The 57,402-nt window shown below is 62.4% G+C and carries 48 protein-coding genes and 1 pseudogene (2 of these 49 running past the window's edge); 31 read left to right on the forward strand and 18 right to left on the reverse strand.

What is annotated here, in order from left to right:
* A pseudogene (locus tag IEX85_RS01020) lies at nt 1–157 on the forward strand (IS5 family transposase); it begins 846 nt to the left of the window's first position.
* A 191-nt stretch (nt 158–348) separates the two neighbouring features.
* Here the strand turns inward: IEX85_RS01020 and IEX85_RS01025 are convergent.
* Nucleotides 349–1,272 carry a DMT family transporter gene (locus tag IEX85_RS01025; RefSeq protein WP_188857447.1) on the reverse strand — a complete coding sequence of 308 codons (924 nt, stop codon included), beginning with the start codon at nt 1,270–1,272 and terminating at the stop codon, nt 349–351.
* A gap of 140 nt (nt 1,273–1,412) precedes the next feature.
* On the reverse strand, nt 1,413–2,771 hold the full coding sequence (gene ccoG, locus IEX85_RS01030) for a cytochrome c oxidase accessory protein CcoG (RefSeq protein WP_188857448.1): 1,359 nt from the start codon (nt 2,769–2,771) through the stop codon (nt 1,413–1,415).
* Between the two features lie 97 nt (nt 2,772–2,868).
* Between ccoG and IEX85_RS01035 the strand changes: the two genes are divergently transcribed.
* The 3 genes from IEX85_RS01035 (at nt 2,869) to IEX85_RS01045 (ending at nt 6,556) form a co-directional block, all read left to right on the forward strand.
* The gene (locus IEX85_RS01035; RefSeq protein WP_188857449.1) at nt 2,869–4,269 is read left to right on the forward strand and encodes an aminotransferase-like domain-containing protein; all 1,401 of its coding nucleotides are present in this window, start codon (nt 2,869–2,871) and stop codon (nt 4,267–4,269) included.
* Nucleotides 4,270–4,373: 104 nt separating this feature from the next.
* Nucleotides 4,374–6,056 (forward strand): nitrite reductase NirA, encoded by a 1,683-nt coding sequence (gene nirA / locus IEX85_RS01040; protein ID WP_188857450.1) that lies wholly within the window; start codon nt 4,374–4,376, stop codon nt 6,054–6,056.
* Nucleotides 6,053–6,556 (forward strand): DUF934 domain-containing protein, encoded by a 504-nt coding sequence (locus tag IEX85_RS01045; RefSeq protein ID WP_188857451.1) that lies wholly within the window; start codon nt 6,053–6,055, stop codon nt 6,554–6,556. Before nirA ends, IEX85_RS01045 begins: the two co-directional genes overlap by 4 nt.
* A 51-nt stretch (nt 6,557–6,607) precedes the next feature.
* Here IEX85_RS01045 and IEX85_RS01050 read toward each other — a convergent pair whose 3' ends face one another.
* The 5 genes from IEX85_RS01050 to IEX85_RS01070 all read right to left on the reverse strand — a co-directional run bounded on the left by IEX85_RS01050 (nt 6,608) and on the right by IEX85_RS01070 (nt 13,339).
* A complete protein-coding gene (locus IEX85_RS01050; protein WP_188857452.1) occupies nt 6,608–7,006 on the reverse strand; it encodes an acyl-CoA thioesterase in 399 nt (132 codons plus the stop codon).
* Between the two features lie 131 nt (nt 7,007–7,137).
* Nucleotides 7,138–8,343, reverse strand: a complete 1,206-nt coding sequence (gene pcaF, locus IEX85_RS01055; RefSeq protein ID WP_188857453.1) for a 3-oxoadipyl-CoA thiolase — start codon at nt 8,341–8,343, stop codon at nt 7,138–7,140.
* Between the two features lie 4 nt (nt 8,344–8,347).
* Nucleotides 8,348–10,426: a 3-hydroxyacyl-CoA dehydrogenase NAD-binding domain-containing protein gene (locus tag IEX85_RS01060; protein WP_188857455.1), complete on the reverse strand. Its 2,079-nt coding sequence runs from the start codon at nt 10,424–10,426 to the stop codon at nt 8,348–8,350.
* Nucleotides 10,419–12,545, reverse strand: a complete 2,127-nt coding sequence (locus tag IEX85_RS01065; RefSeq protein WP_188857457.1) for an acetate--CoA ligase family protein — start codon at nt 12,543–12,545, stop codon at nt 10,419–10,421. Before IEX85_RS01065 ends, IEX85_RS01060 begins: the two co-directional genes overlap by 8 nt.
* Nucleotides 12,542–13,339, reverse strand: coding sequence for an enoyl-CoA hydratase/isomerase family protein (locus IEX85_RS01070; RefSeq protein ID WP_188857458.1), 798 nt, complete (start codon nt 13,337–13,339; stop codon nt 12,542–12,544). The genes IEX85_RS01065 and IEX85_RS01070 overlap by 4 nt, the downstream gene beginning before the upstream one ends.
* Before the next feature lie 690 nt (nt 13,340–14,029).
* Between IEX85_RS01070 and IEX85_RS01075 the strand changes: the two genes are divergently transcribed.
* The 3 genes from IEX85_RS01075 (at nt 14,030) to IEX85_RS01085 (ending at nt 17,314) form a co-directional block, all read left to right on the forward strand.
* A complete protein-coding gene (locus tag IEX85_RS01075; RefSeq protein ID WP_188857460.1) occupies nt 14,030–14,557 on the forward strand; it encodes a tripartite tricarboxylate transporter TctB family protein in 528 nt (175 codons plus the stop codon).
* 9 nt (nt 14,558–14,566) lie between these two features.
* A complete protein-coding gene (locus IEX85_RS01080; RefSeq protein WP_188857461.1) occupies nt 14,567–16,084 on the forward strand; it encodes a tripartite tricarboxylate transporter permease in 1,518 nt (505 codons plus the stop codon).
* 165 nt (nt 16,085–16,249) lie between these two features.
* Nucleotides 16,250–17,314, forward strand: a complete 1,065-nt coding sequence (locus IEX85_RS01085) for an AbrB family transcriptional regulator (RefSeq protein WP_229721734.1) — start codon at nt 16,250–16,252, stop codon at nt 17,312–17,314.
* Nucleotides 17,315–17,758: 444 nt separating this feature from the next.
* Here IEX85_RS01085 and IEX85_RS01090 read toward each other — a convergent pair whose 3' ends face one another.
* The 4 genes from IEX85_RS01090 to gcvA all read right to left on the reverse strand — a co-directional run bounded on the left by IEX85_RS01090 (nt 17,759) and on the right by gcvA (nt 22,688).
* The gene (locus tag IEX85_RS01090) at nt 17,759–19,126 is read right to left on the reverse strand and encodes an MmgE/PrpD family protein (RefSeq protein WP_188857463.1); all 1,368 of its coding nucleotides are present in this window, start codon (nt 19,124–19,126) and stop codon (nt 17,759–17,761) included.
* 17 nt (nt 19,127–19,143) lie between these two features.
* On the reverse strand, nt 19,144–20,337 hold the full coding sequence (locus tag IEX85_RS01095; protein ID WP_188857465.1) for a CaiB/BaiF CoA transferase family protein: 1,194 nt from the start codon (nt 20,335–20,337) through the stop codon (nt 19,144–19,146).
* 201 nt (nt 20,338–20,538) lie between these two features.
* Nucleotides 20,539–21,471: a tripartite tricarboxylate transporter substrate binding protein gene (locus IEX85_RS01100; RefSeq protein ID WP_229721735.1), complete on the reverse strand. Its 933-nt coding sequence runs from the start codon at nt 21,469–21,471 to the stop codon at nt 20,539–20,541.
* Nucleotides 21,472–21,800: 329 nt separating this feature from the next.
* Nucleotides 21,801–22,688 carry a transcriptional regulator GcvA gene (gcvA, locus tag IEX85_RS01105; protein ID WP_188857466.1) on the reverse strand — a complete coding sequence of 296 codons (888 nt, stop codon included), beginning with the start codon at nt 22,686–22,688 and terminating at the stop codon, nt 21,801–21,803.
* A gap of 539 nt (nt 22,689–23,227) precedes the next feature.
* Here gcvA and IEX85_RS01110 point away from each other — a divergent pair.
* From IEX85_RS01110 to IEX85_RS01120, 3 genes are all read left to right on the forward strand, one after another.
* Nucleotides 23,228–25,345 (forward strand): adenylate/guanylate cyclase domain-containing protein, encoded by a 2,118-nt coding sequence (locus tag IEX85_RS01110; protein ID WP_188857472.1) that lies wholly within the window; start codon nt 23,228–23,230, stop codon nt 25,343–25,345.
* Between the two features lie 295 nt (nt 25,346–25,640).
* On the forward strand, nt 25,641–25,988 hold the full coding sequence (locus tag IEX85_RS01115; protein WP_188857474.1) for an FKBP-type peptidyl-prolyl cis-trans isomerase: 348 nt from the start codon (nt 25,641–25,643) through the stop codon (nt 25,986–25,988).
* 102 nt (nt 25,989–26,090) lie between these two features.
* Nucleotides 26,091–26,765 carry a GNAT family N-acetyltransferase gene (locus IEX85_RS01120; protein WP_188857476.1) on the forward strand — a complete coding sequence of 225 codons (675 nt, stop codon included), beginning with the start codon at nt 26,091–26,093 and terminating at the stop codon, nt 26,763–26,765.
* A 270-nt stretch (nt 26,766–27,035) separates the two neighbouring features.
* Here the strand turns inward: IEX85_RS01120 and IEX85_RS01125 are convergent, their stop codons facing one another.
* The gene (locus IEX85_RS01125; protein ID WP_229721736.1) at nt 27,036–27,407 is read right to left on the reverse strand and encodes a DUF2938 family protein; all 372 of its coding nucleotides are present in this window, start codon (nt 27,405–27,407) and stop codon (nt 27,036–27,038) included.
* 154 nt (nt 27,408–27,561) lie between these two features.
* On the opposite strand from IEX85_RS01125, the gene leuC reads away from it, so the two are divergent.
* The 16 genes from leuC to IEX85_RS01205 all read left to right on the forward strand — a co-directional run bounded on the left by leuC (nt 27,562) and on the right by IEX85_RS01205 (nt 46,347).
* On the forward strand, nt 27,562–28,983 hold the full coding sequence (gene leuC / locus IEX85_RS01130) for a 3-isopropylmalate dehydratase large subunit (RefSeq protein WP_188857477.1): 1,422 nt from the start codon (nt 27,562–27,564) through the stop codon (nt 28,981–28,983).
* Nucleotides 28,984–29,001: 18 nt separating this feature from the next.
* Nucleotides 29,002–29,649: a 3-isopropylmalate dehydratase small subunit gene (gene leuD / locus IEX85_RS01135; protein ID WP_188857479.1), complete on the forward strand. Its 648-nt coding sequence runs from the start codon at nt 29,002–29,004 to the stop codon at nt 29,647–29,649.
* A 10-nt stretch (nt 29,650–29,659) separates the two neighbouring features.
* Nucleotides 29,660–30,742, forward strand: coding sequence for a 3-isopropylmalate dehydrogenase (gene leuB, locus IEX85_RS01140; protein ID WP_188857481.1), 1,083 nt, complete (start codon nt 29,660–29,662; stop codon nt 30,740–30,742).
* A gap of 295 nt (nt 30,743–31,037) precedes the next feature.
* A complete protein-coding gene (gene asd / locus IEX85_RS01145; protein ID WP_188857482.1) occupies nt 31,038–32,150 on the forward strand; it encodes an aspartate-semialdehyde dehydrogenase in 1,113 nt (370 codons plus the stop codon).
* Nucleotides 32,151–32,258: 108 nt separating this feature from the next.
* Nucleotides 32,259–33,275: an aspartate-semialdehyde dehydrogenase gene (locus IEX85_RS01150; RefSeq protein WP_188857488.1), complete on the forward strand. Its 1,017-nt coding sequence runs from the start codon at nt 32,259–32,261 to the stop codon at nt 33,273–33,275.
* Between the two features lie 174 nt (nt 33,276–33,449).
* On the forward strand, nt 33,450–36,455 hold the full coding sequence (locus tag IEX85_RS01155) for a FimV/HubP family polar landmark protein (protein ID WP_188857489.1): 3,006 nt from the start codon (nt 33,450–33,452) through the stop codon (nt 36,453–36,455).
* 31 nt (nt 36,456–36,486) lie between these two features.
* A complete protein-coding gene (gene truA, locus IEX85_RS01160) occupies nt 36,487–37,332 on the forward strand; it encodes a tRNA pseudouridine(38-40) synthase TruA (RefSeq protein WP_188857491.1) in 846 nt (281 codons plus the stop codon).
* A gap of 52 nt (nt 37,333–37,384) precedes the next feature.
* Entirely contained in the window at nt 37,385–38,008 is a 624-nt protein-coding gene (locus IEX85_RS01165) for a phosphoribosylanthranilate isomerase (RefSeq protein WP_229721737.1), read from the forward strand.
* A gap of 13 nt (nt 38,009–38,021) precedes the next feature.
* Nucleotides 38,022–39,212, forward strand: a complete 1,191-nt coding sequence (gene trpB / locus IEX85_RS01170; protein WP_188858170.1) for a tryptophan synthase subunit beta — start codon at nt 38,022–38,024, stop codon at nt 39,210–39,212.
* Between the two features lie 22 nt (nt 39,213–39,234).
* The gene (gene trpA / locus IEX85_RS01175; protein WP_188857494.1) at nt 39,235–40,038 is read left to right on the forward strand and encodes a tryptophan synthase subunit alpha; all 804 of its coding nucleotides are present in this window, start codon (nt 39,235–39,237) and stop codon (nt 40,036–40,038) included.
* Between the two features lie 49 nt (nt 40,039–40,087).
* Entirely contained in the window at nt 40,088–40,951 is an 864-nt protein-coding gene (accD, locus tag IEX85_RS01180; protein WP_188857495.1) for an acetyl-CoA carboxylase, carboxyltransferase subunit beta, read from the forward strand.
* 143 nt (nt 40,952–41,094) lie between these two features.
* Nucleotides 41,095–42,357 carry a bifunctional tetrahydrofolate synthase/dihydrofolate synthase gene (gene folC, locus IEX85_RS01185; protein WP_188857497.1) on the forward strand — a complete coding sequence of 421 codons (1,263 nt, stop codon included), beginning with the start codon at nt 41,095–41,097 and terminating at the stop codon, nt 42,355–42,357.
* Between the two features lie 3 nt (nt 42,358–42,360).
* The gene (locus IEX85_RS01190) at nt 42,361–42,924 is read left to right on the forward strand and encodes an SPOR domain-containing protein (protein ID WP_188857498.1); all 564 of its coding nucleotides are present in this window, start codon (nt 42,361–42,363) and stop codon (nt 42,922–42,924) included.
* 62 nt (nt 42,925–42,986) lie between these two features.
* A complete protein-coding gene (locus IEX85_RS01195; protein ID WP_188857500.1) occupies nt 42,987–43,481 on the forward strand; it encodes a CvpA family protein in 495 nt (164 codons plus the stop codon).
* A gap of 61 nt (nt 43,482–43,542) precedes the next feature.
* On the forward strand, nt 43,543–45,066 hold the full coding sequence (gene purF, locus IEX85_RS01200; RefSeq protein WP_188857501.1) for an amidophosphoribosyltransferase: 1,524 nt from the start codon (nt 43,543–43,545) through the stop codon (nt 45,064–45,066).
* A 69-nt stretch (nt 45,067–45,135) separates the two neighbouring features.
* The gene (locus IEX85_RS01205) at nt 45,136–46,347 is read left to right on the forward strand and encodes an O-succinylhomoserine sulfhydrylase (RefSeq protein WP_188857503.1); all 1,212 of its coding nucleotides are present in this window, start codon (nt 45,136–45,138) and stop codon (nt 46,345–46,347) included.
* A 330-nt stretch (nt 46,348–46,677) separates the two neighbouring features.
* Here the strand turns inward: IEX85_RS01205 and thpR are convergent, their stop codons facing one another.
* The gene (gene thpR, locus IEX85_RS01210; RefSeq protein ID WP_188857504.1) at nt 46,678–47,199 is read right to left on the reverse strand and encodes an RNA 2',3'-cyclic phosphodiesterase; all 522 of its coding nucleotides are present in this window, start codon (nt 47,197–47,199) and stop codon (nt 46,678–46,680) included.
* A gap of 154 nt (nt 47,200–47,353) precedes the next feature.
* Between thpR and IEX85_RS01215 the strand changes: the two genes are divergently transcribed.
* Nucleotides 47,354–48,319: a tRNA dihydrouridine synthase gene (locus tag IEX85_RS01215; protein ID WP_188857506.1), complete on the forward strand. Its 966-nt coding sequence runs from the start codon at nt 47,354–47,356 to the stop codon at nt 48,317–48,319.
* 15 nt (nt 48,320–48,334) lie between these two features.
* Here the strand turns inward: IEX85_RS01215 and amrS are convergent, their stop codons facing one another.
* Nucleotides 48,335–49,450 (reverse strand): AmmeMemoRadiSam system radical SAM enzyme, encoded by a 1,116-nt coding sequence (gene amrS, locus IEX85_RS01220; RefSeq protein ID WP_188857507.1) that lies wholly within the window; start codon nt 49,448–49,450, stop codon nt 48,335–48,337.
* A 185-nt stretch (nt 49,451–49,635) separates the two neighbouring features.
* Between amrS and amrB the strand changes: the two genes are divergently transcribed.
* From amrB to IEX85_RS01240, 4 genes are read left to right on the forward strand one after another with little or no spacing between them, the layout of a single operon-like run.
* The gene (gene amrB, locus IEX85_RS01225; protein WP_188857509.1) at nt 49,636–50,415 is read left to right on the forward strand and encodes an AmmeMemoRadiSam system protein B; all 780 of its coding nucleotides are present in this window, start codon (nt 49,636–49,638) and stop codon (nt 50,413–50,415) included.
* On the forward strand, nt 50,402–51,013 hold the full coding sequence (gene amrA, locus IEX85_RS01230) for an AmmeMemoRadiSam system protein A (protein ID WP_188857511.1): 612 nt from the start codon (nt 50,402–50,404) through the stop codon (nt 51,011–51,013). The genes amrB and amrA overlap by 14 nt, the downstream gene beginning before the upstream one ends.
* Nucleotides 51,010–51,375 (forward strand): cupin domain-containing protein, encoded by a 366-nt coding sequence (locus IEX85_RS01235; RefSeq protein ID WP_188857512.1) that lies wholly within the window; start codon nt 51,010–51,012, stop codon nt 51,373–51,375. The genes amrA and IEX85_RS01235 overlap by 4 nt, the downstream gene beginning before the upstream one ends.
* Complete coding sequence (locus IEX85_RS01240) at nt 51,362–51,880, forward strand: O-acetyl-ADP-ribose deacetylase (protein ID WP_188857514.1); 519 nt, start codon at nt 51,362–51,364, stop codon at nt 51,878–51,880. The genes IEX85_RS01235 and IEX85_RS01240 overlap by 14 nt, the downstream gene beginning before the upstream one ends.
* A gap of 178 nt (nt 51,881–52,058) precedes the next feature.
* On the opposite strand, the gene IEX85_RS01245 is transcribed toward IEX85_RS01240, so the two are convergent.
* The 4 genes from IEX85_RS01245 to IEX85_RS01260 form a co-directional block, all read right to left on the reverse strand.
* Nucleotides 52,059–52,487, reverse strand: coding sequence for an Hsp20 family protein (locus tag IEX85_RS01245; RefSeq protein ID WP_188857515.1), 429 nt, complete (start codon nt 52,485–52,487; stop codon nt 52,059–52,061).
* 203 nt (nt 52,488–52,690) lie between these two features.
* The gene (locus IEX85_RS01250) at nt 52,691–53,089 is read right to left on the reverse strand and encodes an immunity protein Imm33 domain-containing protein (protein WP_188857517.1); all 399 of its coding nucleotides are present in this window, start codon (nt 53,087–53,089) and stop codon (nt 52,691–52,693) included.
* 439 nt (nt 53,090–53,528) lie between these two features.
* Entirely contained in the window at nt 53,529–56,126 is a 2,598-nt protein-coding gene (gene acnB, locus IEX85_RS01255) for a bifunctional aconitate hydratase 2/2-methylisocitrate dehydratase (RefSeq protein ID WP_188857518.1), read from the reverse strand.
* A 682-nt stretch (nt 56,127–56,808) separates the two neighbouring features.
* Nucleotides 56,809–57,402, reverse strand: partial view of an SOS response-associated peptidase gene (locus IEX85_RS01260; protein WP_188857520.1) — the 3' portion only. The gene runs 81 nt beyond the window's last position; only the last 594 of its 675 coding nucleotides appear in the window; the start codon falls outside the window, past its right edge — the gene reads right to left on this strand; it ends in the stop codon at nt 56,809–56,811.

Below are 57,402 nucleotides of genomic sequence, written 5' to 3' on the forward strand. Positions count from 1 at the left end.
CGCGAAGGTCGAGCATCCGTTCCGGATCATCAAGTGTCAGTTCGGCTTCGTGAAAGCCCGTTACCGTGGTTGGTAGAAAAATGACGGTAAACTGGCGATGCTGTTTGCTTTGTCAAACCTCGTGTGCGTGGATCAAATGTTGCGAGCACAGGGTTAATCCGTCTGTACTGCCAGAAAAGGCAGTACACCGATAGAAAAAGCAGCAAAATGACGCCTAAATTGAGTTCCAGTTGCGGCAATTGCAAGTCACAGCGGCAATAAGGACTTAATCACAGCCTCCCTAGACTCGATTTCGGTTCAGGTACAAACAAGGTGTGTGATCTGAATCCAGAGTGAAAGGCTTTTGGATCAATGCTCGCGCGACAGCGTGGCCGAGAACTTGTTCTTCAACTTCCCTTGCCCTCCCAAAAGGATGAAAAGGCCGGATACGACAATCAGACCACACCCCAGAAACATCATGGAATCCAGCTGTTCGCCGAACAGGACAACGCCGAAGAATATGCCGAATATCAGCCGCGTGTACCTGAAGGGCGTCACGGCCGAAACCTCCCCGGTACGCATCGCCTTCATCAGCGCCGAATATGCCGTGACGCCAGCCAGGATGGCGCCCAGCAGGTAGAGAGAAGTTTCGAGGTCGGGCCGCACGAAAACCTCTGACTCCCAGAGCATAAAAGTGGCGCCAGCCGCTATAACAGCCAGAAAACCGTACAGCCCCAATACCAAGGTGCCAAGCGAGGCAGGGGCCGCGCGACTGGCAAGATCGCGACCGGCGAAGCCGAGCATGCCGATCACGGCAAGAACCGACGACGCCGTAAAACTGTCCGTTCCCGGACGAATAATGGCAATCACGCCTGCCAGTCCGACGACAATCGCGGCCCACCGCCGCCATCCCACTTTTTCGCCAAACAACATGGCCGCGCCGGCCACAACCACTATCGGTGTTGCCTGCAGTATCACCATTGCAACGGACAGCGGGCTTAACGTGATGGCGAGCACGTAAAACAGGCGGCCAAGAACCTCGAAGCCTGCACGGACGAGCATCGGGCGGGAAAAGACGTCTGCCGAGAGCAGCCTTTCCCGTTTGAGCACGGCCAGGCAGGCGAAGACCAGGGCGCCACCCGAGCCGAAGATGATGAGAATCTGACCGACAGGCAGCTTTTCGAATGCGGCCTTGACGAAGACATCCTCTATGGCGAAAGCCGCCATCGAAAACACCATCCAGAAACTACCCATCCTGTTGGCACGATGGTCGATTGCGATAACTTCGGTCATTGCCACCATTAACCTCGTTTCCGCCGGTATTCAGCCGGGCTGCCGACACCGTCATGCACAATAGGGGCGTAGATTGTGCAGCCGAACTGGATGCAGGCCAAAAGCAATGCTGTTTCGTGCATCAGAAAAGTCCCGCTTGTCTATTTGCGCTGGGTCAGGAAGGTCGTTTCCTTGGATGCCGAGGCCTGCTGACCCTCGAAACTGAAGGTCAATACGGAACGCGGCTGTTCGATATCGACTCCGCACACGCGGTACGGCAGCCAGGTCGAATTACTGTCGTTGAGGTCGATGTTTTCGGCGCCGAACAGCTCGAACCGGCCCGGTCCCTGAACCGAGACATTGATCAGTGATTGCCCCTCGGCAAAGCCTTCGACCTTGATTCGATAGTTGTTGCAGACGGTGTGTTCGTCCAGTTGGGTGAAGAGGGCGCCGCGATCGCGGCGGATTTCGACCAGCAGTTCGGTGGTGCCGGAAAAGCCCCAGAGTACGCCGCCGATGGCCGCGATGATCACGGCGCCATAACCGGCCAGACGGGGACGCAGCAAGCGCGGTTTTGCGCCGGCGAATTCTGCTTCGGATGCGAAGCGGATCAGCCCGGTCGGGCGCTTGAGCTTTGTCATGACGTCGTCGCAGGCATCGATACAGGCCGCGCAGTCGATGCAGGCGGCCTGCAGACCGTCGCGGATGTCGATGCCGGTGGGGCAGACCTGGACGCAGAGCCCGCAGTCGACGCAGTCGCCGGTGTCGGGGCCGGCATTGCGACGGCTCGCGCGGGGTTCGCCGCGGCCCTGATCATAGCTGACGGTGCGGGTTTCGGAGTCGAACATCACGCCCTGGAAGCGGGAATAGGGGCAGGCGTGCAGGCAGATCTTCTCGCGCACGAGCCCGGCGTTGGCATAGGTCAGTGCGGCCATGATCAGCATCCAGCCCCAGAGGGCGGGCGACATGTCGAGATTCACCGCATCGGCAACGATATCGCGGATCGGCACGAAATAACCGGTGAAGGTAACGGCGGTGGCGGTGGCCAGCAGGATCCAGAGCCCGTGCTTGGCGATACGGCGCAGCAGCAGCTCACCCTTGATCGGCTGCTGTTCCTGGCGGGCGCGCTGGCTGGCGCGCCCCTCGGTCAACTGCTCGATGCGGATGAAGAGCCAGGTCCAGATACTCTGTGGGCAGGCGAAGCCACACCAGACGCGCCCCCAGGCCACGGCGAGAAAGAACAGCAGGCTGGCGCCGGCAATCATCAGACCCGCCAGCAGCGGGAGATCGTGCCAGGAGAGGGCGCTGCCGAACAGGTAGATGCGCCGTTGTTCGAACGAGAACAGCAGCCAGGGCTGGCCGTCGATCTGTATCCAGGCCAGGCCGAAAAACAGCGCCAGCAGCGGCCAGCTGGTCAGTCGGCGCCAGTTCTGGAAACGCCCTTCGGTGAGGCGTACATGAAACTTGCCGTCCTGCGCAAACGGAGGCGTATAGTCCTGCACAACATCGATTTTTTCCATGGTAGCGGTCCGCAAGTGTGAAGTTGGGTGCAGCTTACCTTGGTGATTTGAATAGGATCAGGTATAAAAATAAGAAATTTGATAGGGACAGATCTAAGTGGATTACCGGTATCAACAACTGGAAAGCTGGCTGTTGCAGGGTCTACGGGAACAGCGCTGGCGACTTGGCGAGCGGCTACCCTCGATTCGCACCCTGTGCCAGACACAGGGCGTCTCGAAAGCCACGGTGCAGCATGCACTGCAGCGGCTCGAGGCGCAGGGTCTGGTCGAGGCCAGGCCCAAGGCCGGTTATTTCGTCACGCTTCAACCCAAGATGATCCGGGCGCCGCGCAACCGTGCTCAGGTAGAAGCCCCCCGTCCGGTGACGGTCAATGAGCTCTTTCTCGATGTCATGCGTCGCAGTGCGGCGTTCGACCTGCTGCCGGATCTGCATGCGGGCGAGGTGCCGCCGGGCATCGTGGCGCTTAATCGGGCGCTCGGGCGCGCGCTTCGCCGTCAGAAAGGCGACGATCACCAGTACTACGATGCGCCGGCAGGCGACCCCGCGCTACGCGAACAGCTTTCGCTGCATGCGGCGCGGCGCGGCTGGACGGTGTTGCCGGAGCAGCTCTGTATCACGTCGGGATGCCAGCATGCGCTTTTCCTCGCGCTGATGGCCTGCTGTCGTCGCGGCGACATCGTCGCCGTCGAGTCGCCGGGCTTTTACGGTGTGCTGCAGCTGCTGGAGCAGCTGGAGCTGCAGGTGGTCGAGGTACCGAGTTCCAGCGAACAGGGAATGGACATCGGTGCGTTGGAAGCCGCGCTGGGGCGCTGGGATATCAAGGCGTGCGTCGTATCACCGGCCTTTGCCACGCCGGGCGGTGCCCTGATGCCGGAAGGCGCGCGAAAACGTCTGCTGGCGCTGGCTGACCAGCATGACCTGGCGATCATCGAGGATGATATCTACGCCGATATCGCCTTCGGCCAGGTACCCGATCCGCTGAAGGCGCTGGACAGGTCCGACCGGGTGATACTGTGCAGTTCCTTTTCCAAAAGCCTGTCCCGCGACCTGCGCCTGGGATGGATAGCTGGCGCACGCTGGCATCAGAAGATCCTGCACCTGAAGCTGGTAACGCAACTGGCCAGCAGTCGCTACCAGCAGCAGGGGATCGCCGAGTTCATGCAGGACGGCAGTTATGCGGCCCATCTGCGTCGTCAACGCAACGCCTTGCGCACGCAACGGGATCGGTTGGTTGCGTCCCTGCATGCCTGGCCCGGGGAGATTCGCGTCAGTACGCCGCAGGGTGGCCTGGCCGTCTGGCTGGAACTGCCCGAGTCGGTCGATTCCCTTGCCGCCTACCCGGCGGCATTGCAGCAAGGCGTTGTGATCACGCCCGGCCCGTTGTTTTCGGTCTCGGGACAATTTCGTAATTGTCTGCGTATCAGTTACGCGCATCCCTGGGACGATCGCAGGATCACGGCTCTGGGTCAGCTGCCCGGGCTGCTGCTGGGCCACTGATCGATCATCTGTACCGATTGAGATTGCATTTTTTGAGCCTGCACCTGCGGTAGCGGTTTCATTACTCTGGCGACTTTCCAGGTGTTATCTCAGGAGCGGACAGAATGTACCGATACGATGAGTACGATCGCGCACTGGTCCAGGCGCGGGTCGAGCAGTTCCGCGACCAGGTGGCGCGGCGAATGAGTGGCGAGCTGAGCGAAGACGAATTTCTGCCGCTGCGGTTGCAGAATGGACTCTATCTGCAACGTCATGCCTACATGCTGCGGGTTGCGATTCCCTATGGCACCTTGTCGACGGCACAGCTGCGGACCCTTGCCCAAATCGCCGAGGTGTACGATCGCGGTTATGGCCATTTCACCACGCGGCAGAATATCCAGTTCAACTGGATCGAACTGGAGCAGGTGCCGGATATTCTGCAATTGCTGGCCGATTCGCAGATGCACGCGATTCAGACTTCCGGCAACTGCGTGCGCAATATCACCACCGAGGCTTTCGCCGGCGTTGCCGACGACGAGCTGCTGGATCCGCGCCCGCTGGCAGAGATCCTGCGCCAGTGGTCCACGGTCAACCCGGAGTTCCTCTATCTTCCGCGCAAGTTCAAGATCGCCATTTCGTCGTCAGAGACCGACCGGGCCGCGCTGCGTGCCCACGATATCGGTCTGTATCTCTACCGCGGCGAGGACGGCGAAATGCTGCTGCGCGTGATGGCCGGCGGCGGACTGGGACGGACACCCATCCTCAACGAGGCGATCCGTGAAGCGCTGCCGTGGCGACACCTGCTGACCTATGTCGAGGCGGTCCTGCGGGTCTATAACCGCCACGGGCGACGGGACAACAAATACAAGGCGCGGATCAAGATACTGGTGAAGTCCCTGGGCGTCGAAGCCTTTGCGGCCGAGGTCGAGCGGGAGTGGGAACAGATCCGCGACAGCGCCGGCGAACTGACCGGCGAGGAGTACGAACGGGTTGCCGAGGGGTTCAAGGCACCGAACTACCTGCGACTCGATGCCCTGGATCCGGCCTACGGTGCCTGGCTGGCGCGGGACCCGGGCTTTGCCCGTTGGACCCAGACCAATACCCGGCCGCACAAGATCACCGGCTATGCCTCCGTCTTGCTGTCGACCAAGCCCACTCAGGGTGCCGCGCCCGGGGATGTGACGGCGCCCCAGATGCGCGCAGTTGCCGACCTGGCGGACCGTTACGGCTTCGGCGAGCTCCGGGTGACGCACGAGCAGAACCTCGTACTGCCGGATATCCGCAAGTGCGATCTCTATCTGCTGTGGCAGGCGCTCGGGGATATTGGCCTGGCGACCCCGAATGTCGGCCTGCTGACGGATGTGATTGCCTGCCCCGGCGGCGATTACTGCAGCCTGGCCAGTACCCGATCGCTGCCGGTCGCGAAGGCGATCCAGGCCCGCTTCGACAACCTCGACTATCAGCACGACCTTGGCGATCTCAGCCTCAATATCTCCGGTTGCGTGAATGCCTGCGGACACCACCATATCGGCAATATCGGCATCCTGGGGGTCGACCGCAAGGGCGAGGAGTATTTCCAGATCACCATCGGCGGGGCCCAGGGCAAGGCCAGTGCGATCGGCAAGGTGATCGGGCCGTCGGTCCGGGCCGAGGAAGTACCGGACGTGATCGAACGCCTGCTGGCGACCTATCTGCATTATCGCGAGGACGAAGAAACCTTCATCGACACGCTGGAGCGCATCGGCCTGGCGCCTTTCAAGGAAGGTGCTTATGACCGGAACGGGATCGGACGGGAGGCAGGGGCATGAACAACCTGATCAGGATCGTCGATGGTGAGGCCAGGGTGGTCGAACGGGATCCCTGGCAAATCCGGGATGACAGCGACGCCACGGTGGCGGACTACGGGATTCTGCCGCTGGCGCGTTGGCAGGCGCTGACGGACGACGCCAAGACCAGGGCGGCTGTGCTGCTGGACCCGGATGACGACCCCGAGGTCCTGGTTCCCTGGCTGGACCGGATTGAACTCATAGCGCTGGCGTTTCCCAGCTTTCGCGACGGCAGGGCCTATACGCAGGCCGTGCTGCTGCGTTCGCGCCTCGGGTTCGAGGGGGATCTTCGCGCGGTGGGTGACGTGTTGCGCGATCAGTTGGCGGCGATGCGCCACTGTGGATTCAGTTCTTTCGCGGTAAGAGATGACCGTTCTGCGGAGGACGCCCTGAAAGGGTTGCACAACTTCGATCAGATCTATGCACGCTCGGTGCTGAGTCCCGAGCCTCTGTTCAGGAGACGGGGCGCCGCAGGCGCATAGGAGTGGAGTCGATATCCGGGAGCCGGCAAATAAACTTGCCGGCGTTCCCGATCACCCGGCATCGGCCAGAAGATACGAAGCCAGCAGAGATCTTTCACGGTCAGGTACCCGTACCGGCCTGCGGGTCTCCATATCCAGCGTGACGACGGTGGTGCGAGCCTGCACGCAGCACTGCTCCTTCTGCCAGAGTTCCTGGACGAAGCAGATGGAGCTGTTACCGATCTTTTCCACGGCCGTTCTGGCCGTCACCAGGGCACCCCAGTGCAGCTCGCGGCTGAAGTCGACGTTCAGGTTGACGACCACGGTCGGTACGCGGGAGCCCAACTCCTCGCGAAACAATGCCGCCCGCCCATCGGCCAGCCAGACGGGGATGACGGTATTGTTGATATGGCCGCGCATATCGGTTTCGCTGAAGCGTGGCTTGATGGATGCCTCGAAGTAGGGCGGCATGGCGCTGTCCTCAAAGTGGTGAGCCAGGGAACCCGGCGGATCAGCAAGGAGATCGGCCGGGTTGAGCTGGATGGCAATCCCTGGTTGCTGCCGTTTGACGTGGCAGCGCCCAGGGCGCGCGATTTCGGCGGTCAGACTCGCTCGATGATCAGGGCGATCCCCTGTCCGACGCCGACGCACATGCTGCAGAGCCCGTAGCGACCCTTCTGGTGTTCCAGCTGGTTCAGTGCGGTGGTGACCAGGCGTGCGCCGGATGCCCCCAGCGGATGGCCGATGGCGATGGCACCGCCGTTGGGATTGACCCGGGGATCGTCGTCCCGCAGCCCCAGACGTCGGCAGACGGCAATGGCCTGCGACGCGAAGGCCTCGTTAAACTCGATCACGTCCATCTGATCCAGGCTCAGGCCGGTCAGCTGCAGCACTTTCTCGACAGCCGGGACAGGGCCCATGCCCATCACCCGGGGGGCGACGCCGGCGGTCGCCATGGCGACGATGCGGGCGCGCGGCTTCAGCCCGTAGCGGTCGACCGCCGTGGCGCCGGCCATCAGCAGGGCGCAGGCGCCGTCGTTGATGCCGGAGGCGTTGCCGGCGGTCACGGTACCGCCGTCCCTGGCAACGCCCTTCAGGGCACCGAGTCCGTCCAGTGAGGTATCCGGGCGTGGATGCTCGTCCCGGCTGATAACCTGATCGGGTTTGCGCGGCTGTTTGACGGTGACCTTCATCACCTCGCTGGCGAAGAAGCCTGCCTCCTGGGCCTGCTGCCAGCGCTGCTGGCTGCGCAGTGCGAAGGCGTCCTGGTCCTCGCGCGAGACGCCTTCCTCTTCGGCGACGTTCTCGGCGGTCAGTGTCAGGGCGTCGACGCCGTACATGGCCTTCATTTTCGGATTGACCAGGCGCCAGCCGATGGTGGTGTCTTCCAGTTGCTGATTACGCGCGAACGCCTTGTCGGCCTTGGCCAGTACGAAGGGAGAGCGGCTCATGCTTTCGACCCCGCCGGCGATCATCAGCTGAGCCTCGCCGCAGCGCAGGGCGCGGGCGGCGCTGCCGACGGCGTCGAGGCCGGAACCGCACAGGCGATTGATCGTCGAGCCGGGCACCGTGATCGGCAGGCCCGCCAGCAGGGCGGACATGCGGGCGACGTTGCGGTTGTCCTCGCCGGCCTGGTTGGCGCAGCCGTAGATCACGTCGTCGATCAGGCTCCAGTCGAGATCCGGGTTGCGGATCATCAGTTCCTGGATTGGCAGCGCGCCCAGATCATCGGTACGAATCGATGACAGGCCGCCGTTGAAACGGCCAAAGGGGGTGCGGATCGCGTCGCAAATATAAGCGTCTGTCATCTTTTCACTCCTGAGCCGTCTTGGCGTCGAGGGTTATCAGGGTTGCATCGCCCCGTTCCTGGCCTTTGCCGCTGACGGCGACAAGTCGGTCGAGGGCGGCATTGAGCGCGTCCGCCTCCATCTGGCGGGCGATGAAGATCGGGCCGCCGCGCCAGCGCGGAAAGCCATAGCCATGCGCGAGGGCGATATCGATATCCTCGGGACGCTGGCAGACGCCTTCACCGAGCAGCAGCAGGGCCTCGTTGATCAGCGCCAGTACGGCGCGCTGCTGAATATCCCCGGCACTGAAGGCCTTGGGCTCGATGCCCTGATCCGCGCGGTAGCCGGCGATGATCCCGGCGACGTCGGGGTCGACAACCGGCCGGTTGTCGTCGTAGCGGTAGTAGCCCTTGCCGGTCTTGCGCCCGAGACGTCCGGCTTCGCAGATCAGGTCCGGAATGCCGACATAGCGCCGCAGGTGACGGCTGTCGGCGGTTTGCTGGCGCATCCTCCAGGCGATATCGAGCCCGGACATGTCGGCGACCTTGAACGGGCCCATGGCGAAACCGTAGGCCTCGATGGCGGCGTCGATCTGCTCGGGGCTGGCGCCTTCTTCGAGCATGAACTCGCACTGGCGGCGATAGGCGGCATAGAGCCGGTTGCCAACGAAGCCCCAGGCGTTGGCGACAACGATCGCCTTTTTCTTCAGCCGGCCGGCGAACGCCAGCGCCGCACAGAGGGTCTCTTCGCTGGTCGAATTGCTGCGCACCACTTCCAGCAACGACATGCGGTGGGCGGGGCTGAAGAAGTGCAGGCCGAGCACCCGTTCCGGGTGCGGGATCGCCGCCGCGATGGTGTCGATATCGAGATAGGAGGTATTGGTCGCCAGCAGGGTGTCCCTGGGCACGAGATCGGCCAGGGTACTGAACAGTGACTGCTTAGCGCCGAGGTCCTCGATAATGGCTTCGATCACCAGATCCGCATCGGCGACGACCTGAATATCCTGGCTCGGTGCCAGCCGGGCCAGGCGCGCATCGCATTGCTCGACGCTCAGGCGCTGGCGGCTGACGTCGCCCTCCAGTTCATTTCTGATGCGGTTTACGCCGGCATCGAGCGCGGCCGGGTTAAGCTCGAGCAGATCGACCCGGTAACCAGCATTCAATACGCAAAGGGCGATACCGCTGCCCATGGTGCCGGCGCCGATTACCGCGATGCGCTCGAGTGCCCGTGGTTGTACCGGCTGCTGCGGGACGAAGGGTTCGGCACGTTCGGCGAAGAACAGGTAGCGCAGGGCCTGCGCCGCATCGCTGCCGCGCAGGGTCAGGAACTGCGCGCGTTCTTGGGCGATCCCGTCGGCGAAGCTCAGCTCGCCTGCGGCAAGCACCACATCTGCTGCGACGGCCGCCGCCGGAAGGCCGCGGGCGCGGGTGACCAGTTTTTGTGCCTGAAACTCGAGTGCGGCCCGGTCGGCGGGCTCGACGGTCCGTGCGCTCAATGGCCGTTTGCCCCCACTGTAGCCCCGGGCAAAGCCCAGCACTTCAGCGTATTGGGCATCCGTATCGGTGGCGCTCAGCAGCTGATCGACCAGACCCAGCTCCCGGGCCCGGGTTGCGTTGACCGGCTTGCCGCTGACGATCATATCGAGCGCCGCGGGCAGGCCGATCGCGCGGGGCAGGCGCTGGGTGCCGCCGGCCCCCGGGATGATGCCAACCGTGACCTCGGGCATGCCGAGGGTGGCATCGGCCGTTGCCAGGCGCACGTCGCAGGCCAGCGCCAGTTCCAGCCCGCCGCCAAGGGTGTGTCCCCTGACGACGGCGATGACCGGCACCGGGCAGGCTTCGAGGGCTGCCGTGACCTGGGGCAGGGTGGGCTCGGTCGGTGCGTGCTCCAGCTCGCGCAGGTCCGCACCGGCCATCAGGTTGCGGCCGGCGCCGGTTAGCACGACGGCACGAGTGTGCGCGGCGTCGATGTCCGCGAGGGCGGACAGGATCCCCCTGCGCACCGCGTCGGTACTGCTGTTGACGGGGGGATTGTCGAGGGTGATGACGGCGACATCCCCCTCGTGCCGAAGGCGAACCTGGCCGCTGGTGCGTGGTTCAGCCATAGTGTCGTTCTCCTGCGCTGTCTTCAGCCCGCTCCTGCTCCAAGACCAGGACGGCGTCGGCGGCGACGACACCCTGGCCTTCCGGCAACACGAACAGCGGGTTGATTTCCGAGGTCAGGACCCGGTCGTTCAGTGCGGCGATCAGGGCCGAGAAATTGACGATGGCCTGGGCGAGCGCTTCGGTGTCACGGTGTACGGAGCCGCGGTAGCCATCGAGCAGCGGCCAGGTCGTCAGCTTCTGCATCATCGCCCGGGCCTGCTCCAGTGTCAGGCCGCCTTGCTCGGGCAACAGACACAGGGTCGTATCCTTGAACAATTCGGCGGTCACGCCGCCGGCGCCCAGCAGGATCGCCGTCCCCAGGGCGTCGCGATTGGCGCCGAGAATCAGCTCGTGACCGCCACCCACCATCGCCTCGACCAGGAACCGGTCCGGGCGCCGGCCCACATGGCGCGCCACATCCTCGATCATCTGTTCGAGACGCTCGCCGATGGTGTCGGCGTTCAGATGCAGCGCCACGCCGCCGATATCGCTCTTGTGCAGCAGCTCGGCGTCCAGCACCTTGAGGACCACCGGCTGCCCCAGTTCGCGCGCGGCCTGTACCGCTTCCTCGCGGCTGCTGACGACACGGCTTGCCGGTACCGGGATACCCGCCTGGCTGAACAGCGCCTTGGCGGTTGACTCATCGATCGAGCCCTCGCCAAGCCCCGTCATATCGGGCAGCGCGATGCCGGGTTCCGCCTGCCCGGCGAGCAGCGGCTGACCGGTGAAATGCAGCGCCTCGAGCACGGCGCTGCAGCTTTCCGGAGAGCTGAAGCCCGGGATGCCGGCGCTGTTCAGGCGTTTCAGCGTATCCGGTGCGTAGGGACTGACGTAGGCCAGCACCGGCTTGTCGTTGGTGTCCAGGCAGTCCTGGATGGCGCCGACCACGAGGTCGGGCATGGCCAGCCCGGAGGAACCGATGATCACGACCAGGGCGTCGTAGCTGTCGCTCGCCAGCAGGGTACGGATCGCCTGGCGCAGCAGTTCGGGCTGCAGGCCGGCCAGCGTCACGTCGATCGGGTTGCGGTCCAGGGCCGTGGGAGTATCGCCCTGCAGGGCGCGCAGCTTCTCGGCGGTGTCGGCGTCGGGTGCCGGGGTGTCGAAATGGTTCATCCCGAGGCTGTCGGCGATCAGCGTTCCGGCACCGCCGGTCGAGGTCAGGATCGCAACGCGGCGGCCTGCCAGCTTGCGACCGGCGACCAGCACTGCCGGAATGTCGAGGAACTCGTCGAAGGTGTTGGCGCGGATTACACCCAGTTCGCGGAAGAAGGCGTCGTAGACGCGGTCTTCACCGGCCAGCGCGCCGGTATGGGAGCTGGCTGCGCTGGCACCGGCCTCGGAGCGACCGATCTTGAACACCACCAGCGGCTTGCCGGCCTCACGGGCACGGATCGCCACTTCGCGGAACCGCTGCGGATTACGGATGCTTTCCAGATAGAGCGCGATCACCTTGGTGTTCTCGTCGTCCACCAGGTAGTCGATGAAGTCGCTGACCTCGAGATCCACCTCGTTGCTGGTGGAAATCAGCGACGACAGGCCGATACCACGGCCTGCCGCGCGGGAGAGCAGGGCGCCGAGAATGCCGCCGCTCTGGGAGACGACGGCGACGTGGCCGGCGGGCAGATCACTGACCTCGAGGGCGCCGCTGGCCGAGAGCGGAATACGCGCGGACAGGTTGACCAGGCCGATGGTATTCGGACCGAGGATGCGCATGGCGCCTGCGGCTTCTTTCAGTTCTTCCTGCAGATCCTGCCCGCCTTCACCCGCCTCGGCGAAGCCGCTGGCCAGGACGACGGCCGCCTTGCAACCCAGTTTTGCAAGGGAGCGGACGGCGTCGACACTGCGTTTGGCGTTGAGCAGCACCAGGCCTACATCCGGGGCCTCCGGCAAGGCTTCGACACTGGCATAGCAGGTCAGGCCCTGGATCTCGGTCGCTTTGGGGTTGACCGGGTAAATGGCGCCACTGAAACCGTGCTTCAGCAGGTAGGAGACCGGGCGGCCGGAGGTTTTGCTGTGATCGGCCGAGGCGCCGATGACGGCGATGCTTTTGGGGTTGAGCAGGGCGTCGAGCTGTTTCATTTGCCGGCCTCCTTGGCGCGATCGAGGAAAGCCTGTACCGAAGCGCGATGTTCCTCAGAGGTGTAACAGATACCCTGGGCCTTGCTGCCTTCGGCGAATACCTGGTGCTCGGACAGCTCATAGCTGCGGTTGATGATCGACTTGGTCAGGGCGATGGCGGTACGCGAACCGCTGCTCATTTCTTCGGCCATGGCCTTGGCGGTCGCCAGCAGACTGTCCGCCTCGCACAACTGGTCGGCGATACCTAGCTGAACGGCTTCCTCGGCTTCGACACGTCGGCCGCTGAAAATCAGGGCCTTGGCGCGCGCCAGTCCCACCCGGCGCGGCAGGAAGTACATACCGCCGCCATCGGGTACCAGGCCGCGGGCGATGTAAGCCCAGGTGAAGGTGGCGGGGCGCGCCGCCACGACAAGGTCGCAGGAGAGTGCCAGGTCGGCTCCGAGGCCTGCTGCGGCACCGTTGACCGCCGCGATGGTGGGAATCGGCAGGTTGAGCAGCAGGCTGGCGGCATAATGGACGCCCTGCTGGCGGTCCCAGCCGTTGAAGCCGACGGTGGCCGGGTCCGCTTCCATGCGCGTTTTCATGCCGGCGATATCGCCGCCCGCGCAGAATCCCTTGCCGCTCCCGGTGATGATCAGTGCGCGGACGCTGCGGTCGCGACGCAGGTTCTCCAGATGTTCTACCAGTTCAGCGCGCATGGCATCGCTCATGGCGTTGCGCTTTTCGGGCCGGTTGAGGGTCAGAATGGCAATACCACCTTCCTGCTGAAATTCGATGAGAGCGTCTTGACTCATGGCGGGCCTCTTTTTTCAGTAAAACCGATTCGAGTGTTATTTGAGATTGAGATGTTGAGCACAGAGGCGAGATCCTGATTGGTCACGGATACAATCGCCGTCGTTTCATCTGCTGGTCATCCCTGAAATCATTCTTGAATTTACGACTCCAGGGTGCAAATGAGTAAAGCGTCCGCCAGCGCTAACAAAAAGTTAGAGAATGAGTCGCAGTGGTTGGATGTTTCCAGACGGCATTGCCAAGTTTTGTTGTTAGCCTGACGTGCCAAGAGGTTCTACTTATTTGCACTTCAAGCCATGAAAACGGGCGCAGGTGCGCGGACATGCGGGTTTCCGTGCCAGTTCACACCGGCCTGCGGCCAATGATGATGCATCCCTAGCTTAATGTATTAACCCGCGTGTTAAGACGCACGTAGCAGGGGCTGTAGTAGGCCCCGGGTGGTTTTGCCCAACAGAAAGCTGCCCTGAGGCCCAATAAATACTCAGTTCAGTGGTAGGGTCGCTTCAGTCATAGTAGGAACCGTATTCAAGAGGCGTTGAATCTCGCCGGGCAACAGTTCGGATGGTGGGTTTTGGGCATCGAGTGCTTGGATGCACCGGGGAAGTGATTGCCTCGAACAATAACAATAGGTCCACGCACTCGCGTTGGCGTGGACGAAATCAGGACTAACGTCAGGTCCTGGGGAGGAGAGTATGAATTCGTCGACAGCATCGACTAGAAGCGTGCCTAAGGAACCGGTCGGCAGCCACCGCAAGCAAGAGGGTGTGCTCCAGGTTCCATTGGTGTGGCTGGAATTGCTGCTTGGTATCGTTTTGCTGATAGTCGTCGGTAGCTATCTATACGAGGCCGCAAAACTTCCCGATCCGATGAACCCCAAGGCTGTGGGGGCCGGCGATTTCCCGATGATGATAGCCATCGGAACCCTGGTCGCGGTATTTCTGATGTCCTGCCACGGCCTGGTGAAGATATTTAGCGAAAAGGAACACGAGCTGGTCGAACTCAGTCGGCCCCTCTCTGTGATTGTCGCGATTCTGGTGCTGGTCGGTATTGGCGCCTTCCTGGACTCCCTGGGGGCCATCATCGCGACGGCGGGGCTTTCCGCTTTGCTCATGTTGGCAGTGGGGGAGCGCAGACCGCTCCAGCTCATCGCCGTTCCATTGGGCCTGGCGCTTGGCCTCTATGTCATTTTCGTCCTCGCTCTCGGTGTCTATTTTCCTTAAGGTGTCGCCATGTTTGAGAATATATTGATAGGTTTCTCGGCATTCGCCGATCCGCTGGTGCCGGTGGGCTTGATCGTGGGTGCCTTGCTCGGTTACATGATCGGTGCGGTGCCGGGACTTGGGCCAAGCCTCGGCGTTGCACTGCTGATTCCCTTTACCTACAGCCTTGATCCGTTGGTGTCGATCGTTACTCTCATCGCCCTCTATGCCGCGGCCGAATACGGCGGGGCCATTTCGGCGATACTCGTCAATTCACCCGGGACCGCGGCTGCCGTGACGACGTCCTGGGACGGCTTTCCGCTGACTCAGCAGGGCAAGGCCGGTGTCGCGCTGAATATCTCGATTATTTCCTCGGGTATCGGCATTTTCGGCAGTACCATCCTGCTGTTCCTGACGGCGGTGCCCCTGTCCGAGTTCGCGCTCAGTTTCGGGCCCACGGCCTATTTCGCCCTGGCTCTCGTGGGTTTGAGCCTGGTCTCGACCCTGTCCAACGGATCGCCGCTGAAAGGCGGTATCGCCATGGGCATTGGTCTCGCGCTCGCCACCGTGGGGCTCGATGCCCAGACCGGCATTCCCCGTTTCAGCGCACACCCGGAGTTTTTCGAGGGCTTCCCGCTGGTGCCGGTGCTGCTGGGCCTCTTTGCTCTGTCCGAAGTCCTCTTCATGGTCGAGGCAGGCCCTTCCGAAAAGAAGAAAAGCCAGCCGATGAGTGGAATTCTTGCCGTACCCTTTAAAACTTTCGGCAAGTTGAAGTTTCATCTGATGCGCAGCTCGGTCATCGGGTATGTGATCGGCGTCGTGCCGGGTGCGGGTGCTTCGATTGCGTCCTTTGTGTCCTATGCCGTAGCCAAGAAGTCCTCGAAGACGCCCGAGCAGTTCGGCAAAGGCAGCATCGAAGGCATAGCCGCATCGGAGTCTGCCAACAACGCGGCGGTCTCGGGTGCCCTTGCGCCGCTTCTGGCACTGGGTATCCCGGGATCGCCGACCACCGCCATCATGATCGGCGCCCTGATGATCCATGGCATTCAGCCCGGGCCCCTGCTGTTCACCACCAAGCCCGAAATTCCGTACACCATCTTCGCTGCGCTCTGGATCAGTGTGCCGGTCATGATCTTCATCGGCCTGGCGGGGGCCAGGTACTGGGCGAAAGTGTCGGACGTGCCCCGTCCCGCCATTGCGGCCGTCGTTGCCGGCATCTGCCTGATGGGGGCCTACGCGTCTGAAAACTCGATGTTCCCGGTGTATGTCACCCTGGCGTTCGGTGTTATCGGCTACATTCTGCGCAAGGTCGATATCCCGCTGGCACCGATCATTCTGGCCCTGGTGCTCGGTGAAATGCTCGAAACGAATTTCCGCCGCGCCCTGGTCATTTCCAACGGTGAGTTCGATATCTTCTACACCAGTCCGCTGACGTTGATCCTGTTGTCAATCGCGGTTCTCTCCTTCGCGATGCCGGCGCTGCGGTTTTTGCGTGAAAAACTGAACCAGCGTCGGCATGTGCAGGAAATATACCACGAAGAAGAGTGATCTCGGCCAGCCGAATCAATTCGTGATGTAACCCGGAACTGCGGACCGATATCGGTTTGCGGTTCCGGGTTTTTCCGGTTTATTCACTATCGATTAGATTAACAGTGCACTGGTGTTCTGTTTTTGGGAATTTAAAATTTTGTCTGATCCAGTGAGTTATTTTTAATGGGCATTGATTTGCGTAAGCCAATAAAATTAATGGCGCTCTATGTTTCGGCAGCTGCTGCAGGGTGGCTATTTCTGAAAATAGGGATGCCATTGCCGTTCATGATAGGGCCAATGTTATTTTCGGCCTTGCTGTATATTTCAGGATTGGCAAAACAGCCGGTAACGGCAAAGACGCGCCCCTTCGGTCAGATGGTCATCGCCTCGACGGTCGGTCTGGCTTTTACCAGCGATGCGTTGGCGATCGCTATGGAGATGGCCCCCATCATGGTTGGATTGACGCTTCTGACGGGCATAAACGCCGTCGTCGTGTCGGCCTTGCTCAGGCGATTCAGTCATCTCGATTATCCGACGGCGCTCCTGTGCACCATGCCGACCAGTCCCGTCGAGGCGGTCGTGGTCGCTGAGAAGTTCGGCCTGAACAGAGGCCTGGTCGTCCTGTCGCAAACAATAAGAATCGCCAGTGTCGTGGTGTTCATCCCTGTCGCCCTGTACATAGCCGACGGCTGGCCTGGCAATTCAGGTCGAGGGCCGGGAGTGGCCAACCCGTTCGACCTGGGCGGTGTAATGCTGCTGGCGATCTCCGCTTTGGCGGGCGGCCTCCTGTTTAAAACCCTCAGGCTGCCGAACCCCTACTTCTTTGGTGCTTTGCTCAGTGCGGCCGTCGTGTCCAGCAGTGGCCTGCACGTGACGTCCTATCCGTACATCGTCCTGGCGGGCGCTCAGGTGGTGCTTGGGAGCTGGCTGGGTTCCGTCTTTACCAGAGACCTCTTTTGGCGCGGTGGGAAGCTGACGCTTGCGCTAAGCCTGTCGATGCTCGGCTTTGTCCTTTTTACCTGTGTTAGCGCAATTGCCTTTGCTTACCTGATTGATCAACCCTGGGAAACGATGGTTCTCAGTGCCGCCCCGGGCGGCGTCACCGAGATGGCACTGACAGCCCAGTTTCTGGGCTACGATGTTGCACTCATCACTTCTTTCCAGATCGTAAGGATCTGTATTCTGATGCCGGGCATACACTGGTTCATTGCCGCTGCGCGTCGATTTGAAACCCGGCGCACTACCTGATATCCGCGAGTGACAGTTCGGACTGGCGCTACCGTTTCCGGACGAGCGCTGCTTCATCGGGCTGGGAGGTATCACGCGTAGGAGCGCCGCCCCGGCGCGAATCACCGCCGCGCCAAACCGATTCGCCGCGCGGCGCGGCTTACGGGCAGGGAGGTATCCCGCGCTTGATCGCTGACTCCGAGCGAAGCACCACCGTTCCAAATCGCGGCGCTCCGGACGAACGCCCCGCACGTTGTTTGCCAACACAGGAACCTTGGGCGAGCACACGCCGGTTTGATACAAAAACGTGGCGGTGTGGTTCGCGTCGCTCAACAGCACCCAGGTATTGCGCTCTAAATTGCGAAGAACCCAATAAGAGTGCGATTGCCCTTATAAGGGCGGGGAGAGGAGCCGTTGACCCGGTGTGATCTCACCGGGTCAACGGCCTTGTGGCGGGCTTGAGAATCAGGCGTCGGTAACAGTAGACGCCGCAACCGGTGCGACCGGGCCGGGCAGCTCGGCTCCGTACAGTACGTTTTGCCGCAAGGCCTCCAGTTGCCGGAGAGGCAGGACGGTTCCGGCCAGCTCGTTGTATTTGGCGATCAGTTCCTCGTCTGACAGCGGATCTTCCGGATCACCTTTTCGGGTTGGCTGGAAGTGTCGGATTTGGCGACCGTCCTTCAACTGAACGAGTAGCCTGGCCATGCGTCGTTTCGGATAGGCTGACGCCAGTTCGGCATCCTCGCTGACGGTTACTTTCTGCATCAAGGCGCGGATATCGGGACGCGCCAGTGCTTCTGGCCCGAAGGCAGCCAGTCGGACGCCGCCCAGCAGCAGTTGCGCGGCGAGGCAGTACTGTATGCTGAAACGGGCTTCCTGGGCCGATCGGGGATCCGGGCGGTTGCACATCTGATAGGTGGCGCCGTATCCCTCGACATGGATCGAGTCGATGTCGTCAGGTGCAAAGCCGTCCTGTTGCTGCATGTGCTTCAGGCCATCGAGGGCCGGGAAGATGTGTCCGCAGCAACCGTGATTCTTGACCGTCATGCGGGTAATGGGTGTCCAGTCGCCGATGCCTTCCAGCGCTGCTGTCCAGTCCCCGGAGGAGATACTAGTCGCCGCGGCAAACCCCTTGTCCGCATCGAGGCTGTCAAGAGATGCGGTCACGCCCTGGGCCGCGGCGATGCCGGCGAGGATGCCGGCATCGGCCGCGTGGCCGGGATGGAGTGCCTTGGCCATGCCTTCGCCCTGGAGATTCTGCTGATGGCCGCCGGCAAAGCTGCTGGCGAGGGCGATGGCATGGGCGATTCGCTCCGCGCCACAGCCTAGAATCATGGCCGTCGCCACGGCAGCGCCCAGGGTGCCGACGGTCGAGGTGGTATGCCAGTAGCGGTAGTGGCTGGGTTGAATGGCCAGCGAGATCCGGCAGCCTACTTCATAGCCGGCAATGATGGCCCGGTGCAGCGTTTCGAGCGAGGCCCCCCTGTCCTGAGCGACGGCGAGGGCGGCGGCAACGGTGGGGCTGCCCGGGTGATAGCCGCCATCCTTGAAGATATCGTCGAACTCGACGATATGGCTTGCGGTAGCGTTCAGCAGCGCCGAATGCCGGGGAGAAGCACTCTGGCCGTCCACATAGCAGACGGCGTTGCCCTGACCGCGACTGGCACCAAGGGCGTCGCACAGCAGGGTCGCCGGTGGCAGAACGGCGCCGGGCAGGGTCGTGGCGAACCAGTCCAGGAGGGCACGCCGTGCGGCCCAGGTTACTTCCGCGCTTAAACTTTGGTGCTGCCAGGCGGCCGCTGCTCTGGCCAGTTCCAGGGTCGGGTTGGTCATGCGTTGCTCCGTGGTAGTCAGTTGGTCGCGCCGGCCGCTCGCATCGCCTCTATCTCGTCGCGGCCGTAACCGAGTTGCGCCAGAATTTCGGCGCTCTGTGCTCCGACCGGCTGTGGCGGCAGGCTGATGTCCGCCAGGCTGTCGGACAGGCTGAATGCAGCGACGGGAACCGTCAGGCCATCGGCGGGGCTGTCGGGAGTGGCATGCCTGTGCAGTACCTGCCGGTTGGCGACCTGGCCGTCGGACAGGGTTTCTTCCATGCGGCGTATGCGGGCGGCCGGGATGCGTCTTTTCTGCAGGAATTCCTCCCAGTAATCCGCCGTCATCGTGCCAATGATCTTTGACAGAACCGCTGCTTCTTCTGCATGCGCATCAAGACGCTGATTGTTATCGGTCTTGATCATGTCTTCGCGACCGAGCGCTGTCCAGAGACGACGCTGTTGCTGCAGGTTCGACGCAGCGATCATCAGCGGCACATCGGCCGCCTGGTAGCAGCCAATGGTCGCGAACGGGAAGGTGTTGCCTTTTTGCTCGGGGTGCTTGCCGTTCCAGAGGTATCCGGTGAGGTGCGAGCTGGACAGTATCAGCGCGACATCAAGCATCGAAACATCGATAAACTGGCCTTTGCCGCCATTGCGCTCCCGCTGGAACAGGGCCGTCGAGATTGCGAAGGCAGCCGTCGTACCCGTTGCATAGTCGACCACCGGTGCGCCGGATTTCAGGGGCCTGCCGTCGCCATGTCCCGTCATCGCCATCATGCCGGAGAATGCCTGGATCACGTTATCGTAGGCGGTCTGTTCACGGCGGGGGCCGTTCGATCCAAAGGCCGAAACCGAACAGTAGATCAGCTTCGGGTTCAGCCTGGACATCTCGTCATAGCCCAGCCCGAGTTCATCGAAAGCGCCGGGCCGGTAGTTTTCCACGAAGACGTCCGCTGTCGACATGAGCCGTTTCATCGCCTCTCGCCCCTCGGGGGTCTTGAGGTCGAGCGCCAGCGTTTTCTTGTTGGACGCCTGAGCCATGAAAGCCGTGCCCATGCCGATATCGTTCAGGGCACGGTCCGAGCCTTGCATGCGTGCCTGGTCGGGGTCATTGGGCGACTCGACCTTGATGACTTCCGCACCCAGCACGGCCAGTTGATAGCTGGCAAAGGGGCCCGCGAGTACATGTGTCGTATCGATGACACGAATTCCGTCGAATGCTTTGGTCATGGGGTCTCACCGAATTGCGCTTGGGGAGATCTGTCTGGAGAGGGGACGGCAGGCAAGATCTCGGGATTGAAATTTACCGATAATGGAAGGTGCAACAAGGCAGCGGTTTTATGCCGAAACTCATCAAACCTGCCGGCAGCAGACCGAAGGAGGGAAGACCCGCCTTCGGTTCGTTGGTCGTAATCGGACTGAGTGCGGCTCTTACTCGATCAGTCCTGCTGTTTTCAACTGATTTTCCGCAACACCGCTTACACGATGGACGAAGTTCGTGTATTCCTCGGGCCCCATCCAGGAATCGACGACACCGGCGTTGCGCGCATAGGTCTGGTAATCTTCCGCACGCATCGCCTTGTGGAAGGCGTCGGCAATTTTTTGCTGGACGTCCTTCGGGATACCTGCCGGACCGAAGATGCCACGCACCTGCAGCCAACTGGTGTCGACCTCATAACCCTGCTCGCCAAAGGTAGGCAGGTCGGGCAGGCCGGTCAGACGCTCTTCGCCCAGAACACCCAGGCCGGCGATGCGGTTGGCATCGAAGAAGGAGCTCACGGATCCAAGGTTGGAGACGCCCACGTCCACGTGACCACCCAAGAGCGCCGCGACGATATCCGGCGTGGAGTTGAAGGCAACCCAGTTGAACTTGACGTCTGCAGCATGCTCGAGCATCGAAATGCCAATGCTCTGCATGGAGCCGATTGGGCCAAAGCCGCCGATATTGACTTGGCCGTCGTTTTCCCGTGCCCTGGCGACCAGGTCGTCAAGATTCTTGATATCGGAGTCGGACTTGACGAACAGCAGGATGGCATCTTCCTGTGTCGAGGCAATCCAGGAGAAGTCATCGGGCGAGAAAGTGCCCTTGAGGTTGGTCAGCATCGCGGTGAAGTGGGTCAGGGTATTCACACCCAGCGTCAGCCCGTCGGGTTTGGCGGCGCGAATCCGCGTCATCTGGCTTGCACCACCGCCGCCCGGGGAATTGATAACGACAACCTGCTGGCCGATCTCGGGTTCCAGGGATTTTGCCAGTGTCCTGATGAATACATCCGCGGAGCCGCCCGCCTTGGTGTGCATAATCATGTTGACGGGGCCGGTGGGCCAGTCACTTTCGGCAAGGGCTGCTTCGGTACCGCAGAACATTGTCATGGCAGCGACTGTGGTTGCGCCAAGGTAGGCGCGAGCGCTCTTGGTAACTTTGCGTAGCATCTTCGACGGTCTCCCGTATTTTATTTTTCGAGTATTCAATCTGGGGTCGATCCCCTGATTCAAGAGTCACAAAAAACAGTTCGAAGTGGTACTGACGATTTGTCAGGTCAGGGGTATGTTTTGATTAGGCAAGGTTACGAATACGACCTTTTACTCAGGAGTAGACTTCTTTTGAAAGGCAAATAGTTCGACTGAAGCGCCATTTAAAAAGTGTAAGCAGCTGCTTCATTCTGTAAGTGAATTGCAAGCCAGGTGGCTGAATATTACTCTGTCTTCGACAGCAGTTCGCGCATCCACGAAAGAAATTTGAGCAAGGGCTCGGATGGCCTCATATTTCGCGGCCAGGTCAGGTAATAGCCTTCACCGGTCTTGCATGTGGTGTCGAAAGGCGCGATGAAACTGCCGTTCTGGATCTGGCGTTCGACGAAGACCTTGACGGCGATCGCCACGCCAATGTTCATCGAGGCGGCTTCGTAAGCCAGAGCCGAATTGTCGAACCGGATACCGGCGTCGGCATCGATGTTGGCGCCGGCTGACGAAACCCAGTTGGCCCAGTCGTTGGGGCGTGCCATGGAATGCAGTAGACGAACGCGGGACAGGTCCTGTGGCGAGTTCAGCTTCGCCGATTCCATGAGCGTTGGGGAGCATATCGGGATCAGTTCGATGTCCACCAGTTTTTCCGCATGCAGGTCGGGCCAGTCACCATGGCCGGAGCGGATCGATGCATCGATGTTTTGCGTCTCAAAGTCCACCGGTGCCACGGATGAGGAAAGTCTGACCTCAATCGATTCGTTGGTGTCATGAAAGTTGGCGAGTCTGGGGATCAGCCAGCGCTGCGAGAAGGTTGTATAGGACTGAATCGACAGTATGTCCCGTCGGCCCCGCCGCGACACCTTGCGGGCCGCATTGCTGATGTCCTGGAATGCCTCGGTGATTCCCTCGTACAGCTCCCGGCCCTCGCGTGTCAGCTCGATACCTCGATGCAGGCGCCGGAAAAGGGCGACACCAAGGTAGTCCTCGAGCACTCGAACCTGGCGGCTGACGGCGACCTGGGACACGTTCAGCTCTTCTGCGGCGCTGGTCAGGCTGCAGAGCCGCGCTGCGGCTTCGAAGGTTCTTAGTGGGTTCAGCGGGGGAAGAGGGTATTTCATGTCACCACCGTAACAACATTTTCGTTATTTTTAGAATAAACCTTTCAATGACAAATGGCGTAGAGCTGATTTGTCGTGAGGGCTAAATGTAAGCGTCCCATGGCAGGTGTCGCTTTTTAACGTGGTGTATTTGGATGTTTATAATCACATCAGACTATTGCTCGGCACTGGGCACCCGGGGAACTCCCGGCATTTTAGTCGCTCGACTTTCGGCATTTTACCATCAGTTTCCATTCGGCCCATTATTCTGCTTGTCCGTATAAAAGACAACGAGCAATAAGTAAAGTAAGACTAACAAAAAGTTAGGCAAGGTGCACTATATATCCACTTGCGGATCACTGGGAAGAGGTGGCGACGTGGTGCCGGGAAAGCTCTGGCGCGTCGCCTCCACAGGGTAAGCGAACCTTCGGATGGTGGCAGTCGCCACCGACCACTGTCCGGTCGATGTTGCCGAATTTGTCGCCCCGGACCCGCCGAATACCGCCTGACCCATTACACTGATCGTTAAGCTCATTGACCATGCTGACGAGGCGTCACCCATGATCTTCAGAAGCCTTCGGGGCCGGTTGTTTCTGCTCTTTTTGCTGGTGGTCGTGCCGGTGTTGCTGCTGATCGTCATCATCAACATCGAACAGCGGCAGCAGGCGGCGGACAATGTCAGGGACAATGCGCTTCGGCTCATCCAACTGACGACCAGCCAGTATGAGCATCTGATCAAGGGAACCCGGCAGCTGCTGACTGCATTGGCACAGTTACCCTGGGTGCGCAATCAGGATGCCGACGCCTGCAGTTCGCTGTTCGGCGACCTGTTCAAGCGTTATCCCTACTACACGACGCTGGGGGTGACGAACCAGGAAGGCTATAGCTTCTGCAGCCCTCTGCGGGCAACACGTCCGGTCAACCTGGCGGACCGACCCTACATCATCAGTGCGATGCAAAGCCGGGACTTCGCCATCGGAGACTATGCGGTCGGCCGGCGCACGGGCAAGGCATCGCTGCACTTCGGTTATCCGGTCTTCGATCCGGAGGGCGCTGTACAGGGGGTCGTCTTCGCTGCCCTGGATCTGAAGTGGCTGGGTGAGCTCGCCGCCGGACTGCGCCTGGCGCCCGGTACATCGTTTTCGATTATCGATCGTAACGGTGTGCTGCTGGTGCGTTATCCCGTCTCGTCGCAGTGGTCAGTGGGTACCTCGATCGTGAAAAGCCCGTTATTCGAGGCGGCGGTTGCCCTAGGCGGCAAGGGCATAGTCGAAGCTCCGGATCTGAGCGGTGTCGCGAGCCTGTTCGCAGTGGAATCGATCAGCGGCAGTACGAAGGCGGAGGGTGGAGCTGCGCTCTATCTGGCTGTTGGCATTCCCATCGATTCAGCCTTCGCTCCCGTCAATTACACCTTTACCCGAAATCTAATCGTAGTCACTGCTATTTCCCTGTTCGCTGTAATGGCCGCCTGGTGGTTCGGCAAGAAAGCGATTCTGCAACCGGTAAGTGTTTTGCTTGGCGCGACCGAGCAACTGCAATCGGGGAACTTTGGCGCTCGTACCGGAATGCAGCCGATGCGTGGCGAACTCGCCCAGCTGGGAGGTGCTTTCGATCACATGGCGGAGCAGTTGGAACGGCGGGAGCTCCAGCTGCGCCATTCCCTTGCCGAGGCGACTCAGCTGAAAAATCTCCTTGATAGCGTGTTCTCGTCCATCGTCAGTGGCGTCATTACCACCGATACTCAAGGCACCGTTACGCTCAACAATGCCGCTGCGCTTCGTATTCTGGGATATGCTGATGCCGAGGACCTGGCGGGACAGAACGTGGCGGATTTCAGAGCGCCGCTCGGCAGTCTGCTGCTGCCCCATATTTATAGAGTCGGCCATAGCGGCGAACCGGTGATTGGACTCGAAACCAGTATCGAGGTGCCACCGCGAGGGGTCGCGCACCTTCGGTTCAACCTCTCTACGCTCAAGGGACAGCAGGACACGGAGGGCGTTGCCATCGTTGTCGATGATGTCACGGAGAAGCGCCAGGTCGAGGCTCAGCGCCGACTGCTGGAGCACATGGTCTCGCCCGTAATCCTGGCCCAGCTCGATCCGGAACGTTTGCAGCTGGGAGGCAAGCGAACGGAGATTACCGCCCTGTTCGCCGATATCCACGGCTTTACCCAGATCAGCGAACAACTCAATCCTGAAGACCTGGTCGGACTGCTCAACCGTTATCTTGCCGCCATGGCGAATGCGATACTGGTCGAGGAGGGGACAATCGACAAGTTCCTCGGTGATGCGGTCATGGCCTGGTTCAATGCGCCCTTGTCCCAGCCGGATCATGTTATGCGAGCGGTCCGCGCGGCGCTGGCGATTCGCGACACCATCGCCGAATTGCACGAGGAAATTTCTCCGCTGTTCAGGCTTTCGTTTGGTGTGGGGCTTCATGTCGGCGAAGCGGTTCTGGGACTCGTCGGTACGCAGGAACGGATGGAGTACACAGCCATCGGCGATGACATCAATATTGCCAAGCGCATCCAGGAACATACGGGTGCCGGGCAGATTCTCATCAGCGCCGCCCTGTACGACAGGGTCAAAGATCAGATTTCGGTGAATCCGGTATTCAGCATCCAGGTCAAGGGTAAGCGGAAACCGCTGGAAGTCTATGAGCTAACTGGCTTGAAATGAGTTTTCTCCCGACTTAACCTGCCGAGCTCTAGGTCGGCAGGAATTGTGGCGTAGCGTCACGGCTTATTGCTAGGGAACCTGCGAACAAGTCCCAATGAGGCTCTGGCTTGCAGCGCGGGCCGGAATCGAGGCGCCGTTTTGAAGGCATGCTGGTGGCCTGTCGAAAAGCGGCAACAAAGAGTCCGGTTCGCGCTGCAAGCCCCGCAGAGGACAACTGGGACTTGTCCATAGGTTCCCTGAACAGGCGTGATTGAATGCCGCGATGTGAACACTATTGAAAGCTTGCAGGAAAACCATGACTGATTTTGAAAGGCTGGTCGTTGAAGATCTGACTGAAGGCACAGGGACGGAAGTGAAGAAGGGCGGCGCCTTAATCACGGCTCACTATCGCGGTTGTCTGGAAGATGGAACTGAGTTTGATTCTTCGTACGAAAAAGGTCAGCCGTTTCAGACGGTGCTAAGTCGCAAGAAAGTTATCGCGGCCTGGGTCGAAGGCCTTATCGGCATGAAGGTGGGTGGCAAACGCAAACTGCTGGTGCCGGCGCAGATGGGTTATGGCGAGCGCGGCTTTGGTGACAAGATTCCGCCTCATTCGAATCTGATATTTGAAATTGAACTGCTGGAAGCGCTGAATCGGGAGTGAATCTCTCCCGGAAAGCTGGGTTCCCTAGAGTGTCTTTGGGCTGAATACCGCTGTGACACCCACCCGTTGATCTCAGCCAGAACTATTGCAGAGGAGACACCTATGGATCTTTCAAATTGGCGTGGTGCCCCGCAACCTGAGCGGGTGACCCTGCAGGGAAGATACGCGCGGCTAGAACCGCTTATCGAAGCGGTGCACGGGGCGGATCTGTTTGCCGCCGCGATCGAACCCGGTGCGGATGACCGGTTCCGTTACCTTCCCGACACTACGCCTCCAAACTATTCGGCCTTCACCAACTGGCTGCAAAAAGCGGAAGCATCGGCCGATCCGATGTTTTTCGCGGTTATCGACATGCGGAGCGGCCGGGCGGAGGGGCGCCAGGCACTGATGCGCATCGATGCGGCCAACGGGGTCGCCGAGGTTGGCCACGTACTCTGGTGTCCTGCAATCGCACGCTCGAGGATATCGACAGAGGCGCTTTTCCTGATGGCGCAGTATGTTTTCGACGAGCTTGGCTACCGCCGCTTCGAATGGAAATGCCACAATCACAACTTGCCGTCAAAGCGCGCTGCTGAGCGGTTCGGCTTCATCTTCGAGGGCGTTTTCCGCAATCATCTGGTGGTGAAGGGAGAAAATCGTGACACCGCCTGGTTCGCGATGACGGATGACGACTGGAAATCGGTAAAACCAGCCTATCTTGCCTGGCTTGATCCGACGAATTTTGATTCGAATGGACAACAGCGCACAAAACTGGGGACCGGATTAAAGGCATCGTAGCCAGACCATTTCCCGGTCGTATCGGGGGATGCATCACACCTGACCAACGAACGGCAATCGTCGTTGCCGTCCGGCCATAAGGGGGGCACTGGGGTCAGATTTTGTCTTTTGCCTGTCCAGCTCAAAGGTCCGCTTTGTGCCGATATGGGACCCACTTGGTATCCATTGGTCTGATGCCGGAATCCTACCGCGTCGGGGCCGTTATTTGCTCCTGCGTACTTACATATATGCGATCCACGGCAATAAGCCGGCGGGTATCGAAATGCGACTTTACGCCGGGTGAAAAAGGCGCAGCGACCAGGCCGTCAGGTAGAGCCCCAGCCCGAAGACGGTATGGTTGAGCAGGCTCTGGAGGCGGGCGGCATTCGGACGGGGCGTGCGGGATGCGGCGATGCCGGCGCCCATGCCGGGTTGCATCAGCAGAAACGGTGCCGCGACGGTGCCAATCCCGACGATCAGCGCGGGTCCGATCGACGGACGCGATATCCAGCTGGTTCCCCAGATAATGATCAGCAGCGCCGCGTACGCGATGCCTGTCAGGTAATGGGCGCTCCAGCCGATCAGCTTTTCGCCTTTTACGGCTGCGGATCTGGCGATGGCCTCAATCGTGGGATCGATCCTATGAAAAGCTAAAAAGTACACAAGGTACGGTCTTGACGCCCAGCTATTCCACTCAGGAATAAAAGCTAGAAAAAATATGAGTTTGTTTTCTGCAATGCGGTCCCTTAGGATGCGTCAAACGATAGCGGGGAACGGACCCGCAAAAGACACGAGCAATGCCTGAGAGGAACAGACGATGGCCGGTAAAACGCTTTACGACAAGCTCTGGCAGGACCATCTGGTACGCCAGAACGAGGATGGCAGTGCCCTCATTTACATCGATCGCCAGCTGCTGCACGAGGTAACCTCGCCGCAGGCGTTCGAAGGTCTGCGTCTGGCCGGACGCAGGCCGTGGCGCATCGACGCCAACCTGGCGACGCCGGACCACAATGTACCGACCACCGACCGTTCCACGGGCGTAGACGGCATTCAGGATCCGGTTTCGCGCATTCAGGTGAAAACCCTGGACGAGAACTGCGAATCCTTCGGCATTACCGAATTCAAGATGAACGACCATCGCCAGGGCATCGTGCACGTGGTCGGGCCGGAGCAGGGCGCCACGCTGCCGGGCATGACCGTGGTCTGCGGTGACTCCCATACCTCCACCCATGGCGCCTTCGCGACGCTGGCGCACGGTATCGGCACCTCCGAGGTCGAGCACGTGCTGGCGACCCAGTGCCTGATCACCAAGAAGATGAAGAACATGCTGGTGCGTGTCGACGGTGAGCTCGGCACCGGTGTGACCGCCAAGGACGTCGTTCTGCACGTGATCGGCGTAATCGGTACCGCGGGCGGCACCGGCTATGCGATCGAGTTCGGCGGCTCGGCGATTCGTTCGCTGTCGATGGAAGGCCGCATGACCATCTGCAATATGGCGATCGAGGCGGGCGCGCGCGTCGGTCTCGTGGCCTGCGACCAGACCACCATCGACTACGTCAGGGGCCGCACCTATTCGCCGACCGGCGAGAACTGGGATCGCGCCGTCGAAGCCTGGCAGGATCTGGTCTCCGACGATGACGCCGAGTTCGACACCGTGGTCGAGATTGCCGCAGCCGATATCGAGCCGCAGGTCACCTGGGGCACGTCTCCGGAAATGGTCACCGGCGTCAGCGGCGAGGTGCCGAACCCGGCCGACGAGGCCGATGCGGTGAAGCGCGAGGGCTACACCCGTGCGCTGCAGTACATGGGACTCGGCGCCAACCAGAAGATCACCGATATCCAGCTCGACCGCGTCTTCATCGGTTCCTGCACCAACTCCCGAATCGAAGACCTGCGCGAAGCGGCGGCGGTGGTCAAGGGCCGCAAGGTGGCCGCAACTCTGAAGCAGGCGCTGGTGGTGCCGGGCTCGGGGCTGGTCAAGGCCCAGGCCGAGGCCGAAGGCCTGGACCGCATCTTCACCGACGCCGGTCTCGAGTGGCGCGAACCGGGCTGCTCCATGTGCCTGGCGATGAACCCGGACAAGCTGGGGCAGGGCGAGCACTGCGCCTCGACCTCGAACCGCAACTTCGAGGGCCGTCAGGGCTTTGGCGGGCGCACCCACCTGGTGAGCCCGGCGATGGCGGCGGCGGCGGCCATTGCCGGCCATTTCGTCGACGTGCGCGAATTCGTCAAACAGTAATCGCGAAGGAGACCCATGATGAACAAATTTACGCAGCACCAGGGGATCGTCGCGCCGCTGGATCGCGCCAACGTCGATACCGACCTGATCATTCCGAAACAGTTTCTCAAGTCGATCAAGCGCAGCGGCTTCGGTCCCAACCTGTTCGACGAACTGCGCTACCTCGACGAGGGGCAGCCGGACCAGGACTGCAGCGGGCGTCCGCTGAACCCGGATTTCGTGCTCAACAAGGCCCGCTACCAGGGCACCAGCATCCTGCTGGCGCGCAAGAACTTCGGCTGCGGCTCGAGCCGGGAGCACGCGCCCTGGGCGCTCGAGGATTTCGGTATCCGCGCCATTATCGCGCCGAGCTTCGCCGATATCTTCTACAACAACTGTTTCAAGAACGGTCTGCTGCCGATCGTGCTGGACGAGGCTGTCGTCGATCAGCTGTTCGCCGAAACCGAAGCCAGCGAGGGCTACCAGCTGTCGATCGATCTGGAGCGCCAGTGTGTGATCAAGCCGGACGGCAGCGAGATTGCGTTCGAGGTCGACGCCTTCCGCAAGCACTGCCTGCTGAACGGTCTGGACGATATCGGTCTGACGCTGCAGTATGCCGACGACATCCGGGACTACGAAACCAAGCGTCGTGCCAGCGCGCCCTGGCTGTTCGATACGATCAAATAGGATATTGATAATGAGCAAACAAGTTCTGATTCTGCCGGGCGACGGCATCGGTCCGGAAATCGTGCGCGAAGCGCGTCGCGTGCTGGAAGCGGTCAACACCCGGTACAGCCTCGGTCTGGAGCTCGACGAAGCGCTGGTGGGCGGCGCGGCAATCGACGCCACCGGCAAGCCGCTGCCGGATGAAACCCTGGCGGCGGCCAAGGCCGCCGATGCCATTCTGCTGGGTGCGGTCGGCGGTCCGAAGTGGGATACCATCCCGGACTTTTCGATCCGTCCGGAAAAGGGCCTGCTGGGCATCCGTTCGTCCCTGGGTCTGTTCGGCAACCTGCGCCCGGCGATTCTGTATCCGCAGCTGGCGCACGCCTCCAGCCTGAAGCCCGAAGTGGTATCGGGCCTGGATATCCTGATCGTGCGCGAGCTGACCGGCGGCATCTATTTCGGCCAGCCGCGCGGCATCCGCGAGAAGGAAGGCGGTATCCGCGAAGGCTTCAACACCTACGTCTACGACGAGAACGAAATCCGCCGCATCGGCCGGGTCGCGTTCGAGGCGGCGCGGGCGCGCAACAAGCGTCTGTGCTCGGTCGACAAGGCCAACGTGCTGGAAGTCACAGTGCTGTGGCGCGAGATCATGAACGACCTGGCGAAGGAATACCCGGACGTCGAGCTGTCGCACATGTACGTCGACAACGCCGCGATGCAGCTGGTGCGCGCACCGAAGCAGTTCGACGTCATGGTGACCGGCAACATGTTCGGTGACATCCTGTCCGATGCCGCGGCCATGCTCACTGGTTCCATCGGCATGCTGCCGTCCGCTTCGCTGGACGAAAGCGGCAAGGGCATGTACGAGCCGTGCCACGGTTCGGCGCCGGATATCGCCGGCCAGGGTATCGCCAACCCGTTGGCAACCATCCTCTCAGCCGCTATGATGTTACGTTACTCTCTCGATGCCGGGGACGCCGCGGATCGGATCGAGGCCGCTGTCAGCAGCGTGCTGGATCAGAATCTGCGCACCGCCGACATCATGTCGTCGGGCATGACCCGCGTCAGCACGTCGGAGATGGGAGACGCGGTTCTGGCCGCGCTCAACGCCTGACGTTGGCCCCCCGCGGTTGAGTGGCGGGGGCGATAAGGCCGTAACGACAGCCGGTTCCGCGCGAGCCGGCTTTTGTATATGCAGCGACCGGCAACGCCGTTGCCGGTCGACATCGTCGTTCAACGGTTATTGAAATAAGGATGGCGGCGGCAGCGACAGCGCTGCCGCGCCGGCGGTTCCCGAGGGTAGTTCGCCGGTCGCGCCACAAGTGTCACCAGGGAGGTCGCAGATTCCGGGTACTCAGCCGTTAACAGGCGAAGGCTCCGGCGGCCCCCTTTTCAACATGGGGAAGATAATGAAGCGTGTAGGTTTTGTAGGTTGGCGAGGCATGGTCGGTTCCGTGCTGATGCAGCGTATGCGAGACGAGCGGGACTTCGATCTGATTGAAGAACCGGTCTTTTTCACCACCTCTCAGGTGGGCGAGGCGGGACCCGATATCGGTAAATCGATCCCGGCGCTCAAGGACGCCAACAGCATCGACGAACTGAAGCAGATGGATGCGATCATCTCCTGCCAGGGCGGCGACTACACCAAGGCGATCTTCCCGCAGCTGCGTGCCGCAGGCTGGCAGGGTTACTGGATCGACGCCGCCTCGTCGCTGCGTATGGACGACGACAGCCTGATTATCCTGGATCCGGTCAACCTGGACGTGATCAAGGATGGCCTGTCGCGTGGCGTGAAGAACTTCGTCGGCGGCAACTGCACCGTGTCGCTGATGCTGATGGGGCTTGGCGGCCTGTTCAAGGCCGGCCAGATCGAATGGCTCACCTCCATGACCTACCAGGCGGCATCCGGCGGCGGCGCGCGCCACATGCGCGAACTGATCAGCCAGATGGGCATCATCCATGGCTCGGTCGCCGACAAGCTGGACGCCTCCAGCGCCATCCTCGAGGTGGATCGCATCGTTGCCGAAACCATCCGCAGCGGTCAGATGCCGACCGACAACTTCGGCGTACCGCTGGCCGGCAGCCTGATCCCCTGGATCGACAGCGCACTGGAGAACGGTCAGAGCCGCGAGGAGTGGAAGGGCTTTGCCGAAACCAACAAGATCCTCGGTCTGTCCGCAAGCCCGGTACCGATCGACGGCACCTGCGTGCGTATCGGCGCGATGCGCTGCCACAGTCAGGCCTTCACCATCAAGCTGAAGCAGGACATCCCGGTCGACGAGATCGAGGGCATGCTGGCCGAGGCCAACGACTGGGTCAAGGTGATCCCGAACGATCGCGACCTCACCATGCAGGAACTGACCCCGGCCAAGGTTACCGGCACGCTGTCGGTGCCGGTCGGGCGTCTGCGCAAGATGAATATGGGGCCGCAGTACCTCAATGCCTTCAGTGTCGGCGATCAGCTGCTCTGGGGCGCCGCAGAACCGCTGCGCCGCATGCTGCGAATCCTGATGGCGGGCTGACCGGTCCGCGACAGCACCAATACGGCGGGCGTGCCTGATTTCATCACCGGGCCGTCCGTCTCCCTGCCAGCCCGACCGCGTTCGGGCTGGTCTGCGTTTGGAGATAAGATGACACAGACCTACAACGTCGCCGTAGTCGGCGCCACCGGCCTCGTCGGCGAAGCCATTGTCGAACTGCTGGAATCGCGCGACTTTCCGGTCGGCGAGCTGTTCGTACTGGCCAGCAATGAATCCGCCGGCAAGCCGGTGTACTTCAAGGGGCGCTCGATCAAGGTCGGCGACCTGGCCGATTTCGATTTCAGTCAGGTGCAGATCGCGCTGTTTTCCGCCGGTAGCGCGGTGGCGGCCGAGTATGCGCCGCGTGCGGTCGATGCCGGCTGCGTGGTCATCGACAACAGTTCGTGCTTTCGCAACGAGCCGGAGGTGCCGCTGGTGGTGCCGGAGGTCAACCCCGAGCGGGTGCGCGAGCACTGCGGCATTATCGCCAACCCCAACTGCTCCACCATCCAGATGCTGGTCGCGCTGGCGCCGATATACCGCTATGCCGGTATCCGGCGCATCAACGTCGCTACCTATCAGGCGGTATCCGGTGCCGGCCGTCAGGCGGTCGAGGAGCTGGCGCGCCAGACCGCGCTGCTGCTCAACGCCCGCGATGTCGACAACCAGCACTTCGCCAAGCAGATGGCGTTCAACGTGCTGCCGCAGATCGACAGCCTGGACGACAGTGGCTACAGCGGCGAAGAGCTGAAAATGGTCTGGGAAACGCGCAAGATTCTCGAGGATGACGAAATCGCCGTCACGCCGACCTGCGTCAGGGTGCCGGTATTCTTCGGTCACAGCGAGGCGGTGCACCTGGAAACCCGCGACCCGATCAGTGCGCTGGAGGTCCGCGAGCTGCTGCAGCAGGCGCCGGGCATAGAAGTGCTGGACGAAGCGCAGGACGGCGGCTGGGCCACGCCGGTCACGGAAGCTGCCGGCAAGGATGCGGTCTTTGTCAGCCGTATTCGCGAGGATATCACGGCCGAAAACGGCATCAATCTCTGGGTGGTGTCGGATAATGTTCGCAAGGGCGCGGCGCTGAATGCGGTGCAGATCGCGGAGCTGCTGATACGCGAACCTTTCTAAATGCACAGGTCGCGGGCGCGCCTGGCGGTCATGTGGCTGTGTTGCCGGGATTTGCAATCTTGGCGCCAGCCTTGACCGTCTCCGTGTTTATCATCAATACTTTGTCCGGTATTCGGAATCGCAACTTCCTGATTTACGGACGTATCTCGGAAGTGGACTGAAAGGAACAGGCAAATGTTTCGCAAACTTGCTGTAAGTCTAGCTGTAGCGGGAGTTCTGAGCGCCACCCAGGCCAGTGCGCTGGGGTTGGGTCAGATCCGAATCAAATCGGCACTCAACGAGCCGCTCGACGCGGAGATACAGCTGCTGCGGGTACGTGACCTGGATGCACAGCAGATTCAGCCGCAGATGGCGGATATGGATCAGTTTGCCATCGCCGGTATCGACCGTTCGCGCCTGGTTTCCAGCGTCCAGTTCTCGGTCGACGTCAGGCCCAATGGCACCGGTGTCATTCACATGACCTCGTCGCAGCCGGTGCGCGAACCCTTCCTCAACCTGCTGGTCGAGGTCAACTGGCCCAGCGGTCGACTGGTGCGCGAATACACGGTGCTGCTCGACCCGCCTGTCTTCGAGGCGGCCCCGGTTGCCGGCGCTGCTGCGCCTGTGCAGGCGCCGGTGAGCGTGGCTCCGACCCGCCCGGCCCCGACTCCGGTGAGGACGGTCGCGCCCGCGCCGAGCCGTTCGAGCGCGCCGGTCGATAACATCCGCACCCGTGCCGCTTCCAACCAGGTCTTCGTCGAAACCCAGGATACGCTGGGCGCGCTGGCGCGACGTCATTCCCCGGGCGGCGGCACCACGCTGAACCAGATGATGCTGGCGCTTCAGCGCAAGAACCCCCAGGCCTTCCCCAACGGCAATATCAACTTCCTGAAGGCCGGGATGGTGCTGGATCTGCCGACGCTGGAAGAAGTTCGGGCGCTGAGCCCGGCGGACGCCAACCGCGAAGTCTCGCGCCAGATGCAGGCGTGGAAAACCGGCAACCGCAGCGCCGCGGCGCCCAGCACACCCCAGACGGACGGCTCAAAAAAAAAGCCGGTAGCCCCGTCTGACTCCCAGGCCGAAGCGACCCCCGCGTCGCAGCCTCAGCTGAAGATCCTCACCCCCGAGGATACCGGCAGCGAAGAGGTGGCTGAGGAGACGGCCGGGGCAGAACAGGCCGCACCTTCCGTCGCCGCCTCGACGCCTGAAGCCAAGGCGTTGCTCGAGCGCAACGAGGCACTGGAAAACCAGCTTGCCGTTACCCAGGAAACCGTTGACCGCGTGGAGCGGGAAAACGCCGAGCTGAACGAAAAACTCACCGCCATCACCCAGCAGCTGGAGACGCTGCAGCGTTTGCTGGAACTCAAGGACCAGCAGATGGCGGCGCTGCAGACGCAGCTGCAACAGGTGCAGGAAACACCGCAACAGCCGGCCGCCGCGCCGGCGCCGCCAAATCAGCCGCCGTCCGGTCTTGTCGATACCCTGACCGGCAATCCTGCCTACATGGCCGGCATCGGTGCCGTGATCGGCGCGCTGCTGGTGGCCCTGCTGGGACTGCTGCGGCGTCGCAAGGACAGCGAAGCCAGGCCCTACAACGTCGAAACCGCTGAGGCGCCGGCGCCGGCGGCCGGAATCGCCACCGGCGCCGCAGCGGTTGCCGCGGGCGCCGTTGCCGCCGAGGCGCTGTCCGACGAGCAGCCGGCCGAAGAGGCAGCGGGCGAAAAAGCCGTTACCGCGCAGAGCGGGCAGCCGGCGCAGGCCGACGAACTCGACCTCGATATGGACCTCGATCTGGACCTGCCGCTCGACGAGGCGGCGGCCGCGGAGAAGCAGGCGACCGATGACGAGTTCGACCTCAGCCTCGACGGTGCTTTCGAGGAAGAATCCCTGCCGGATGACCGGGTGAGCGATATCGCCGAGGTCGATGACGAGGAGTTCGATCTCAGCTTCGATACCGAACTGGAAGGCGACGACGAGCCGATGCCGAACGCGGACGCCGAGGACGAAGTCGACGACACCCTGGACGAGATCCTCGGTGACGCCATGGGCGACGAGGAGGAAGCGGAGCGGGCGGACCTTCGCTCCGGCATGGGGCAGCTCGAGTCGCTGGCGGATGCCGATGACGAGCCGGAGGACACCCTCGAAAGTCTGGGGCTGGATTCTGTGATCGCGGCCAGCGACGTGCCGAAGCAGCCGGAAGAAGAGGCGATCGATTTTTCCGGCAAGGGTCAGGTCGATGCGCTCGACCGTTCCGACGAGGAAGCCGAGGAGTACCGCCTGTCGATGGTGCAGCCTGTCGTTGCCGATGACGACGAAGACCTGCTTGGCGGTGGCGCGGTCAGCTCGCAGGAAACGGCGCCGGACGAGCCGGCCGCTCAGGACGAGACCTCCGAGGTCGATGAAAGTCCGGCGGAACCGGCCTTCGAATTCGACGACACCGAGTCTGCGGCGCCGCAGCAGGACGAGACCCTCGCCGAGGCGCCCGAGAGCCCGGCCTTCGAGTTCGACGAGGATTTCGAAAGCGCCGGCGAGAGCCCTGCCCGGGCGGTCGAGCCGGAAGCCGAGACCGAAGTCAGCGAGGACGATATCGACGCCATCCTGGCGCAGGCCGGTGCCGAGCTGACGCTGGAGGATGAGCCCGAGGCGACTGCGGAGCAGGAGGCTGCGCAGGAGTCGGTTGCGGCAGAGACTGCCGATGACGATGGTCTCAGCCTGCACCCGGACCTCGAAGAGTTGCTGTCGAGCCACGAAGCCGGTCAGGACGAGGATGCCCTGACGCTCGAGGACGACGCCTCCGGCGACGACGAGGATCTCGACGAAATGCTGGCGGCGCTGGAGAAGGGCTTTCCCGGCGACTCCGGCGACGAGCTGAGCGAAGTCGAGGAAGAGCTGACCACCAATATCGCCCATGACCTCGAGGACGACGATTCGGATCTGGACTCGGAGCTCGAGGCCCTGCTCGGTTCGGTCGACGACGAAATCGCGCTCGACGAGTCCGGTGCCGACGACGAGGATCTGGGCATGGAAGGGCTCGAATTCCTCGACGGCACCGACGAGGTCGAAACCAAGCTCGATCTCGCCCGCGCCTATATCGACATGGAAGACCGCGACGGCGCCAAGGATATTCTGTCCGAGATCCTCAGCGAGGGCAGCGACAAGCAGCAGCAGGAAGCGCGCAAACTGATGGAGTCCCTGAGCTGACCGGGAGTCGGCTCTTTTCCCAGAGCATTCAATGAAGTCCGATACAGAAACCACCACGGGGGCGATTTCGATCGCCCCCGTCCGTTATGCCCTGTGCGTCGAATATGCCGGGGCGGCCTATCATGGCTGGCAGGCGCAGAAAACCGGCAATGTGACCAGCGTGCAGGCAACCCTGGAGCGGGCCCTGAGCCGTATTGCCAACGAGCCTGTCAGCGTCGTCTGCGCCGGACGTACCGACGCCGGCGTCAACGGCACCTATCAGATCATCCATTTCGATAGCCGGGCGCGGCGCGACGAGCGGGCCTGGGTGCTGGGTACCAACAGCCACCTGCCGGACGATATCGCGGTACGCTGGGCGCGCCAGGTCGACGAGCGCTTTCACGCCCGCTTTTCCGCCCGCGAGCGCCGTTACCGCTACCTGATCTACAGTGCGCCGGTGAAACCGGCGTTGCTGGCGCGGGGCATTACCTGGACCTACAAGGCACTCGACGTCGGGCGCATGAATGCCGGCGCGGTCCATCTGGTCGGGGAGCACGACTTCACCTCCTACCGGGCGGTCGGCTGTCAGGCCAAAAGCCCGATCCGCGAGGTGCGGGCGCTCGAGGTGTACCGCAGCGGCGAGCTGATCGTCATCGACGTTCGCGCCAACGCCTTTTTGCACCACATGGTACGGAATATCGCCGGCGTACTGATGAAAATCGGCGCAGGGGAGGCGGAGCCCGGCTGGGCTGAGGAAGTGCTGCACGCCAGGGACCGGCGTCAGGGCGGCATCACCGCGCCGCCCTGGGGGCTTTATTTCGTCGATGTCGACTATCCCGCCGAATTCGGGTTGCCGGCATCGTCCCTGGGGCCTTTCTTCCTCGACCGTGCGGAATGACTTTCGCGGCGCCGATCTGGTACCATCAAGCGATTTCGGGGCCCGGTTAGCTGTGACACGAATCAAGATCTGCGGTATTACGACGCTCGAAGACGCCCTGGCGGCGGTCGAGTATGGCGCCCATGCGCTGGGTTTCGTGTTCTACGAGCCCAGCCCGCGTTATGTCGAGCCCGAGGTCGCGGCCCGCATCATCGCGGCTCTGCCGCCGTTCGTGACCACAACGGCGCTGTTCGTCGATGCGCCGGCGGCGCGTATCGAGTCGGTGCTGGCGACCACGGGCGTCGACCTGCTGCAGTTTCACGGCGATGAACCGGAATCCGGGTGCCGGTCGTACAACCGCCCCTATATCAAGGCGTTACGGATGAAATCAGGCCTTGACCTCGCCGCTGCAGTCGCGGAATATCCCTCCGCCCGCGGCATCCTGCTGGATGCCTACCGGCCCGGAGTTCCCGGCGGTACCGGCGAGTCGTTCGACTGGTCGCGCATTCCCGTCGATCTGGCCCCGCGCATCGTGCTGGCCGGCGGCCTTACGCCGGACAATATCGCCGACGGGGTGCGCCAGGTGCGGCCCTTTGCCGTAGACGTCAGTGGCGGCGTGGAACGCGCCAAGGGCGTCAAGGATCACAACAAATTGAAGCAGTTTATCGAAGAGGTGGCACGTGCCGACAAAAGCTGAACTGGCTGCGCTGATGCAGTTGCCGGATGATCGCGGACATTTCGGACCCTACGGTGGGTGCTTCGTCTCCGAGACCCTGATTTCCGCGCTCCAGGATCTGGATCGCACCTACGAGGAAATGCGTCGGGATCCGGTCTTTCAGGCCGAGTTCGACGCCGATCTGGCGCACTACGTGGGGCGCCCGTCGCCGCTCTATTTCGCCGAGCGACTGTCGCGCGAGAACGGCGGTGCGCGGATCTATCTCAAGCGTGAAGACCTCAATCACACCGGCGCCCACAAGGTGAACAACACCATCGGTCAGGCGCTGCTGGCCAAGAGAATGGGCAAGCCCCGCGTGATCGCGGAGACCGGCGCCGGCCAGCACGGCGTGGCGTCGGCAACCGTCGCCGCGCGCCTCGGGCTCGAGTGCCAGGTGTACATGGGCGTCGAAGACGTGCGGCGTCAGGCGCTCAACGTCTACCGCATGAAACTGCTCGGTGCCGAGGTCATCGCCGTCGAGTCCGGCACCCGTACCCTGAAGGATGCCATGAACGAGGCGATGCGCGACTGGGTGACCAACGTCGACAGCACCTACTACATCATCGGCACCGCCGCAGGTCCCCATCCGTATCCGAAACTGGTGCGCGATTTTCAGGCCATCATCGGCCGCGAAGCGCGGCAGCAGTGCCTCGACCAGGTCGGGCGTCTGCCGGATGCGCTGGTCGCCTGTGTCGGCGGCGGCTCCAACGCTATCGGCCTGTTCCATCCGTTCATCGCTGACGAGGGCGTGCGCATGGTCGGCGTCGAGGCCGGCGGCTACGGTCTCGAGACCGGTCAGCACGCGGCGCCGCTGTCGGCCGGGCGCCCCGGCGTGCTGCACGGCAACCGCACCTACCTGATGGAGGACGATGCGGGCCAGATCATCGGTACCCATTCGGTATCGGCTGGGCTCGATTACCCGGGCGTAGGGCCGGAGCACTCCTGGCTCAAGGACTGCGGCCGGGCCGAGTACGTCGCCGCGACGGACGAGGAAGCGCTCGATGCCTTCCGCACCCTGACCCGCGTCGAGGGCATCATGCCGGCGCTGGAGTCGAGCCACGCGGTGGCGCACGCGCTGAAGATGGCCCGCGAGATGGACAAGGACGACGTCATCGTCGTCAACCTCTCGGGCCGTGGCGACAAGGATATCCACACCGTTGCCAGCATCGATGGCATCGAGTTCTGAGCTGCTGGAGAACAGATTGCACATGAGTCGTATTGAAAACTGTTTCGCCCGTCTCGAGCAGAGCGGGCGCAAGGCACTGATCCCCTACGTGACCGGCGGCGACCCGGAGCCTGCGGTTACGGTGCCGCTGATGCATGCGCTGGTTGCCGCCGGCGCCGACATTATCGAACTCGGCGTGCCGTTTTCCGACCCCATGGCCGACGGTCCGGTGATCCAGCTGGCCTGCGAGCGCGCGCTTGCCCACGGCACGCGCCTGCTCGATATCCTCGACATGGTGCGCCAGTTCCGTGAGCAGGACAGCGAGACCCCGGTGGTGCTGATGGGCTACCTGAATCCGGTGGAGGCCATTGGTTACGCCAACTTCGCCTCCCGTGCCCGTGAGGCCGGCGTCGACGGCGTGCTGACGGTGGATCTGCCGCCGGAAGAGGCGGACGAGGTCGTCGAGCTGTTCCGCAAGGAAGGGCTCGACACCATCTTCCTGCTGGCGCCGACCACCGGGGAGTCGCGGATACGCTCGGTATGCGAAAAAGGCAGCGGCTACGTCTACTATGTTTCACTCAAGGGCGTTACCGGCTCTGCGACGCTGGACGTCAAGTCGGTGGAGGAGAAGCTCGCGCAGGTCCGCAAGTATACCGATCTGCCGGTAGGTGTAGGCTTTGGCATTCGCGACGAAGCGTCTGCCCGGGCGGTGTCCGAGGTTGCCGACGGCGTTATCGTCGGCAGTGTGCTGGTCAACCGCATTGCCGAGCTGACCCGTACGCCCGATGCGATCCCCGAACAGGTCTCCGAGATTATCGCCGGCATGCGTGCGGCGATGGATGCCTGATTACGCTTTTACAGACTGAACGAGTTTCCCGCGCAGGGAATGGAGCAACATGAGCAACTGGTTGGAAAAAATTGTCCCTTCGCTGGCCCGCAGCGCGCAGAGCCGTCGCGCCAGTGTGCCCGAAGGTCTCTGGAAGAAGTGCCCGAAATGCGAAGCGGTGCTGTACCGTCCCGAGCTGGACAAGAACCTCAATGTCTGCCCGAAGTGCGATCATCACATGCGTCTGGGCGCCCGCAAGCGTCTGGAGATGTTCCTCGACGAGGGTTCCCAGCGTGAAGTCGCCAGCGATGTCGAGCCGGTGGACCGGCTGAAGTTCAAGGATTCGAAGAAGTACAAGGATCGCCTCGTCGCGGCCCAGAAGGAGACCGGCGAGAAAGACGCCCTTATTGCGATGCGTGGTGACCTCGACGGTATGCCCATCGTTGCGGTGGCGTTCGAATTCCGCTTCATGGGCGGCTCCATGGGGGCGGTTGTCGGCGAGCGCTTCGTGCGCGCGGCCCGGATCAGCCTGGAAGAGGGCATCCCGCTGGTATGCTTCGCCGCATCCGGCGGTGCCCGCATGCAGGAAGCGCTGATCTCGCTTATGCAGATGGCGAAAACTTCGGCGGCGCTGGAAAAACTCCGCCTGGCCGGCATTCCGTTTATTTCGGTGCTGACCGACCCGGTATACGGCGGCGTATCGGCCAGCCTGGCGATGCTCGGCGATCTCAATATCGCCGAACCCAAGGCGCTGATCGGCTTCGCCGGTCCCCGCGTTATCGAGCAGACGGTGCGCGAAAAGCTGCCGGAGGGCTTCCAGCGCAGCGAATTCCTGCTCGAACACGGTCAGGTCGACATGATCGTCGACCGCAAGGATCTGCGCGCCCGTATCGGTTCGATACTGCGTAAGCTGACGCATCAGGACATGATCTGATCGACAGCGGCAACCTGGCAGCGGCCGGCAGTCTCACTGCCGGCCGCTGCGGTTTTCAGGCTGCAGTTGCAGCCGTGTAATTTTCCCTTTCACGGCACGGCGACGGGCAGCGTCCGCGGCGCCTGCCGGGCTGCAGAGCTGTTATGACACTGAACGACTGGTTAAGCCGCATTGAAGCCTGCCATCCCAGCGATATCGAGCTGGGTCTCGATCGCGTCCGCGAGGTTGCCAGCGCCATGGCGCTCGATTTCGGCGACAGCCGCATCGTGACGATTGCCGGCACCAACGGCAAAGGCTCCACCCAGACCTTCCTCGAGCAGATGCTGCGCGCCAGCGGCCTCAGCACGGGCTGTTACAGCTCGCCACACTTTCTGCGCTACAACGAAAGGGTGCGCATCGATGGCGAGCCGGCTGGCGATGATGAACTCTGCGCGGCGTTTGCGGCGGTCGAGGCGGCGCGGGGCGATACTGCGCTGACCTATTTCGAGTTCGGCACCCTGGCCGCGCTGCGGATATTCGCCGACCGCCGCCCCGACGTGGTGCTGCTCGAGGTCGGTCTCGGCGGCCGCCTGGATGCGGTCAATATCGTCGATCCCGACGTCGCCCTCCTGACCACGGTAGCGCTGGATCATACCGACTGGCTCGGCGATACCCGGGAGCTGATCGGGCGCGAGAAGGCCGGCATCTTTCGTGGCGCTCGCCCGGCGGTCTGCGGCGATCCGGAACCTCCGTCGAGTGTCGCCGAGGTGGCGGCCGGACTCGGCGCCGAGCTGCATCAGGTCGGGCAGACGTTCGGCTGGCGCGCGGAGGGCGAACGCTGGCACTGGCACGGGCGTGATCGCGACGGCCGCGAGGTGACGCTGAGCGATCTGCCGCTGCCCGGTCTGCCGACGCCCAACGCGGCGACGGCGCTGCAGGCGCTTTACCTGCTGCTGCAGGCCCCGGCGCGCGAGGCGATCGAAACCGGGCTGCGAAAGGCGGCCATGACCGGCCGCATGCAGCGGGTCGAACTCGACGGCGCGGACTGCATTCTCGATGTTGCCCACAACCCCGAGGCGGCGCAGTACATTGCCGGTCGCCTGGCGCAACAGCCGCCGGCGGGGCGCCGGTTCGTGCTGCTCGGTATGCTGGGTGACAAGGATGTCGGCGGCGTACTGTCGGCGCTGGCGCCGGTGACCGATGTCTGGTATCTGGCGGGTCTCGAGGGACCCCGGGCGCAGAGCGGCGAGCGACTGGCGCAGCGGCTGGAAACGGTGGCCCCGGGCGCAGAATTCAGTGTGCATGGCGATGTCGCGACAGCGCTGGCAGCGCTGCGGCGCGAACTGCAGCCCGACGACAGGGTGCTTATTGCCGGCTCTTTCTTTACCGTGAGCGCGGCGCTGTCCGCGCTGGAACTGACAGGCTGAAGGATGAATGAAGCACTTCGAAAACGGCTGATCGGCGCCGCCGCGGTGGTGGTCGCGGCGCTGGTGGTGTTTCCGCTGCTGTTCAGCGGCGACGGATACCGCGAACGGCATCTGCCGAGCAATATTCCCGAGGCGCCGGCTTTGCCCGAGGTGGTCGAGATAGTGCCCGAGGCGCCGCAGCTCGAGACCACCGAAGCGGTGGCGCCGCCCACCGAACCTCGCCCGATCGAGCCCATGCCCGCCCCCGAGGTGGTGAGTGAAGAGGCGCCGGCTCCGGCGCCGCTGCCGGATCTGAAACTGCACGAAGATCCGCCGGTGCTCGATCAGCAGAATGTGCCGGTCGCCTGGACGCTGCAGCTGGCCAGTTTCCGTGACGAATCCAACGCCAAGGCGTTGCGCAAGAAGCTGGTGGCGGCGGGGCACAAGGTTTACAGCCGCCGGATTGGCGATCTGGTCAAGGTCTACGTCGGGCCCGACGTGCAGCGCACCCGCCTCGAGGCGCTGCAGACCGAGCTCAAGAGCGACTTCGGGCTTAACGGCATTATCGTTCGTTTTACCACGCAATGAGCATTGGGTTGTCCGATACCCTCTGCTAGAATGCGCGCTGATTTCGGGATCCGATCGGGAACATGAACTGGGCTGACTGGACCATCATCGCAATTATTGCCATTTCGGGCCTTTTCAGCCTGAAGCGCGGCTTCGTACGGGAAGCGCTGTCGCTGGCGACCTGGATTGCGGCTTTCGTCGTTGCGCGGCTGTTTACGGCCCCGCTGGCAAACTTGCTCAAAGACGGCATCGACACTCCGTCGGCCCGTATCGCCGTTGCCTTTGCTATTCTATTTCTTGCCACTCTGATTGTCGGCGCGCTGGTCAGCGCCCTGGTCGCGGCGCTGGTGCAGGCGACCGGCCTCAGCAGTACCGACCGCATCCTGGGTGTCGGCTTCGGTATCGCCCGCGGCGGCCTGCTGATCGTGGTAATGGTCGCGCTGCTTGGCATCACCCCCGCGGTGGAGGATCCCTGGTGGCAAGAATCCCGATTAATTCCCCACTTCATCAAGATGGAGTCCTGGACGCGCGATCTGGCACAGGATGCTGTGCGCTCGATCTGGAACCTTGGTCAGTAGTGGGCAGCCATATCATTTCCAGCTTTACTAGGCTTTTCTGAACCCGTTCGAGGTGCGTTGCATGTGCGGTATTGTCGGCATTGTTGCCAAATCCTACGTTAACCAGACGATTTTCGACGCCCTGACGGTGTTGCAACATCGGGGACAGGATGCGGCCGGCATGGTGACCTGTGAAGGAAACCGGTTCTTCCTGCGGAAGGACAATGGCCTGGTCAACGAAGTGTTCCGCACCCGGCACATGAAACGACTGTCCGGCAACATGGGTATCGGCCATGTCCGCTACCCGACCGCGGGCAGCTCCAGCTCCGCCGAGGCGCAGCCGTTCTACGTCAACTCTCCCTACGGTATCGCGCTGGCCCACAACGGTAACCTGACCAACGCCGAGGAGCTGGCGGAGCAGATGTTCCGCGCCGACCTGCGCCATATCAACACCACCTCCGACTCCGAGGTGCTGCTCAACGTTTTCGCCCATGAACTGCAGCGCCAGGGCAAGCTGCGGCCGAGCGCCGAAGATATCTTCGCCGCGGTCGAGCGCGTTCACGAACGCTGCACCGGCGGTTATGCGGTGGTGGCGATGATCACCGGGTACGGCATCCTGGCGTTCCGCGATCCCCAGGGCATCCGTCCGGCCTGCTACGGCAGGCGCGAAACCGAGACCGGTTTCGAGTACATGGTCGCATCGGAAAGCGTGGCGCTGGATGTCTGCGGTTTTACCCGCGTGCGCGATATCGAGCCGGGCGAGGCCATCTACATCGATATCGATGGCAACGTGCATACCCAGCAGTGCGCCCGCGATACCTCCTACAACCCCTGCCTGTTCGAGTACGTTTACCTGGCGCGTCCGGATTCCATCATCGACGACGTCAACGTGCACAAGTCGCGCATGCTGATGGGCGAGAAGCTCGCCGCCAAGGTGCTGCGCGAGCGCCCGGATCACGATATCGACGTGGTGATTCCGATTCCGGATACCAGCCGCACCGCGGCGCTGGAAATGGCCAAGGCGCTGAAGGTCGACTTCCGCGAAGGCTTTATCAAGAACCGCTATATCGGCCGTACCTTCATCATGCCGGGGCAGGTGGAGCGCAAGAAGTCCGTGCGCCGCAAGCTCAACCCGATCGAAATGGAATTCCGCGACAAGGTGGTGATGCTGGTCGATGATTCCATCGTGCGCGGCACCACCTCCAAGCAGATCGTGCAGATGGCGCGCGACATGGGCGCCAAGAAGGTCTACTTTGCTTCCGCCGCGCCGGCGGTGCGCTTCCCCAACGTCTACGGTATCGACATGCCCTCGGCCCACGAACTGGTCGCCCACGGCCGCACCGAGGACGAAGTCGGCGCCTATATCGGCACCGACTGGATGCTGTACCAGGACCTCGAGGACCTGCAGGCCTGCGTCAGCGCCGGTAATGCCGATATCCGCAACTTCGATACCTCGGTATTCAACGGCAAGTACATCACCGGTGATGTCGATGCCGCCTACCTGGCGCGTCTGGAAGCCAAACGCAACGATGCCGCCAAGGCCGGTGAAAGCAGCCAGGACGCGAGCAGCAACGATACCAACGATCTGCACAACAAGATCGACTGAGGACAACCGGCAGGCGAGGCGCGGCCCGGGAAGGCGCGCCTGACCCTGCCCAGCAGTGGGGAGCGCAGTATGAGCAGTTTCGAGCGCGAAGAGCGTATACAGTTCGATCCGGATGGCAGCGAGTTCTCGACCCTGGCGGTGCGCGCCGGTCAGCGCCGCACCAGCGAGGGCGAGCACGGCGACCCGATCTTCACCACCTCCAGCTTCGTCTATTCCAGCGCCCGCGAGGCCGCAGCGCGCTTCGGCGGCGAGGAAGAGGGTAACGTCTATTCCCGCTTCACCAACCCGACGGTGCAGGGTTTCGAGCGCCGCATAGCGGCACTGGAAGGCGCCGAGGGTGCCGTCGCGACGGCCTCCGGCATGGCGGCGATTCTCAGCGTTGGCCTGTCGTTGCTGAAGCAGGGCGACCATATCGTCAGCTCCAACAGTATTTTCGGCTCCATTGTCTCGCTGTTCGACAAGTACCTGAGCCGCGCCGGTATCGAGACCACCTACGTCGATCCGAGCGACAACGACGCCTGGCGCGCGGCGATCCGTCCCGAGACCCGGCTGTTCTTCCTCGAGACGCCCTCCAATCCGCTGGCGCAGCTGGCGGATATCGAGGCGGTTGCGAAGATCGCCCACGAGCACGATATTTTGCTGGCGGTCGACAACTGCTTCTGCACCCCGGCGTTGCAGCGCCCGATCGAGTTCGGCGCCGATATCGTGATTCACTCCGCCACCAAGTTTCTCGACGGTCAGGGCCGTTGCGTCGGCGGTGCCGTCGTCGGTCCGGACAGACTGATGCAGGAAGTCCATGGTTTCATCCGCACCGCCGGCGCCTGCATGAGCCCGTTCAATGCCTGGGTGTTCATGAAAGGCCTGGAAACGCTCAAGCTGCGCATGGAAGCCCACTGCCGCAGCGCTCTCGCCATCGCACGCTGGCTCGACGAGCAGCCGGGTATCGAGAAGGTCTACTATGCGGGGCTGGAGAGCCATCCCCAGCACGCGCTGGCGCTCAAGCAGCAGTCGGCGTTCGGCGCGGTGGTGTCCTTCGAGGTCAGTGGCGATCGCGAGGCCGCCTGGCGTTTCGTCGACGCGACCCGGATGCTGTCCATCACCGGCAATCTTGGCGACACCAAGAGCACCATCACCCATCCGGCCACCACCACCCATGGCCGAATGACTCCGCAGGACCGCGCCCGTGCCGGTATTCGCGACAACCTGATCCGCGTCTCGGTGGGGCTCGAAGACCTCGAGGATATCAAGCGCGATCTGGCGCTCGGGCTCGCCGCGGTCTGACTGCCTATCCGGCAAGGCTGCACCCATCCTGCAGGTCTGGAGGGAGTAGGATGGGTGGAGCCGCACTGGCACAGGCTATCGGTCTGCGCCGTCGGTAAGGCGGCGCAACCCATCAAGAGTGTCCGATGCCTCCGTGATTTTCCGAGCGAACAAGATGGGTTACACGACGCCCTTTCCGAGTCGGCAACGGAAGCTGCGCACCGGGCTTCGTTGCACCCATCTACAGGTCTGGAGGGAGTAGGATGGGTGGAGCCGCGCTGGCACAGGCTATCGGTGTGCGCCGGCGGTAAAGCGGCGTAACCCATCAATTGCATCCGCTGCCGGTATCCCTCAGGCCGCAGCGAACAGGGCCTCGACTCGATGCAGGGCGCCGGTTGGCCTGAGCAGGCTGCTTTTCAGGCAAAAGGTGTCGCATTCGAAGCGATAGGAAATTCCCTGAAAGCGCTCGGCGACAGTGTCCAGCGCCGGTAGCAGGCGCTGTCTCGCGGTCCGCGCCAGGGTGATATGGGGGCTGAAGCGGCGGCTCTCGAAGGCAATGCCGGTTTCCCGCAGTCTGGCTCCGATCTGCCGGTGCAGGCTGCGAAGCCTGTCGTTCGGCTCGATGCCCAGCCAGATCGCGCCGGAGCGAAAGTGTCCGATGCCCTGGCAGCAAAGCTCGAAGGGCTCGAACTCGACTGCCGCCAGGGCCTCGAACAGTTCGGGCAGGCGCTGTTCCGGCTGTTCGCCGAGAAACTGCAGCGTCAGGTGCAGGCGTTCGGGCGGCTCCCATTTGAGGTCGCGGACCGGGATCTGCAGCCGGTGGATCCGGTCCTGCAGCTCTTCGGGCATATCAAGAGCGACAAAAAGACGCATAGACGCAGTTTCCTGGCGGATCGAAATATTGCGTAGCAGCTTGTTCCGCGAGCGAATGGCGGTTCGCCCACGGAGTGGGCTGCTGCGCAAGTCCCGGGTTTCGCTGTCAGTTGTAAACCTTATAATAATCCCTTTTACCGACTTCGAGCCTGCAATGAAGATTATCCTCGCGCCGATGGAGGGCGTGGTCGACCCGGTGATGCGTGACGTACTGACACGGATCGGTGGCATCGATCTTTGCGTCACCGAGTTCGTGCGTATCAGCGATCGGCTGCTGCCCGAGCATGTCTACTACCGGCTGGCGCCGGAGTTGCGCAATGGCGGCCGGACCGAGGCTGGCGTGCCGGTGGTGGTGCAGCTGCTGGGCAGCGATCCGGCGCTGATGGCGGAGAACGCGGTGCGCGCGGCTCAGCTGGGTGCGCCCGGTATCGACCTCAATTTCGGCTGCCCGGCCAAGACGGTGAACAAGAACCGCGGCGGGGCGGTGCTGCTCGATACGCCCGACGACATCCACGCCATCGTCGCCGCAGTGCGAAAGGCGGTGCCGTCGTCTGTTCCGGTGACCGCCAAGATGCGCCTAGGCAATCAGGACAAGGCACTCGCGCTTGACAATGCGCGGGCGATTCGCGATGCCGGGGCCGATGGCCTGGCGGTGCACGCCCGCACCAAGCGCGAAGGCTACCGCCCGCCGGCGCACTGGGAATGGATTGCGCGTATCCGCGAGGCGGTGCCCGAAATCCCGCTCACCGCCAACGGCGAAGTTTGGAGCTGGGATGACTACTGCCGCTGCCGCGAGGCAAGCGGTTGCGACGACGTGATGATCGGACGCGGACTGGTCTCGCGACCCGATCTCGCCCGGAGCATTAGCCGGCGTCTGGCAGGTGAGCCCGAACAGGCGCTGGACTGGCCGCAGCTGCAGCCGGTGCTGCGCGGTTATTTCGAGCGCATGGTCAGGGAGATGGCGCCGGGTTACGTGCACGGCCGGCTCAAGCAGTGGCTCAACCAGATGAAGCGCCATTATCCAGAAGCCGAAACGCTGTTCGGCGAAATCAAACGTCTGCGCGATATCGACGCCCTGCGCCAGGCGCTGGCTGGTGCAGAGGAGCCGGCCGCCGCCTAGCAGGCTGTTGAAAATCTATCTGCGCTGCCGAGGGGTTCCAGCCTGGCGCGGGTGCAGCCGCACCGGCAGGCGCTGAGCGCCCCAGGTGCCGGGTCGGGCCTCGAAGCGACCGGGCAGGGGGGTGCTGCAGTGGGCGCAGCGTCCTTCGGCATCCAGTCCCCAGGCGCCCAGCTGATACCAGTCGCGCTCGATCAGAAGCTCGCCGCAGCCCGTGCACCAAGTCGAGCTGCCGGTACGGTCGTGCACGTTGCCGGTGTAGACATAGTGCAGACCGGCCTTGCGTGCGATCTCACGTGCGCGCGTCAGCGTCGCCGGCGGTGTTGGCGGCGTGTCCATCATCTTCCAGTCCGGGTGGAAGGCGCTGAAGTGCAGCGGCACATCCGGCCCCAGGTTCTCGTGGATCCACTGGCTCATCTGTTCGAGTTCGGCATCGGAGTCGTTTTCACCCGGAATCAGCAGGTTCGTGATCTCGAACCAGACGTCGGTCTCGTGGCGAAGATATTTCAGCGTATCGAGCACGGGGGCCAGTTCGCCGCCGCAGATTTTTTTGTAGAAGCGTTCGGTGAAGGCCTTGAGGTCGACGTTGGCGGCGTCCATGTGGCGGTAGAACTCGATGCGGGGCTCCGGGCAGATATAGCCGGCGGTCACCGCCACCGCGTTGATGTCCTGTTCGCGGCAGGCGTCGGCGACATCTATGGCGTATTCGAGAAAGATCACCGGATCGTTATAGGTAAAGGCGATCGAGCGGCAGTCAAGCCGCTGGCAGGCCTCGACCAGGTCCTGCGGCGAAGCGGAGTCCGCCAGGGTATCCATTTCACGGGACTTGCTCATATCCCAGTTCTGACAGAACTTGCATGACAGGTTGCATCCGGCGGTGCCGAACGACAGCACCGGCGTACCTGGCAGGAAGTGGTTCAGCGGCTTTTTCTCGATGGGATCGACGCAGAAGCCGCTGGAGCGGCCGTAGGTGTAGAGCATGATCTGGTCGTTTTCCCGACCGCGGACGAAGCACAGCCCGCGCTGTCCTTCACTGAGCTTGCAGAATCTCGGACAGACGTCGCACTGGATTTTGTCGCGCTCGACCCGGTGCCAGTAGCGGGTCGGTACCGGTTTGAATTCATCACCTTGCATGGGGCTCTCCGGCAGTGCGTCTGATGTCTGGTTAAATAGTAGCCAATGAATGCGGGTTCAGGGCTGCCGCGGGCTTAAAAGCCCTGTGCGGCGGCTATACTGCAGGCAGCGAATACCGCTGCGCTGTTCTGGCGCAAGTGGCCTGCAGGATGCTGCGCTGCAACCGACAAGCGGGAGGGTTTGCCATGCTGACACGTCCGCCGGCGGTCGCCGGCGTTTTCTATCCCGATGACCCCGTCGAGCTGGGCGAGCTGATTGATCGTCTGCTGGGCGACAACGCCCAGCGCGGCCAGGCACCCCGCGCGCTGGTGGTTCCCCATGCCGGGCTGGTCTATTCAGGACCGGTCGCGGCCCGCGCCTACAGCCTGCTGCGGCCCTGGGTCAGCAGCTTCGATCGCGTGCTGCTGCTGGGGCCCAATCATCGGGTGCCGCTGGCCTCGATGGCGGTTCCGAGCGCCGGGAGTTTTGCCTGTCCGCTCGGAGAGATGGCGCTCGATACCGAGACCATCGCCGACTGGGTCGAGCGGGGCCTGCTGGAATACAACGACGAGCCGCACCGGCTGGAGCACTGTCTGGAAGTGCAGCTGCCGTTTCTGCTGCGTCTCAAGAGCGACTGGAAACTGATACCGGTGGTGGTGGGTCAGGTCGCGACCGACCGGGTGGCGGCGCTGGTACGCGAAGCGCTGCGCAATGAGCGCACCCTGGTGCTGGTCAGCAGCGATCTTAGCCACTACCACAGCTACGATACCGCCCGGCGTATCGACTCGGTGACGTCGCAACGTATCGAGCGCATGGAGCCGACCCTGACGCCGGAGCTGGCCTGCGGCTGTCATGCGCTCAACGGGCTGCTGGATGCGGCCGGACGGCAGGGGCTGCATATCGATCGACTGGATCTGCGCAACTCCGGCGATACCGCGGGGCCCAGGGATCGGGTGGTGGGTTACGGCGCCTATGCCATCCACTGAAGTTTCGGCTAAGGAGCCGGGCTACACCGCTGCCGAGTGTCGCCGCCTGCTCGAGGTGGCCAGGGACGCGATTCGCTATGGGCTGGGAAACGGCACCGCGCCCCGCATCGATCTGACGCCGGAGCCGCCAGGGCTCTGTGCCCGGCGGGCGTGTTTCGTCACGCTCCAGCAAAACGGCCGTCTGCGGGGCTGTATCGGCTCGCTGGAGGCCCGTCAGCCGCTGTTGCAGGACGTTGCCGAGAACGCCTGGAGCGCGGCCTCCCGGGACCCGAGGTTCCCGCCGGTCACCCCGGACGCGCTGGCGCAGCTGGTCATCGAGGTCTCGGTCCTGACGCCGCTCGAGCCGCTGTCGTTCACCGACGAGGCAAGCCTGCTGGCGCAGATTCGCCCGGCACGCGACGGCCTGCTGCTAAGCTGGGGGCGTCACCGCGGCACTTTTCTGCCGGCGGTCTGGGAGCAGTTGCCGGACACCGCCGCATTCTGGTCGCAGCTTAAGCGCAAGGCCGGTCTGCCTGCGGATTTCTGGCACGACGACCTGCAATGCTGGCGCTACGAGGCGATCAAGATCAGCGAAGAGGATACACAGGGAACCGGATGAATATCGAAAAACGCAATCTGCTCGCCAATCTGCCGGGCGAGCTGCCACAGGAGCTGTTCGAGCCGCTGTTGCAGCGCCGTGGCCTGCAGCTTGAGCGGATACTGTCCCGGGGCCACAGCAGCGAAGCGGGGCACTGGTACGATCAGCAGCGGGATGAATGGGTGATGCTGCTCTCAGGCGGGGCGACGCTGGAGTTCGATGACGGCGACGCGACGACCCTGGTGCCGGGCGATGCGCTGCTGCTGCCGGCGCGCTGTCGCCACCGTGTCGCCTGGACCGACCCCGATTGCGTGTCGGTGTGGCTGGCGCTGCATGTCGACCCGGATGAGCGCGGGGAGGGGGACAGCGATGACGAAGAGTGAAGATCTGACGGTGGTCGAGGGCGACATTACCCGTCTGGAGGTCGATGCCATCGTCAACGCCGCGAATCAGAGCCTGCTGGGCGGGGGCGGTGTCGACGGCGCCATTCACCGGGCTGCGGGGCCTGAATTGCTGGCGGAGTGCCGCGGTATCGGTGGCTGCCCCACCGGTGAGGCCAGGATCACCAAAGGCTACCGTCTGCCGGCGAAGTGGGTGATACATACCGTGGGACCGGTCTGGCACGGCGGCGAGCGCGGCGAGGCGCAGCTGCTGGCCGACTGCTACCGCAACTCGCTGGCGCTGGTGCGCAGCCAGGGGCTGCAGTCGGTGGCTTTCCCGGCGATCAGCTGCGGCGTCTACGGCTACCCGCTGGAGCAGGCGGTGCGCATCGCGGTCGATACGGTGCGGGAGGAACTCAAGTCGTTCGAAACGCCGCCGCGGGTAGTTTTCTGCTGCTTCGGCGAGGACATGGCGCGGCTGTACCGGAACGAGTTGGCGCGGATGTAAGTTGGGTGGAGTGGCGAAGCCACGTAACCCAACACTCTGTCGTGCCATCTGACACGAATCGATCCGAAATACGATCGAGATGATGGGGCCGCGATGCCCGAATAACGAGGTGGCGGAAAAATCATCCCACCGCATCGCTTGCCCCATCCTACAGCTGTTAACTTTTAACTGCCTTCTGTCAGTTAATACCTTCGATCTCGATCACGCGGGGCTTCATCGCCTCCGGGATTTCACGTTCGAGGTCGACGTGGAGCAGGCCGTTGTCGAGGCTGGCGCGAACCACCTTGACGTGATCGGCAAGCTGGAAGCGGCGTTCGAAGCTGCGCGCGGCGATGCCCTGATACAGGTACTTGCGGTCGCCGTTTTCCTGCTGCTTCTTGCCGACAATGACCAGCATGCCCTGCTCGCTCTGGATCGACAGTTCGTCATTGCCGAATCCGGCGACGGCCATGGTGATACGGTAGCGGTTATCGTCAATCAGTTCGATATTGTACGGCGGATAGGCCGGCTGGCTCTGTTCGTTGCGGGTGGCGTTGTCGAGCATCGAGGCCAGGCGGTCGAAACCGATGGCGGAACGGTACAGCGGGGAGAGGTCGAAATCACGCATTGTCATATCCTCATCGAGCAATATGGTGGTACGCCCTTGTGGGCCGATTGGGGCGCCAGCCTTCGAGAAGCCCTGGCGCCTGTCAATCTATATGAGGATGCTGTTTGGGGTTTCAACCCTGACCAAACAATTTTTGGCGCTTCGCAGGCGTCGCAGTCATAGTGACATCGACGCGCTTTGGGGCTGGCCGGAACGCGAATCGGTTACGACTGTTTGTCGAAGGCGTCCGGGTCATTGGTGATGCTGACGTCTACGCTTTTGGTGGGGATGCGGAAGTCATAAACCCTTTCCCAGTCGGCGCCCGGTACGCGTTCCCAGACGGTGCCGGCGTTGTAGGCCAGCTTCTCTTCGAGCGACGGGTCCAGCCCGTAGAGCTTTTCCAGCGGTACCGGTGTCAGGTTGACCGCCTCGTCGGCGAGGAAGCTGTCGTCCTCGTAGCCGGTGAAGAGTCGCCAGCCGGTGTCGTTGAGATGCTCCGGTACGGTCTTGTACATGAAGCGGACCGGCAGTTGCTCATCGAACACCAGGCGCGAGACCAGCGCCAGAAAGCCGTTCTTGGTCTGATTGGTGTCGCCGCTGGTGGGCTTGTCGGTTTCGGACATGGGGCCTCCTAAATACTGTGGCGGTTATTGTACCGCCAAACCGGCAGGATGTCGGATGGAAGTAGGGTGTCGGTGAGTGAAACGGACCGCACCGCGATGGCGGCCAATCGGTGCGGTTCGCCTGGATCAGCGGCACCCTGCGGCGTGCGTGCAAACCGGCACGGGGATTAATCTGATGTAGGGCACCTTGAGCGCAACGAAACATGCCGTTTCGATGGCACCTTTCGCTTGCGCCGGCCTGCTATCATTCGGAATGCAATCACCTTGGAAACACCGTCATTGCCGCGAACGCGGGAATCCATAAGCACCGGGAACTGCCGGATCCCCGCTTACGCGGAACGACGGCATAAAAACAAATCTGCTGCTGCGCGTCCGCGCACGCGCTGGATACAAAAAACCCCGCCGGAGCGGGGTTTTGTCAGTCATGGACCTGTTTCGATCAGGCTTCGACGGTCGGGATCACGCTGGACGCTTTCTCGACGTAGTTCGGCATCTGATGGAAGTTCAGGTAGCGATAGATTTCGCCGGACATGCTGTTGAGGTTGGCGGCGTACTGCATGTACTCCTCCACGGTCGGCAGCTTGCCCATGACCGCAGCGACGGATGCCAGCTCGGCCGACGCCAGGTAGACGTTGGCGCCGGTGCCCAGGCGGTTGGGGAAGTTACGGGTCGAGGTCGACACCACGGTGGAGTTGTCCGCGACGCGTGCCTGGTTGCCCATGCACAGCGAGCATCCCGGAGTTTCGATGCGGGCGCCGGCGCGGCCGAAGATGCCGTAGTAGCCTTCCTCGGTCAGCTGTGCCTGGTCCATCTTGGTCGGCGGCGCGACCCACATGCGGGTCGGCAGCGACTGCTTGGCATTCTCCAGCAGCTTGCCGGCGGCGCGGAAGTGGCCGATGTTGGTCATGCAGGAACCGATGAACACCTCGTCGATGCTCTCGCCGGCAACTTCGGACAGCAGGCGGGCATCGTCCGGGTCGTTCGGCGCGCAGAGCACGGGCTCCTTGATTTCCGACAGGTCGATCTCGATGACCGCTGCGTACTCGGCATCGGCGTCGGCGCGCATCAGGCTCGGGTTGGCCAGCCATTCTTCCATCGCCTTGATACGACGGGAGATGGTGCGCTCGTCACCGTAACCTTCGGCGATCATCCACTTCAGCATCACGATGTTGGACTGCAGGTACTCGGCAACGGAGTCTTCCGACAGGGTGATGGTGCAGCCTGCGGCGGAACGCTCGGCGGAGGCGTCGGACAGCTCGAACGCCTGCTCGACAGTCAGCTCGTCGAGGCCTTCGATTTCCAGTACGCGACCGGAGAAGATGTTCTTCTTGCCGGCCTTGGCAACGGTCAGCAGACCCTGCTTGATGGCGTAGTACGGAATCGCGTGTACCAGGTCACGCAGGGTGATGCCGTCCTGACGCTGGCCCTTGAAGCGAACCAGTACAGACTCCGGCATATCCAGCGGCATGACGCCGGTGGCGGCTGCGAAGGCGACCAGGCCCGAGCCTGCCGGGAAGGAGATGCCCAGCGGGAAACGGGTGTGAGAGTCGCCGCCGGTGCCGACGGTGTCCGGCAGCAGCATGCGGTTCAGCCAGGAGTGAATAACGCCGTCACCCGGACGCAGGGAGACACCGCCGCGGTTCATGATGAAGTCCGGCAGGGTGTGGTGGGTGTTGACGTCGACCGGCTTCGGATAGGCCGAAGTGTGGCAGAAGGACTGCATGGTCAGGTCGGCGGAGAAGCCGAGGCACGCCAGGTCTTTCAGCTCGTCGCGGGTCATCGGGCCGGTGGTGTCCTGGGAACCGACGGTGGTCATCTTCGGCTCGCAGTACATGCCCGGGCGTACGCCTTCCATGCCGCAGGCCTTGCCGACCATCTTCTGCGCCAGGGTGTAACCCTTGCCGGTGTCAACCGGCTGCTCCGGCTTGCGGAACAGGTCGGAGTGGCCGAGACCCAGTGCTTCGCGGGCTTTCTCGGTCAGGCCGCGGCCAATGATCAGCGGGATACGGCCGCCGGCGCGCACTTCGTCCAGCAGGACCTGGGTCTTGAGTTCGAAACGGCCCAGTTCTTCGCCGGTTTCATGGTTCTTGACCACGCCTTCGTACGGGTAGACGTCGATGACGTCGCCCATTTCCATCTTCTCGACCGGCATTTCGATCGGCAGGGCGCCGGCATCTTCCATGGTGTTGTAGAAGATCGGTGCGATCTTGCCGCCGAAGCAGTAGCCGCCGGTACGCTTGTTGGGCACATGGGGGATGTCGTCGCCGAAGAACCACAGCACGGAGTTGGTGGCGGACTTACGGGAAGAACCGGTACCGACAACATCACCGACGTAAGCGACCGGGAAGCCCTTGGCCTTGACTTCTTCGATCTGCTTCAGCGGGCCGATTTCGCCCGGCTTGGCCGGCTCGATACCTTCGCGCGCCATTTTCAGCATGGCGTTGGCGTGCACCGGAATGTCCGGGCGGGACCAGGCGTCCGGCGCCGGCGACAGGTCGTCGGTGTTGGTTTCACCCGGCACCTTGAATACGGTGACGGTGATCTTTTCGGCCACTTCCGGCTTGCTGGTGAACCATTCGCCGTCGGCCCAGGACTGCAGGATCTGCTTGGCGAATTCGTTGCCGGCTTCGGCTTTTTCCTGCACGTCGTGGAAAGCGTCGAACATCAGCAGGGTGTGGGACAGCGCCTTGGCGGCGGTCGCGCCCAGTTCCTGGCTGTCCAGGCAGGCGATCAGCGGCTGGATGTTGTAACCGCCCAGCATGGTGCCGAGCAGCTCGGTTGCCTTGACCTTGTCGATCAGCGGGGAGCTGGCTTCGCCCTTGGTGATGGCAGCGAGGAAGCCGGCCTTGACGTAGGCGGCCTGGTCGACGCCGGCCGGTACGCGGTTGACCAGCAGGTCCAGCAGAAACTCTTCTTCGCCCGCGGGCGGGGTTTTCAGCAACTCAACCAGGGCAGCTGTCTGTTCAGGATCCAGGGGTTTCGGCGGTACGCCTTCCTGGGCCCGTTCCTCTACATGTTTGCGGTAAGCTTCAAGCACGATATAGCCCTCATCAGTTGTCGCTTCCAAAGCCTTTTTAATAGGATCGTCGAGGCGGCTTTGGTTTTGCATCGACCCTGGCGCGTCCAGACAGATTGTAGTGCCTGTGCAGCGATCTGGTCCGGGGTGGCCGAAAGATCGAATGTTGATTGGCGGGCGCCATAATAGCTCAAGGAGGCCTCAAAGTTAATATTTGTCGACAATCCTGGTGGTTAGACCTTAGCCAAACGCTAATGCTGAAAAACCATTAAAATTCAATAAAAACAAATAGATAGAAAATATACCTCCTTTGTTATATTAACTATTTACGTCATTTATGGCGGCTGTCGTATTGAGTCGTATCAAAGACTTAGGGAACCTATGAATAAGTAGTCTCTGGCTTTCAGCGCGAGCCGGAATCGAGGCGCAGCTTTGAAGGCATGCTGGTGGCCTGTCGAGAAGCTGCAACAATGAGTCCGGTTCGCGCTGAAAGCCCCGCAGGGCGGGCCCTGAAGCATGCATCTGCGTTGTTGCAGTGCTTGACAAGGACTAAGGCCATTGCCTGCGCACTGCGCCTAGCAGCTGCACGCTTCAGGACCCGCAGAGGACAACTGGGACTTGTTCATAGGTTTCCTTAGCGAGCCTGTGAACTCTCATGACAGAACCTCGGCTGAGCAAGCCCGACAGCAGCGAGCTGGCGCCTTCAATCGGGACGCAGTGTGACTCTGTCGCCGGTCATCACCGGCGTTTCCTTGTGCCGTGCATTGTTGATGTGCGCGTCGATCGGCCAGAGTTCGAATTCCCCGGGCAGTCCCGGGTGCAGCAGCGGGAACAGGCTTTCGATATCGCTGTCGGGGTCCAGCCAGCGGCGGTACTGATCGGCGGCGAGCATTACCGGCATGCGGTTGTGTATGTGCTGAAAGCCGGGAATGGCGTCACAGGTGACGATGCAGCACGACAGGATCGACTGTTCACCCTTGCCCCAGTGATCCCAGATGCCGGCAAAGGCGATGGCGCGGCCGACCGGACGGATCAGCCAGGGCTGTTTACGACCGTCTTCGCTGTGCCATTCGATAAAGGACGAGGCAGGCAGAATGCAGCGCTGATGGCGAAAGGGGGCACGAAACGCCGGGCTTTCGTTCAGCGTTTCGGCGCGGGCGTTGAACATCGAGTAGCGGGTACCGGGCTCCTTGACCCAGGATGGAATCAGCCACCAGCGCATGTGGCTGAGCCGGTTGCGGCCCTCATGCCGGCGAATCACCGGAACGTCTTCGGTCGGCGCGATGTTGTAGCGTGT

Origin of the sequence: Marinobacterium nitratireducens (assembly GCF_014645375.1) — a bacterium.
GTDB classification, from domain to species: Bacteria; Pseudomonadota; Gammaproteobacteria; order Pseudomonadales; family Balneatricaceae; genus Marinobacterium_A; species Marinobacterium_A nitratireducens.

Bases quoted from the DNA above. Each gene is read 5' to 3' on its own strand.
- IEX85_RS01190 (WP_188857498.1), top strand. From the start codon at position 42,361: ATGAATGAAGCACTTCGAAAACGGCTGATCGGCGCCGCCGCGGTGGTG.
- IEX85_RS01245 (WP_188857515.1), bottom strand. From the start codon at position 52,487: ATGCGTGATTTCGACCTCTCCCCGCTGTACCGTTCCGCCATCGGTTTC.
- IEX85_RS01090 (WP_188857463.1), bottom strand. From the start codon at position 19,126: ATGACCAACCCGACCCTGGAACTGGCCAGAGCAGCGGCCGCCTGGCAG.
- thpR (WP_188857504.1), bottom strand. From the start codon at position 47,199: ATGCGTCTTTTTGTCGCTCTTGATATGCCCGAAGAGCTGCAGGACCGG.
- IEX85_RS01060 (WP_188857455.1), bottom strand. From the start codon at position 10,426: ATGGCTGAACCACGCACCAGCGGCCAGGTTCGCCTTCGGCACGAGGGG.
- IEX85_RS01150 (WP_188857488.1), top strand. From the start codon at position 32,259: ATGACACAGACCTACAACGTCGCCGTAGTCGGCGCCACCGGCCTCGTC.
- amrA (WP_188857511.1), top strand. From the start codon at position 50,402: ATGCCATCCACTGAAGTTTCGGCTAAGGAGCCGGGCTACACCGCTGCC.
- IEX85_RS01080 (WP_188857461.1), top strand. From the start codon at position 14,567: ATGTTTGAGAATATATTGATAGGTTTCTCGGCATTCGCCGATCCGCTG.
- IEX85_RS01065 (WP_188857457.1), bottom strand. From the start codon at position 12,545: ATGAAACAGCTCGACGCCCTGCTCAACCCCAAAAGCATCGCCGTCATC.
- IEX85_RS01095 (WP_188857465.1), bottom strand. From the start codon at position 20,337: ATGACCAAAGCATTCGACGGAATTCGTGTCATCGATACGACACATGTA.
- IEX85_RS01085 (WP_229721734.1), top strand. From the start codon at position 16,250: ATGGGCATTGATTTGCGTAAGCCAATAAAATTAATGGCGCTCTATGTT.
- IEX85_RS01115 (WP_188857474.1), top strand. From the start codon at position 25,641: ATGACTGATTTTGAAAGGCTGGTCGTTGAAGATCTGACTGAAGGCACA.
- ccoG (WP_188857448.1), bottom strand. From the start codon at position 2,771: ATGGAAAAAATCGATGTTGTGCAGGACTATACGCCTCCGTTTGCGCAG.
- pcaF (WP_188857453.1), bottom strand. From the start codon at position 8,343: ATGACAGACGCTTATATTTGCGACGCGATCCGCACCCCCTTTGGCCGT.
- IEX85_RS01070 (WP_188857458.1), bottom strand. From the start codon at position 13,339: ATGAGTCAAGACGCTCTCATCGAATTTCAGCAGGAAGGTGGTATTGCC.
- IEX85_RS01205 (WP_188857503.1), top strand. From the start codon at position 45,136: ATGAGCAGTTTCGAGCGCGAAGAGCGTATACAGTTCGATCCGGATGGC.
- IEX85_RS01195 (WP_188857500.1), top strand. From the start codon at position 42,987: ATGAACTGGGCTGACTGGACCATCATCGCAATTATTGCCATTTCGGGC.
- trpA (WP_188857494.1), top strand. From the start codon at position 39,235: ATGAGTCGTATTGAAAACTGTTTCGCCCGTCTCGAGCAGAGCGGGCGC.
- IEX85_RS01025 (WP_188857447.1), bottom strand. From the start codon at position 1,272: ATGACCGAAGTTATCGCAATCGACCATCGTGCCAACAGGATGGGTAGT.
- IEX85_RS01240 (WP_188857514.1), top strand. From the start codon at position 51,362: ATGACGAAGAGTGAAGATCTGACGGTGGTCGAGGGCGACATTACCCGT.
- nirA (WP_188857450.1), top strand. From the start codon at position 4,374: ATGTACCGATACGATGAGTACGATCGCGCACTGGTCCAGGCGCGGGTC.
- IEX85_RS01100 (WP_229721735.1), bottom strand. From the start codon at position 21,471: ATGTTCTGCGGTACCGAAGCAGCCCTTGCCGAAAGTGACTGGCCCACC.
- IEX85_RS01120 (WP_188857476.1), top strand. From the start codon at position 26,091: ATGGATCTTTCAAATTGGCGTGGTGCCCCGCAACCTGAGCGGGTGACC.
- leuB (WP_188857481.1), top strand. From the start codon at position 29,660: ATGAGCAAACAAGTTCTGATTCTGCCGGGCGACGGCATCGGTCCGGAA.
- IEX85_RS01215 (WP_188857506.1), top strand. From the start codon at position 47,354: ATGAAGATTATCCTCGCGCCGATGGAGGGCGTGGTCGACCCGGTGATG.
- folC (WP_188857497.1), top strand. From the start codon at position 41,095: ATGACACTGAACGACTGGTTAAGCCGCATTGAAGCCTGCCATCCCAGC.
- IEX85_RS01045 (WP_188857451.1), top strand. From the start codon at position 6,053: ATGAACAACCTGATCAGGATCGTCGATGGTGAGGCCAGGGTGGTCGAA.
- IEX85_RS01110 (WP_188857472.1), top strand. From the start codon at position 23,228: ATGATCTTCAGAAGCCTTCGGGGCCGGTTGTTTCTGCTCTTTTTGCTG.
- IEX85_RS01050 (WP_188857452.1), bottom strand. From the start codon at position 7,006: ATGCCGCCCTACTTCGAGGCATCCATCAAGCCACGCTTCAGCGAAACC.
- gcvA (WP_188857466.1), bottom strand. From the start codon at position 22,688: ATGAAATACCCTCTTCCCCCGCTGAACCCACTAAGAACCTTCGAAGCC.
- purF (WP_188857501.1), top strand. From the start codon at position 43,543: ATGTGCGGTATTGTCGGCATTGTTGCCAAATCCTACGTTAACCAGACG.
- truA (WP_188857491.1), top strand. From the start codon at position 36,487: ATGAAGTCCGATACAGAAACCACCACGGGGGCGATTTCGATCGCCCCC.
- trpB (WP_188858170.1), top strand. From the start codon at position 38,022: ATGCAGTTGCCGGATGATCGCGGACATTTCGGACCCTACGGTGGGTGC.
- IEX85_RS01155 (WP_188857489.1), top strand. From the start codon at position 33,450: ATGTTTCGCAAACTTGCTGTAAGTCTAGCTGTAGCGGGAGTTCTGAGC.
- leuD (WP_188857479.1), top strand. From the start codon at position 29,002: ATGAACAAATTTACGCAGCACCAGGGGATCGTCGCGCCGCTGGATCGC.
- IEX85_RS01250 (WP_188857517.1), bottom strand. From the start codon at position 53,089: ATGTCCGAAACCGACAAGCCCACCAGCGGCGACACCAATCAGACCAAG.
- accD (WP_188857495.1), top strand. From the start codon at position 40,088: ATGAGCAACTGGTTGGAAAAAATTGTCCCTTCGCTGGCCCGCAGCGCG.
- IEX85_RS01075 (WP_188857460.1), top strand. From the start codon at position 14,030: ATGAATTCGTCGACAGCATCGACTAGAAGCGTGCCTAAGGAACCGGTC.
- IEX85_RS01235 (WP_188857512.1), top strand. From the start codon at position 51,010: ATGAATATCGAAAAACGCAATCTGCTCGCCAATCTGCCGGGCGAGCTG.
- amrS (WP_188857507.1), bottom strand. From the start codon at position 49,450: ATGCAAGGTGATGAATTCAAACCGGTACCGACCCGCTACTGGCACCGG.
- asd (WP_188857482.1), top strand. From the start codon at position 31,038: ATGAAGCGTGTAGGTTTTGTAGGTTGGCGAGGCATGGTCGGTTCCGTG.
- leuC (WP_188857477.1), top strand. From the start codon at position 27,562: ATGGCCGGTAAAACGCTTTACGACAAGCTCTGGCAGGACCATCTGGTA.
- amrB (WP_188857509.1), top strand. From the start codon at position 49,636: ATGCTGACACGTCCGCCGGCGGTCGCCGGCGTTTTCTATCCCGATGAC.